Origin of the sequence: Desulforegula conservatrix Mb1Pa, from assembly GCF_000426225.1 — a bacterium.
GTDB classification, from domain to species: Bacteria; Desulfobacterota; Desulfobacteria; order Desulfobacterales; family Desulforegulaceae; genus Desulforegula; species Desulforegula conservatrix.
The window spans coordinates 1-57,671 of record NZ_AUEY01000002.1 but is presented as its reverse complement, the minus strand read 5'-3'; the positions used below and the strand labels follow the sequence as shown (position 1 = coordinate 57,671).

Below are 57,671 nucleotides of genomic sequence, written 5' to 3'. Positions count from 1 at the left end.
GCCCGTGTTCGGCTTTGAGTCCGATTCCCATGGATACGGAGTTTTCAGAAACAGTTGTTATTCTTAAAGACATACTGTTGTCCTTTTTTCTCTATTCCCTGTTTTCAGGCTTTTCCCGGGCCTCGACATTTTCGAGCCATCCTTCAGAGGCATCAGGAAAAGAATCAAATCTTTTTATATATGGTTTTATGTCAATAAGCGGAGTTCCGTCCAGGACATCTATGCCTTCTATCTCAAGAAACCGTCCACTTCTGCCTGTCAGCCTGACTACGGTGATACCGATGGAATTAGGTCTGCATGGATGTCTTGTGGAAAAAAGTCCCCTTGGAGTGTCGTCGAGAAACGGTTTTCTGACAAGCTGGACATTTCCTGCCCTGTCAAAAACGTAAATCAGATAGATATGTGTGAAACCGTCTATGTCCTTGAGGCCTTCGGAAAATTCATCAAATATTTCAACATATCCAGGGGCGGCGTCGGTGAATGCTCCCTGAACAGGCGCGGATGACTTGTCTTTGAACCCGGTTCTTATTATTCCTATGGGTCTGATTTTGAATTTTTGATCGCTTTTCATAATAACCCGGAAATTTTTGCGGAGCATTTATCAAAAATGAGAGCCGTATGATGACCGCAAAACTTGCCATAATTCGGCATTATTAAACTCCGCCTGCGGAAAGGCTTAAGAATATTGGGGTTTTACGAAATAAACCCTTTCCGCAGACGGAAAATTTGTTCCGCACTGACACGGACAGATGACAATGGGAGAGGAGAACCTATTGCCCGGTCAGATGCGGAACCAATACGATATAGGAACAATTGTCGCTGCATGCTTCGAAGGCCGGTAATCTATGTTTTTCACCGCCTTCTTTTTAATTAACTTCTGCGACTATTGTCTTTTTATTTCATATCCTTTGCAGACCGGGCATTCACTAAGACCTTCGCTTTCTGATGATTCAGCCCGGTCTTTTCCGCAGAAACTGCATAGAAAGCCATTTTCCTGCATGTCTATTCTGTAATTGCCGCCTTCAATCCTGATGGCTTTTCCATTGATGATTGCATCAGCCACATTCTTTCTTGCCTGTTGGATTATCCTTCCAAACGTTGCCCTGGAGATACCCATTTTCTCGCCGGCGTCTTCCTGGGAAAGGTTCTCAAGATCTGCTAGTCTGATTGCTTCGCACTCATCAACCGTAAGTGTGACTTCCTCAAGTCTCATAAGGGGTATTCCCCGTGGCTTGAAATAAACTACGTCAGGATTGTGTCTTACTATTCTGTCTTTTTTCGGTCTTACCACAACCACTCCTTTATTATGAGCATATGTCCATAAAGTCAATATATCTCATCGTTTTTTTTGATTATATTCTCAAAAAAAGATACCGTTACCATTATCTTGCGGGTAACTAATTAAAATGCTATCAGATTTCATCGATATGCTTTTATGAAGCTTTCAGTTATCGAAAGAAAGTCTTTTTTTAGTTTTTTTTGGCTGTCAGATAATGATGGTCTCGCAAAAACTCTGAAAATGGTTTTAGCGTCATGCCGGACTTGATCCGGCTCCAGTATTCTCAGATACTTCTGGATTCAGGCCTGCGCCGGAATGAGATAAATCGGACTTTTTGCGAACTCATCAAATAATAAAAGCATAAACATAAAATTACTAAGTCACGCAGATTTGAAAATGGATGAAATATACAAAAAAATAAGGGATAGGGCCCGCCAGATTGCTTTAGAGCTTCCGAGCCCTGAATTTTACACTAAATGTGCGGAATCCGTAGAAATTTCAGACAATTTTTTTGAAACAGACCCTCTTATAAGGGAAATTTACCGCGATGTGGCCATAAGGATAGAAAATGATTTCGGACATGGCCTTGCCCATGCTGAGGCAGTGGCAAGAGATGCGGGCGCGCTTCTTGTGGAGGAAAGCAGGATACTTGGTGATTCGAATGAGATAACCATGCGCAGGCTTCTTGTTGTCCAGACAGCAAGTCTCCTTCATGATGTCCAGCGAAAGATGGCGGATCATGCCATAGAAGGGGCAATTACCGCCGGTGAAATCCTGCCGGCATTCCCGTTCGAGCTTGCTGAAATTGATGATATCTGTCAGGCAATTCGAAATCATGAGGCTTTCAGGGAGATTTCAGGCTTTTTTACGTCAGAGGGCCAGCTGGTTTCCGACTGCCTTTATGATGCTGATAAATTCAGATGGGGGCCTGACAATTTCAAATACACTGTATGGGACATGATTGCTTTTGCAAATATCCCTTTTCCAAGGTTCATGGTTGGTTATCAAGGCGGTATGAAGGCTCTCCAGAGGATAAAAACTTCCTTCAGAAGCACCACAGGCAAAAAATACGGCCCTCAGTTCATAGATATGGGCGTATTCATTGGTGAAAAACTGTATTCAATTATTCAGGAAGAATATTCAGGATATCTGGGGAACAAGGCCGTATGAGCCTGATATTGACGCCTTTTTCAAATCTTGATCCTGAAATTCCTGGAAAGGTCTATTTGTGCCAAGTCAGGCCTGGAGTATCCTGTGGAGCATGCTGCGGACTATATAATGTCCCGGATGCTTCGAGGTCCGCAATTTATGATATACTGCTTAAAAGAACAGAACTTTTCGCTTCTGTAAAACGGACGTATGAAGATGTTCTTGCTTTTGCGGATAAAATTGCAATGATTGAGAATCAGAGACGGCCGATGGAAGATTTCCATCATTGCCCATATATAGGCTTCATGGATTCAGATCCTTTATCCCCTGGCTGTCTTCTTCATCCCATGGCTTCGGGCAACAACGGTCTTGATCTGAGGGGAGTAAGCTATTACGGCGGAATGACCTGTAATATGTATTTTTGTCCCACCTGCCGGGATGTTCCTGAAAGATATAAGAAAATTTTGAGATATGCAGCTGAAGACTGGCATTCGTTCGGACTTGTGATAACCGAAAGCGACGTCATAAAATGCTTTTTCGAAAACGTTGAAACAGATCTTGGCAGACTTCTTGATCCAGATGAAATGAATTTCTCAGATGAATTTTTTGAAGCTGTCCGGGGTTTTATAAATCTTAAAACTGAGTGGCCTTTCAGAAAAAACGGGATTCTCGTCAATTATTTTTTCAATGACGGAATAGGGGCCGCTCCTGATATTGAAGATAAATATGGACTGGCAAACAGATGGAATCCGGTTTTAAAGGCATTCAGGTCTGAAATCTCGTGCATAAAAGACTTTGCTCGAGCTGTTGATCTTCTTGAAAAGACCGTGGTCAGTCTTGTCAACGCAATATGAAACAAAACCGGGCGGCATGTGTTAAGGCCCGGCTTTGTTTATTGTTTACGGATTGTCTTTGAAAAATCATAGGCCTGAATTTACAATCAGGGTGCCACGTTCTTTCTTTTTGCCGCAATGATCGGTGTATTGAAGACAAGGGCTGAAAGATCGTCTGACCTCTGGATATCAAGTTTTAAAGAGCTTTTATCTATCTCAAAGTATTTTGAAATCACCGCAATAATATCACTCTGGAGCTCCTGCAGCATTTCATCAGAAATTTCCAGCTTGTCATATACAAGGGCAAATTTCAGGCGTTTTTTTGCAACATCCTTGCTCGCGGGTTCCTTGCCAAAAAGTCTCTGGACTATTCCAAGCACATCAGCCTCCTTATCTGCCAAATCCGAGTTTCTTGCCAATTTTTCCCCAGAATTTTTTCTGATACTGCGGAATCTGGATCGGAAGATCGGGTTGACCGTTGAGGCGTTTGGCTATTCTGCGGAAAGCCGCGCCAGCTTTAGAAATTTTGTCATGGACAACGCTTGCGCCAGTGTTTGTTGCAATAACAACATTGTCGTCCATCTCCACTAATCCAAGAAGTTCAATGGAAAGAACATCAAGAACATCTTCATGGCTCAGCATGTCGCCGTTATCAACCATTCTTGGTACAATGCGGTTTATTATGAGCTTAGGAGTGATAGACCGCGCATAAAGAAGGCCGATTATTCTGTCAGCGTCCCTTACCGCCGAAACCTCGGGCGTACACACGACTATGGCTTCATCAGCTCCAGCCACTGAATTTTCAAATCCCTGTTCAATCCCTGCCGGGCAGTCCATGAGAACAAAGTCGAATTCGTGCTTGAGTCTTTTGGCAAGTCTTACCATTTCATCAGGAGTAAGAATGTTTTTGTTGTCGCTCTGGGATGCAGGTATAAGAAAAAGGTTATCAATTTTTCTGTCTTTTATGGCAGCCTGCTTGATTTTGCATTTGCCTTTTGCCGCGTCCACGACATTGAAGACAATTCGGTTTTCAAGGCCCATGATTACATCAAGATTTCTCAGGCCTATGTCCATGTCCACAACAGCGACCTTCTTGCCTTCAAGGGCAAGAGCTGCGCCGATGGCGGCGGTTGTGGTGCTTTTTCCTACCCCGCCTTTGCCTGATGTTATTACTATTACTTTTCCTTCCAAAGGGCACCTCGCATATCTGAAACATTATATAAAAGATTTTTTTCGTTATCTTACTTCCGGCCAAGGCATTTTTGCAAATGGATTGTTTCCAAGAAACGGCTCCACCACGATTCCGCCGGAATCAATATGGGCAAACTCCGCTGTTTTAAGAGCCTCTGCCTTGTGACCTGCCGCAACAAGACCTGCAATCTGAATCTGGGTTGGTCTGAAATCAAGGGCAAGAATGATTGCCGATTCATTGTCAGGCAGACCTGCCATTGCAGTCCCGCTCAGACTTCCCATGACAAGGATATCTCCTCCTGCGGATATTTCGGCTCCGGGATTGACATCACCTAAAACAACAAGGTGCTTTTTGGCGTTTACCCTTTGTCCGGCCCTTACTCTGCCGGCAATCATGAGAACTTCGCTCTTTCTGAATTCCCAGCCTCTTTCAGCATCCCTGAGTCTTATTTTTTCTTCGACACGGCTGCGGACAACCGGCGCAGGCTCTTGCTGCCGGGGCTGTTCTTGATCGGTTGAAGTTTGAAGCGGTTCCGCCATGCTTATGCTTGCAAGGGTAAATTTATCCTGAAGAAAAGTTGAAAGAGACCTGAATACTTCTTCATGTCCTTCTTCATTTCCGGTGTCTAAAATAACTTTGGCGTTGAAAGCAAGGTGCTGGAGCTTTTCAAATGATTTTTCAAGCTCATTCTTAAGCAGATCCAGGGATTTTTCAGCGTTTACTGTTACACGAAGACTGTCGCCAACTCCCTTTATTTTGACCAGGGAGAGCCCGTTGTTTTCAATCATAATAAGGTTGTTCTCTATAGATGATAAGATGAATATTGACTGCCAGATCCCGGAAAAGGCCTTGTTCCGTTAATGGATTATGCCATTGATCCGGTTTAATGACAGTGAAAAGGGGTACTATATCGAGTATAAAGTGTCAAGGCTCAAGCAGTAAAACCTGTGATAATAAACATTTACAAAAATCAGGCTTCAGGATCGTTTCCGCCCTTGCGCCTGATGATGAAAAGCAGACTGACAATTTTTTTCACAAAAAGGGCTTCCAGAAGTCCTAAAGCAGCAAGTCCCCAGCCGATTACTGCAAGAGTAGTGTTTTTCCCCATTCCGTATGTTCCGACGAGAAATCCTACAGCCGATGTCAAAAGAGCTCCGAACGCTATCATAAAGCCTATTACAAGTTTTTGTGTGGCTAATTTATCTTCGTCCATAATACCTCTTATGATATTTTACAAAGTCGTAAAAAGCACGATTCCCGTCATTCAGGCTAAGGCCGGAATCCAGATCTATCTGAAATACTGGATGCCGGATCAAGTCCGGCATGATACTGAAGTCCTCTTCCGACTTTTTGCGGGTCCATTATATTTAACCCCTGGTTGCGCCGCTAAATGTCGGCAAGGAAGATTTTATCCCCTTTTGCTTCATGGGCAAGCCTGATTTCCATGGAAAGAGCCTGGAATTCCTTGTATTTTTTTAATAGATCTTCATGGGTGATTGTCGGCAGTGTCAGTACCGTGTCATCATAAAAACTGCCTTTGTAATCCCTCTGGATATAATTGTTTTCTACGCATACATCATAAAGTTTTGTGCCTGCCAGGGGCTGAAATATTGAAACGCTAACAAAGTGAGGATTGATGAGCCTGTTGAGGTTCATTGCCTCATCAATAGTTTCCACCGTCTCGCCGGGAATTCCTACAATATTGAATGTCCAGACCTGTATTCCCGCGGCCTGGGCTTCCCTGCACGCCTTGATTATGCGTGAGTCATCAACCTTGCGGTTCATGACATTTTTTCTAAGATGTTCATTTCCTGATTCAACGCCAAGATAAATAAGGGACAGGCCTGCGTCAGCCATCATCTCGAATGTTTCCGCATCAGAGGCCTCGGCCCTGATGAAGCATCCGAACGGATATCTGAACTCAGCCTTATAAAGCTCACAGAAGCGTTTTATCCATGCTTTGTTATATCCGAAGCATTCATCGTAAAAATTGAGGGTATTGAATTCATATTTTTCACGCATCGCCCTTATTTCGGCTATCACGTTTTCAGGGCTTCTCTGTCTTACATACCTGCCCTTTCCTCTGTAAAGCGCCTTTATGGCGCTGTTTGAGCAGAATGTGCAGTTGTACGGACAACCGCGCGAGGACATTATGACGGGTTCTGTGTTGGATTTGTTGATGACGTCCTGGTAATCCATGATGCTGCGGTCTGTAAAAGGCAAGGAGTCTAAATCAGCTATAAGTTCTCTCACCGGATTTTTGAAAACCTGACCTTCGTCATTTTTTACCCATATATTTGGAATCGATGAAAGATCTCCGCCGTTTTTCATCCTGTCGAGGACATCCAGCAGGGGATATTCTCCCTCTCCAACGCAGACCATATTAACGCTTGGATCACTTATCGTATCTTCAGGATCAAAGGTCGGGTGTGCCCCTCCGCATAATATGGGAGCCTTGAATTTTGTTTTTATGACAGCCGCGAATTTCTGGACAAACTGCCACTGGGCCGTGACAACAGAAAAAGCTATCAGGTGAGGGTTGTAATTGCCTATATATGAAAGCAGAATATCATCATTTATATGATCGTCAATGTAGAGCATATCGGTTTTATAGCCGTTCTTTTTAAGGACTGCCGACAATATGCCTATCCCCTGGGGAAAATGCTTGAGGCTGTGGCTCTCGATGTTTACATAGACAAAAAGCACTCTCATTTTTTCAGCTTATCTCCTGTTACCCAAATAAAACAGAGCGGAGCCTTTCCATAAAGCCTTTCTTTTTAAAGGGCTTTTCAGGTTCCTGGCTATTTCTGTATTTAACTATCCTTGCTGGGTTTCCAATTACAATCGCATATGGTGGCACATTGCTGGTGACAACGGACCCGGCACCGACAATGGCCCCTTTTCCTATGGTTATGCCCTGTAGTACCACGGATCCCGCGCCTATCCAAGCATCATCTTCGATGATTATTTTTCCGTAGGTCAGCCCCTGTTTCTGAATAGGTTTGTCTGGATTGCCGAATTCATGTCCTGCGCTGAGAATATTGACGTTAGGGCCAATCAGAACGAAATTGCCTATTTGAAGCCCTCCCTCGCCGGAAAGATAGCCCCCCGCGTTTATGAGGACATTATTCCCGATTACCATATTGGCCTCTGGGTTTGCGTTCATGTCCCCAAGAACTATGCGGTTTCTTGGGTAGATAACGCAGTCACGCCCTATGAAAATTCCCCTTCCGTCTTTAAGATCGTGCTCGAGGCATATCTCAACAGCCGGATCAATGATCGTATTTTCACCAACTTCATTAATTCTGGTGTCAAACATGAAAAACTCCAAAAAGACAATTATTCAACAGACAAAGATGGCTTATCCAGAATATCCTTTATAAATTTGAAAAGCACCCTGAAGGCTTTTTTTCCTGTCTGCTTTTCCATTTCCTTTTTAGCGTTTCTTACAAGCTGGCGGAACTGCGGAACATCCATATCCGGAAAGGTTTCTATTATCTCTGTTTCAAGTGCGTCATCGCCGGCGCAGAGTCTGTCTCTCCAGCTTTCAGCCCTTTTGAATATTTTTGCGGACTGGTATGATCCGGCCTCGACATCTGCTATGGCAGCTTTTATGGGCTCAGGATCGGCGTTCCTCATAAGTGCGCCTATATACTGAATCTGTCTGCGCTTCGCTTCCTTTGCCGTCATTTTTTTCAGTTCCACCACAGCTTCTTTCAGCTCCGGCAGAATATCCAGTTTCATTACCCTGTCCAGAGGAAGTTCCAACAGCTTTTCTCCAAGTTCCTGAAGCGCCAGCATCTCTCTCTTTACCTGGGATTTGCTTTTACGATCCCCGTATTCATTCTCTTCAAATTCGTAGTCTGTCATTAATCTGCCTTACTGCTGTTTTGAACCCTTAAGTCCGAGGGATTCGTATATTTTCAAAGTCTGAAGCGATTTATTCAGGGTATAAAAATGTATGCCCTTCACCTTGTTATCGATGAGATCTCTGACCTGTTCGGTCGCCCAGTGTATGCCGAATTTTTCCACATATTCATCAGATTCGGCCCTCTGCACACCCCTTATGAGCGATGCAGGAAATTTTGCTCCTGCCGCAAGTTCAGCCATTCTGTCCATCCCGGATTTTGTGACAATGGGCATGATTCCGGCCACGATGGGAATATTTATGCCGGCAATATCGCAGCGCTCGCAGAAATCATAGAAATCCCTGTTGTCAAAAAAAAGCTGGGTTACAATATAATCAGCACCTTCATCGACCTTTGCCTTGAGATAATCTATCTCCTTGAGTCTGTTCGGAGTTTCAGGATGGCCTTCAGGAAATCCCGCAACTCCGACTCCCATGTGGGGAAAATGTTTTTTTATGAACGCAACAAGCTCTGACGCATGCCTGAATCCATCAGGATGTTGCTCCCATTTTTGGGTTCCTTCAGGAGCGTCCCCCCTTAAAGCCAGAATATTTGATATGCCAGCCTCGTCGTATTTTTTCAGGATATCCATTATCTCATCCTTTGACGAGCCAACGCAGGTCAAGTGGGAGACAACGGTTATTCCCGTGTCTTTTTCAATTTTTGTTACGAGATCGTGGGTTCTGTCCCTTGTGCTGCCTCCGGCTCCGTATGTAACGCTTACATAGGCTGGCTTGAGCGGTTCAAGATCTGATATTGTTTCAAAGAGTGATCCCCAGCCCTTGTCTGTCTTGGGAGGAAAGAACTCAAAACTGAAGGATAAACTATTGGCATTCAATATGTCTTTAACGAGCATTGTGGCCTCATGAATTATTCCATTATTTTTTTCAAGGGCATATATCACAAAAACCAGATATATTCAAATAATATTACTTTTATATATTTTTAATTAAATCAAATATTTGTTTTTTAGTTCATAACTATATATCAAGAAAAATTGATTTTATAATTGTTTGCCTTCAAATTTTGTACATCGAATTATGGAAGTTTGTCATGACATATTTGTGTTATTGTGCTTAAAAACTCTCAGAAAAGGCAAATTATGACATTTCAAGATTCATATTATAAGGATTTAATACGCTGATATGGCAACTGAAAAAGACATAGTTCTCATATATTTCGAAGATCAGCCAATGGCTTTTGCCAGGATTGAAGACATTACGGCTGACGTGAAGCCTGGGTGGTACGTGGTAAAGCTTCTTTTTCTTCAGATACCTGTGGACGTTGTGCATTGGATACTGAGGGATTCATATATTGACGGTGCCGAATTCACTATGAACGGCAAGAAAATGAGGCTTGAAAAAGTAGTCTGCCCTGAAGAAGCCGATGTAGTTGAATTGGATGATGAAAAAAAGACTTCCACCAAAGCAGAAAAGAAAAATATAAAGCCCAAGGACGGAGATGGCGGTCAGGTAATTTCTCTTTCTGACAGGTTTAAAAAATAGCAGATTCATTAAAAGTCATGGCTTCAAAAACTGTTATTTCAGCATCGAGGCGAACCGATATTCCGGCATTTTACATGCCCTGGCTTATGAGGCGCCTTGAGCTTGGTTTTGTGGAAACGGAAAATCCTTTTAACGCAAGAAAAACAACCCTTGATCTGAGGCCTGAATCTGTCCACAGCATTGTTTTATGGTCAAAAAATTACAGCCCCTTTATAGATGGCTGCTATGCCGAAAAAATAACCGGAATGGGCTACAGATTATTTTTCCAGTTCACCTTAAATGCCAGGTCTATAATACTTGAACCTGGAGTTCCCTGTCTTCGAGCAAGGCTTGAGCAGGCCGGAAATCTTTCAAAAATCCACGGTCCAGAAGCAATTGAGTGGCGATTCGATCCAGTCTGCTTTTTCATGGAAAAGGGAAGGGGCCTTGTTTCAAATAATCTGGCTGGTTTTGAAGAAATTGCGTCTTCAATGTCAAGGATTGGAATTTCAAGATGTGTGACCAGTTTTCTGGACATATACAGAAAACTGAAGAAGCGTGAAGAAAATGCAGGTATAAGATTCATCGAGCCTGATTCGGAAACAAAACTCAGAACCATTGAATATATGCACGGCGTTTTAAAAAAGTTTGGAATGAAACTGAGACTCTGCTGCGAGTCCGGGCTTCTTGGTGATAGCCCTGAAATAAAAGAATTCATTACCCCGGGCGGGTGTATCGACTCAAGACTCCTCATGGATATTCATGGCGGAAGCATATCGACCAGACCGGATAAGGGGCAGAGAAAAACAAAAGGGTGTACGTGCACTGAATCCCGTGACATAGGCTCATACAGAACCCAGCCGTGCTTTCACAATTGCCTTTACTGCTATGCCGCCTGATTGTTCACCAGGCACTTCTGGATTCCGGCCTACGCAGGAATGACGGAAATTCGATTTTTTACGACCTTGTCTATATTTGAGAATTGAAGTTCTATTTTGAAACCTCGGATTTTTTCCCGTCAGCGACGAGTATTGGATAGTTCTCCTTCATGCAGTCCGGACATATGCTGTGACTTATGTCGGCCTGGGAATACTTGCGGATATAGACGTCAACCTGCTCCCAATAGCCGGAGTCGTCTCTTATTCTTTTGCAGAATGAACAGAGCGGCAATATTCCCCTAAGGGTTTTTATTTCATCGAGGGCTGTTGTAAGATCATGGATCAGTTTTTCTTTTTCAGCTTCAACCTGTATTCGTTTCTGAATTTCCTTTGTTAGCTTCCTGTTCCAGCGGTAGAAAACAATGAGAGGTAAGGATGCTGCAAAGCAAACCGCTAAAATCCATTTTATTATGTCTCTTGTGCCGATCCCGTATTCATAGCGTACAGCTATCCATTTCTGACGGATTTCATTGTGCTTGTCCTGGTCTATGGCAGCCAGACCTTTATTAAATATGCCGGCCAGCTCAGGCATATCCTTTCGTACAGCAATCGACAGGTCGTAGTTTCCATAAGATGTCGGAGCCGCAATTTTAAGATTTGTCAGCCCATTTTTTTCTATAAGATAAGTTGCCGCAGCCAGATTTTCTATCGAAGCATCGGCATCTCCAATCGAAACTGCTTTTAAGGCGTCCAGGGGGGAATCGACAAAATGCGGAGTGAAACTGATCTGGTCGCGCTGAAGCCAGTCAAATGTGGAGTTTTTGCGTACAATGGCGATGCTTTTTTTGTTCAGGCTCTGAAGGCCGCTTATAAAGGGAGCGTCTTTTCTGCTGATAATAACAAGGGGAAATGAAAGATGGGGCTTTAGAAAAACCAGATATTTTTCACGCTCAGGAGATTTTGCCGCACAGGTAAGAAGGTCTATTTCCTTGTTTTCAACCTTTTTCAGTATTTCAGGCCAAGGAAAATTTTTGACCACTTCGATTTCAAGGCCTGCCATCTTTGCAATGAGATAAATATAATCGGAAGCCATTCCTGAAAAGGCTCCGTCCTTATCAATATATTGAAAAGGAGGAAATGCCTGGGGGCCGCTGATGCGGATTGTCCGGTTCTTCTCTATCCATGCAAGCTCTTCATTGGAAAGATTTATAGAGGACGCATAAACATTGGCGCTGGTCATCCAGAAGCAAAAAATTATATTTATGATAACAAATGCTCGTACCATGGAGTAATCCTGTCATTGAAGATCTTTTCTTCTCCCGCAAGCCTTCGGAGAAGGGATTGTTTGACAAGGTCGCAAAAAGTCCGGCATGGCGCCAAAGCCATTTTTTGACTTTTTCCGACGTTGTCTTGTTTTATCCGCCAACAATTTCCATCAGTCTTTTTTTGATAATATCGTCGGCTTCTTTAACTATTCTTGAAACAAGCTCGGCAACGGTCGGGATGTCATGAATAAGGCCTGCAACCATTCCGGCAGCCCATACTCCGCCGTGTATATCTCCATCATGAAGAGCCGATTCACCCCGCTTTCCTGAAACAAGGGGCGCAATTTCCTCAATTCTAACATTACCCCGTTTTTCCATTGCAACAACTTCTTCGGCAACCTTATTTTTGAATATTCTGGCAGTATTATGGAGTGTTCTGAAAATCAGGGAAGTCTGGCGCTCGTCAGACTCAACCAAAGCCTTCTTGATATTTTCATGAACAGGAGCCTCGGCCGTGGCAAGAAATCTTGTTCCCATGTTTATTCCGTCTGCGCCGAGGGCAAGGGCCGCCACAAGGCCCCGTCCATCACCGAAGCCGCCGGATGCAATAATTGGAATTTTCAGCGCATCACGGGCTATTGGCAGAAGAATGAGCCCGGGGATATCATCTTCGCCAGGGTGACCGGCACATTCAAAGCCATCAACACTCACAGCATCGCAGCCCATTTTTTCGGCTTTAATGGCGTGTCTGACAGATGTGCATTTGTGGATGAGTACGATTCCGGCATCCTTGAACATGGGCAGAAATTCTTCGGGACTTCTTCCGGCAGTCTCCACTATTTTTACTTTTTTTTCAACTATGACCCTTGCATATTCCATATATGGAACAGGCTTCAAGGTCGGAAGGAGGGTCAGATTGACGGCAAAGGGCTTGTCCGTAAGAGATCTTGCCCTGTCAATTTCCTTTGCCAATGCTTCTGGGCTCGGCTGGGTAAGCGCAGTTACGATTCCGAGAGCCCCGGAGTTTGATACGGCAGCCGCAAGATCTGCTGTTCCGACCCACTGCATGCCGCCCTGAACTATTGGATGCTGAATGCCTAAAAGCTCCGTGATTCTTGTCTTCATATCATCTCCTTTAGGTGATCACCCTTGAATGAATTGCTGTTTAAAAGCCTCAAATTACGGATGAAAAACTGTTGATAGCTTATATTTTGAGAATTGATGCCCATCAATGCTGTTGAATCAAGAGTTATGATATAGGGTTAGAGCGCCCTTTGCTCGTAACCCTACATAAGGCTTATCTTAACCATCCAGCACGTCCCTTACCTTGTTTGCAAGGGCCTTTACTGAAAATGGCTTTTGTATGAAATTGACTCCGGAATTCAGCACTCCGTGGTGGGCTATGACATCCGCCGTGTACCCGGAAGCGAACAGGCATTTGAGGGATGGATTAATCGAAAGTATTTTTTTTGCAAGATCCCTCCCGTTCATTTCTGGCATTACCACATCGGTTATTAAAAGCTGAATCTTTTCTGAATAAGTCTCAGCCAGACTTATGGCCTCCTCGGGAGTGGATGCAGCCAGAACAGTATAGCCCTTCCTTTCGAGCATCGTAGTGGTCATATTCAGGAGAATGGGTTCATCTTCAACCAGCAGTATTACCTCATGTCCGTATATCGCAGGTTCTTCGATAATATCATGTGATACAAGGTCTTCTTTGTCCATATAGCGAGGCAGATATATCGTGAAGACTGTTCCATGATCCGGTTCACTATAGACATTGATGAAGCCTTTGTTCTGCTTGATTATGCCGTAGATCGTGGCAAGTCCGAGGCCTGTTCCTTTGCCTATTTCTTTTGTCGTGAAAAAAGGCTCGAAAATCTGGGACTGCGTTTCCTTGTCCATGCCGCACCCGTTGTCTCCAACAGTCAGCATTATATACTCGCCTTCAGTAAAGCCAGCGTGATCGGCGCAATATTCTGCATCAAATATTACGTTTTCTGTTTCTATGGTCATTTTTCCGACACCCGAGATGGCATCCCTGGCATTGACACACAGGTTGGCCAGGAGCTGATCTATTTGGGACGGATCCATATTGACCTTCCACAGGGTTTTTCCAGGCATCCATACGAGATCTATGTCCTCGCCGATGATTCGCCTCAGCATCTTGAGCATGCCTTCCACAGTATCATTCAGATCAAGCGGCTTGGGCGCAATGGGCTGCTGGCGCGCAAAGGCCAGCAACTGCCTGGTCAGATCGGCTGAACGATTGGCCGCGTTTCTTATTTCATCAAGATTGGCATAGAGAGGATGGGTCTCATTTATCTGATCTATGGTCATCTCCGCATAGCCTAGATAATTCCGAGCATATTATTGAAATCGTGGGCAACACCGCCGGCCAGACGACCCACGGATTCCATTTTCCGGGATTGCTGAACCTGTTCCTCTAATCTGGCTTTTTCATCCTCGTGCTGTTTTTGTTTGGTAATATCAGTAAGAGTGCCAACAATCCTGAGGGGAGAGCCATTTACGTCCCGTTCGACAATCCTGCCCTTAACCCCCATCCATTTTTCTTCTTCATCTTCATTTGACGCCAGTTTGTAAATAAATTCGATGGATGCGGACAAACCTTTTTTATGGGCCTCAATGATTCCAAGAACGCGTGGCAGATCATCCGGCAGAACAGTCGCTTTAAAAAACTCGAAATCCTGTGTCGCTTCGTCGGGCTGCCTGCCAACTATTTCAAAATAGCGAGGTGAGCGATATACTTTGCCGTTGCTCAGATTCCAGTCCCAGATAGCATCGTTGGTGGCGTCAAGGGCCAGCCTAAGTCGTTCTTCACTGTCTTTCAGTTGTTTTTCGGTGTGCTTGCGTTCGGTGATGTTTTCGGTCACGATTATGACTTCACCATATGAGGGAGAATAGATGATGAACGAGAACCACCTGTCAAGTTCTTTCAGGTAGTGCTCCCAGCGCGTCGGTTTGCCAGTCATGGCCACTTGCCCAAAGATCCTGATTGACTCAGGATTGTTCTCGCAATAACCAGGGATGACCTCGCTTATTCTGCGGCCCACAACAGATTCGGTAATGCCGGTCACGTTGGCAAAGGCCGGGTTTGTTGAAATGTATTCCAGATCAACCGGAATGTCTCCCTGAAAAATCATACGGGCATGGACGACGCTGTTCAGCATATTTTCAAACAGAGAACGATAGGTCGCTTCACTCTTTTGCAGAGCCTTTTCGGTTTGTTTGCGTTCACTTATGTCGCGGTGAACTCCGAGCAATCCCACAACCACGCCATTTTGATCCACAATGCGGGTTCCGCTGGATTCAGCCCAAAACAAGCTGCCATCCTTGCGTCTGTAGCGCACTTCGTAAATTCCGCTTTCACAGGCTGAACCTTTGTGGAAGCGACGACGCCCCTGGTCTGCATAATCAGCATAGATAAATTCGGTTGTTAGCCCAATCACTTCGTCCGCTGTGTAGCCGAACATGCGCATGAATGCTGGATTAACCCGGCAAATACGCCGCTCTGAATCTGTAAAAACAACTGAGTCAAAAATATTTTCAAATATGGCGTGAAGATCAGCATCTCTTTTGTCAAGTACGTGTTCGGCTATCTTGCGGCGCCGGATATTGATCAGCAGCATGACGATCAGCACTGACTGAACAGCGATAAAGACTATGGTGAATGCGACGATCCATCCGTATTGCTGCCATACTGAAAGAGGACGGTTCATGAAGACAGTGTTTGCAGGAAGTCTGCCGACATCTCCTTTCCACTGCTGAATTACCCCCCAGTCAAACATCGGTATGTTTTCATTCGTCTGAAGTGTTCCTGAAGACGCCAGGGGAACGCCGTTCAAAATATCAACGGCCAGACGTCCAGCTCTTGCGCCTGAAGCCTTTACCGGAATAACCGAGCCTCCTATGCCCCCATTCCTGAGGTTGTAATCGTAAAACCCGAACACAGGTGCGTTTGCCGCCCTGACTATCATGTTTTCAACCTCATAGGCCAGTGCCACGCGGCCTTGAGTATCTCTGTTGTACTGGGTGAAAATGATGATGCTGTGTGATGGCAGGTGGGCCACTTTATCCAGGATCTCGTCAAGGGGCATATCTGTGGTGTATTCGAATTCTATGTGCTTTCCGAATGCTTCGGCGATCCGGGATGCCTGTTCAATGACCTTTATATCTGCCGAGCTGCTGCCTGAAGCGAATAAAACTTTCCGGGTTTGCGGAAATAATTCCAATGCTCTTTCGAGCGTGCCTTTGATATCAAACTGATTTATTTCGCCGACAATTCTGCGCCCCATTTTTTCAGATTCAAGTAAAGGGCGATTCTGGAGAGTAATGACCGGCGCGTCCGGAGCTATGCCGTTACAGTCCTTAAGTAAAAATTCAAGAGCAGGCTGCTGAACTGTAATGATTAGGTCTATCTGCCTCTGCCCATATTTTTTGAGCAGCATTTCCGTCAGATCTTGGCGATAGTTTAATATATCCTTGTTGCGCTGAAGATCAAGATACTCGGCATGGACGTTTGAAACTGGAAAACCAGCCCTGGTAATGGCGTCAAAAAAGCCGTCGCTGAAAAGTTCAACTCCTCGCCCTCCGTAGCCGTAGGCGTATAGTATCAGAATATGCTTCTCATTGGCTGGCCGTGCCTGGGCAATGGATTCGTTCAGGCCGATTGTCAGCAATGACAGTATAATGAGGGCACACAGGCTGCGAAATGGTAACAGGATGTTGCCATCCGGTTTTAATATGAAAAAACTCATTGAGCACCTCTGCCAGAGCAATCAGGATTTCATATGTGCATATTCCGTGAATCAGTTTCCGTTCAGAGACCAATCATAGTCCAGATATTCTATCTTCAAGGAGTCTCCGGCTTTCTCCAATCCTGCTTTAAGTTCGCCTGATGCATGTTTTAGGATGAAGTCCCTTGGGTCATCCTTGAAATCTTCGGAAAACCATTTGAAAATACTGCTTATATATAGTGTGTTATCTTTTAGTCTGTTTTTTGCCGGATCATTGATAAATGCCTTTGCAGACTCATCAAGCTGTTTATCAAGGATTGCGCCATAATACGGCTCAGGTATAAGAGGAGGGCAGTCCTTTGAAGCACAATTTATCGCAAAATGAACTCTTGGGTCTTTGAATTCCGGTCTCAGGATTCCGTGTTCAATATCATCAAGGGTCATTATTTTGCCATTTAACCGGCAAATGCCTTTCTTCCAGGGACTCTGAAAAATTGATCCCATATCTTTTATGGATTTTACGCCCGGATAGCCAGTCAGAATAAGCTTTATTGTCCAGGCATTGTACGCGTTTATATAAAAGGCGAATTTTTCGTTTCTGTCCAGTTTATCAGGGTTTGTATTTTCAAGAGTCTTCAGATATTCGTCAAGCCTTGCCTCGTCATTTTTAAAGTTCTTGTAGCTAACTACCCCGTTTTTGACATGTTTTCCGAGAAGTTCTGCATATATTGAATGATCAACAGATGCTTTCTGATTTGAGGCAATGGCGTTAAGCGCAATAAAAAGAATTAAAAGGGTCAAGGCACCAATTATTTTTCTCATGATTTTCCTTTTGGCGGACTGGACAGAATAGAAAATTATTACACAGGGTAAGGAGTCTTTGAATGAATTGTCTCTTGTTATGTTTATAGAACAGCGGGTATTTCATGAACAGAAAAAAATCATCTTCGTGAATGAATTTTTGGCTACGGGAGCCATATCTGAAAAAGAGCTTGGTTTTCGATCATAATTATTTTATTGTATCAGCAATCAATTCAAAAAACTTTTCTTGCTGTTTCCGGCCTGTTTCCGGGCTTTCCACATAAAATCATAGATTCTGAAACAAGGCCGGTTTTATTCCCAAGCTATTCGGACAATTCCATTTAAATCTCGTAACAGGAGATTGTTATGAAGACCATTTTTTCAACCATGATCGTTTTTCTTTTCTTCTTTGACTCATCATTTGCCGAAACGAAACTTAAAATCGGCACCGATGAATGGCCGCCTTATGAATATGTTACGGGCTTGCCTGGAAATGAATGCATGAGCGGTTTTTCCACGGATGTTATTCTTTTGGTTCTTAAAAAAATGAATGTGATTCCAAATGGCCGAATAGAGCAGTTCCCGTGGGCGAGGGGAGAAAAGATGGTCATTGATGGCTCGCTTGACATGCTTTATACGGCCGCCACCAGCGAAAAAAGGGCAAAAATAGTGCATTACCCCTCGGAACCGATCGTTGAGTCGGCATGGTCCTTGTTTATCAGAAGCGAAGACTCCGGGAAACTCAAGTATGAAAGCCTTGGTGACCTTAAGGGCAAAAGAATAGGCGTGGTCAGGGCCTATGCCTATACCCCTGAATTCAGATCATTTATTGAGGCTGAACAGAATTATGAAGAAGTTGCCGGAGACGATCAGAATGTCAGGAAGTTGATGTACAGGAGAATCGATTATATAGTCATGGACTATGGTAATGGCTTGTATCTCATAGATAAAATGAATCTTACCGGCAAGATCGTACCTCTTAAAAAGCCCATAGCCAAGATATCCCTCTACCCTATATTCAGCAGGAACACCGTCGAGAAGGAGTTTGTGGACAGATTTTCAGATGAGCTAAAAGCCTTCAAGGCGACGCCTGAATATAAAAAAATCTATGACAGATATTTTTCAGTAAGCGGAGATATTCCCGGTCAATAAAACCAGCGTTTGGGGATAGTTATGAAAAGGTTATTCTTTCCTTTGATCATTTTTCTGCTTTTTCCAGATTGGGCAAATGCCGGAACCGAGATTACGGTTGGTACTGATGAATGGCCGCCCTATGAATATGTTGAAGGTGCTGCGGGAAATGATTTTGTGACCGGGTTTTCAACAGAAGTGATTCTTGCTGTCTTTAACAAGATGAATATCCAGGTAAAGGACAGGATCTCCGTGTTCCCTTGGGTCAGGGGAGAAATCATGCTCATGAATGGTGCGCTCGATATGTTGTATTCTGCCGGATCAAATCCTTACAGGTCGCAGCTTGTTCATTATCCCAAGGAATCTCTTATGGAGACATCATGGTCATTTTTTATTCGTAAGGAGGATGAGAGAAGGCTTAAGTACGAGTCCTTTGCTGACCTCAAGGGTAAAAAAATTGGGGTTGTAAGAGGTTATTTTTACTCTCCTGAATTTTTGGAATTTATCCGTACCGAGAAAACCATCGAGGATGTTGCTTACGATGATCAGAATCTTAAAAAGCTCGTCCACGGAAGGCTTGATTATATTGTGATGGATAAAATGAACGGGCTGTATTTGATAAAAAAACTGGGGCTATCCGACAGGGTTGTCGCCATTGAAAAGCCACTCAAGACAGTAAGTATTTATGCTATTTTCAGCAAAGAGACAGTGGAAAAAAGCTTTGTGGACAGCTTTTCGGCTGCACTTGGCGAGTTCAAGACAAGTTTTGAATATAATTTGATATATAAAAAATATTTTTCAGATCCAGGCAGTACAGAGAGTAATCATAGAGTCAAAGCCCCCTGATGTTTTTTTCATCAGGCAATCAATAAACCAACAAACGAGAGGTCGACCCATGAAACGTATTATTTCTTTTGTTATTCTGTCATTTTTCTTGTCTGTAACCGCAAACGCCGAAATTAAAGAACTGACCATAGCAACTGATGACTGGCCTCCTTATGAATTCAAGGTTGGCGACCCAGGAAATGAATACATAAGCGGCTTTTCAACAGAAGTGATCCAGGCTGTTCTTAAAAAAATGAACATAGGTATCAAGGGGAAGATATTGCAATATCCCTGGGCGCGTGCTGAAAAAATGGTCATAGATGGAGAGGCTGACATGATTTTTACCGCAGCCACAAGCGAAAAAAGGGCCCAGATCACCCATTATCCCACTGAATCCCTGATGGAGTCATCGTGGTCTTTTTTCATAAGAAAGGAAGACGAGGCCAAACTCAAATACGATACTTTCGATGATCTTAAAGGCAAAAAAATTGGCGTTGTAAGGGCATATTCCTATACTCCTGAGCTATGGGCATTCATGGAAAAGGAGAAAAATTTTGATGAAGTTGTCAATGATGAACTGAATGTAAAAAAGCTCCTGGCAAAGCGCATAGACTTCATTGCCATGGATTTTGGAAATGGCATGGCTCTTTTAAAAAAGATGGAACTTGCTGATAAGGTGATAGTTTTAAAAAATCCCATCAAGGTAGCTTCGCTTTATGCGATTTTCAGCCAAAAGACCATTGACAAGGATTTTGTGGATAAATTTTCTGCGGAATTAAAGTCACTGAAGGCCACTCCTGAGTACAAGGCTATTTATGACAAATATTTTGGAAAATAGCCCTCTGGCTTGTGCCAGTATTGTTGAAATAACGCAACCTTAGGTAGGATTAGGGGTGCATTATCTATAAATCCCGTAATCCGGCGTCAACCAAGGCTTTATGCTGGGTTACGTGCAAAGGATGCTCTAACCCGATCTACATAAAAAATCTGACTGTTCATCATTGGTTTGTCCCAGAGCTGCCGGATTCTCCTTAAACCGCTAAAAAAGTCAAAGAATCTTGGACGCGCCAGATATCACAAGAACACTGATTAATTTTGATAAAGCAGCAAAAAGTCCGATTCCCGTCATTCCGGCGCAGGCCGAAATCCAGAAGTATTTGATAATAGTGGATGCCGGATCAAGTCCGGCATGACGGTGAGGCCATCATTTTTTATAAATAAAGAAAAAGGAGATTTTCATGAAGTGGTTTCAGGATCTCAAGATAGGAAAAAAACTTGCTGGCGGCTTCATGCTGGTATCTTTGATTGCGATAATCATTGGAATTGTCGGATTTATCGGCTCTGTGAAACTGGAGGATCAGCTCGATGAGGTTGGAGTTGTCAGACTGCCAAGCATATTGGGGCTTGAGATAATAAACGAAGCCCAGACAGCTGTCAAATCAGCTGAGCGCACACTTCTTATTCCCGGAGCTGATAAGGACAGGGTCGAACTACAGTACAAAAACATAAAGGATGCTTTTGACAGGGCAGATAAGGGCTGGAAAATTTATGAGCCTTTGCCCCAGACAAAAGAGGAGGCAGAGCTCTGGAAACAGTTTGTTCCTGCCTGGAATGACTGGAAAAAGCATCTTGACGCATATGTAAATCTTAGCAGGGATTACAGGGAATCAAAGGATCAGGGCGCTTATGACAAAATGATTGCTCTTTGTTTTAAGGACATGACCGTCAGCTTCAGGATTGCCGAAGAACTTCTTGGAAAAATCATTGATATCAACATCAAGGTGGCAGAAGAAGCAAAGCAAAAAGCAGATACATCGGCAAAATCGGTCAAGTTCTGGATAATCATTTCCATTGCAATGGGCCTTTTGTTCGCAGTCCTTGCCGCCTTAATCATAACAAAGGGAATAACAAAACCAATAATGACATGCGTGGCTGCGGCTGAGAGTATCGCGGCTGGTAATACTGACGTTCAGCTTGATGTGACTTCAAAGGACGAAACCGGCTACCTTCAGGTATCAATGTCAAAAATGGTTGAAGCCATAGTGGCTCTTATTTCTGATGTATCTGTACTTTCCAGGGCGGCTGTTGATGGAAAGCTTGCCACAAGGGCCGATGCAACAAAGCATAAAGGCGATTTCAGAAAAATAATTGAAGGTGTTAATGGAACGCTTGATTCTGTAATAGGGCCTCTGAACGTATCTGCTGAATATGTAGACCGTATAAGCAAGGGAGATATCCCGCCAAGAATCACGGATTCGTATAGTGGAGATTTCAACGAGATCAAAAACAACCTCAATCAGTGCATTGATGCCATAAAGGCTTTGATTTCAGATACCAATGAACTTTCCAAGGCAGCAATCGAAGGAAAGCTTTCTAACCGTGCGGATGCTCACAGACATCAGGGTGATTTCAGAAAAATAGTTGAAGGCGTAAACAGCACCCTTGATGCAGTGATAGGGCCGCTCAATGTTGCTGCGGAATACGTCGATCGCATCAGCAAAGGTAATATTCCAGATAAAATAACTGACACTTATAATGGTGATTTTAATTCAATCAAAAACAATCTGAATGTTCTGGTGGATGCGAACAAGGAAATTACAGCGGTTGCAGAAGCCATAGCCGGCGGCAATCTTACTGTTGCGGTGAAGAAAAGATCGGAACAGGATAAGCTGATGCAGGCTCTTGAGACCATGCTCAGCAAATTGACCGAAGTTGTCAATGACGTGCAGCAGTCTGCCGGGGTGGTTGCCACAAGGGCAGATGAGCTAAGCTACAAGTCGGAGCAGATATCCCAGGGCTCGACCGAGCAGGCCGCATCGGCTGAAGAAGTATCTTCATCCATGGAAGAGATGAGTGCAAATATAATGCAGAATGCCGAAAATGCACAACAGACAGAAAGAATTGCCACAAAGGCCGCCGAGGATGCAATACAGGGAGGAACTGCTGTTACTGCCACAGTGGGTGCAATGAGGGAAATTGCTGGCAAGATATCCATAATAGAAGAAATAGCTCGTCAGACCAATATGCTTGCGCTTAATGCGGCGATAGAAGCTGCAAGGGCCGGAGAACACGGCAAGGGTTTTGCCGTTGTTGCTGCTGAGGTCAGAAGGCTTGCAGAAAGAAGCCAGACAGCGGCAGGAGAGATCAACAGGCTGTCAAGTTCCAGCGTCGAGGTTGCGGAAAAGGCCGGAGAATTGCTGGCGAGCATAGTTCCGGCGATTCAAAAGACGGCTGATCTTGTTCAGGAAATTACAGCCGCGAGCAATGAACAGAAAACAGGTACGGATCAGATATCAAAAGCCATTCAGCAGCTTGATCAGGTTATACAGCAGAATGCAGCAGGCGCAGAAGAAATGGCTGCAACCACGGCAGAACTTAAAGGTCAGTCAGCCCAACTTCAGGACGCCGTCGGTTTTTTTAGAACAGAAAATATAAGAAGCCACAGGATGCCGTCCCAGACACGATTTTCCGCGTCTGCCCCAAAACAGTTGAAAGCCCAGGCCCAAAAAATTCTTACCGAGCACAAACCAAAGCAGGGCGGCGCTTTTCTGGATCTGATTGAAAAAGGAAGAAAAGATAATCTGGATTCGGAGTTTGAAGAATATTAATTTTTTGATCTTGCGCCCCAGGTGCCAGTTAGTAAATGGGGGCAGGATAGCAAAGAAAAAAAGCACAGTTTAAAAATCAAAAAGGGTTACAGCAATTTGCTGTAACCCTATGATATCGTGTGGCGGGAACAACGAGACTCGAACTCGCGACCTCCGGCGTGACAGGCCGCAGATCGTCTTTTTATCTACTTTCATTGCTTTATTTTTGTTATTGATTTTATTGACTTTTCAACAACACACATCCTTCTGGTTTTTATTCTTTTTTATCTTTTTTTGCGTTTTAGGTTGGAAATAAGGTTGGAAAAATGTTATTTCCAACCTGTATTTTTGAGGTGAACTATTTCCAGCAACCTGAAAAGGATTCCCGATGTCTGAAAGAGAATCAAAGCCATCCAACGCCAGAAACAAGACAGACTATCCAGGTGTTTTTTATCGCTTCAGAGAAAGAACCGGACATAAGGGCAAAATCGAAAAGGTTTATTATGTTTTGTACAAGAAGAACGGAAAGCTTTTTGAAGAGCCAGTTGGTGGGCAGCATTCAGATGACATGACCGCAGCAAAGGCAAGCAGGATCAGGGCGGAACTTATCGAAGGCAAAAGACACAGCAAAAAGGAAGAACGAGAAGCCGAAAAGGCAAGGAAGGCGGCAGAAGAAAGCAAATGGACTATCCATAAGCTCTGGGAATCGTATATTCTGCATAAGGATGAAAACAAATCTTTAAGGACTGACAAAGGCAGGTATCAAAAATACCTTCCCAGCCTTGTTAAGCTTGAGCCGCATGAAATTACCGCAATCCATGTTGATAAAATAATGAAGGGGATGAAAGACAAATCTCCCCAGACAAAAAAGCATGTCCTCATTCTTCTCAAGCGCATTGTAAACTATGGAGTAAAAAGAAATCTTTGTGAAAGCCTGAAGTTCCACCTTGAAATGCCAAAAGTGAACAACATAAAAACAGAGGATCTGACCCCAGATGAATTGCAAAGGCTTCTTGATGTTCTTAACAGCCATCCAAACATCCAGGTTGCAAATATCATCAAAATGGCCCTCACCACTGGCATGAGAAAGGGAGAGATTCTGAATCTCAAATGGGAGGATGTCGACTTCATCAGGGGATTCATAACCATAAGAGATCCTAAAGGCGGCAAGGATGCAGTCATACCGCTGAATGAGGCAGCCCGTATGATTCTTGAAAACCATCCAAGAATGGCAAACTCCGCTTATATTTTTCCAGGCATTAACGGTCAAAAGCGGGTTGGAATAGAAACAACAGCCAGAAAAATCAAAAAGTTGGCTGAACTGCCAGAAGATTTCAGAATATGTCATGGTTTAAGGCATGTATTTGCATCAATGCTGGCTTCAAGCGGTGAGGTTGAGATGTACACTCTACAAAAACTTCTTACCCACAAAAACCCTATCATGACCCAGCGGTATGCTCATTTGAGGGATGAGACTCTTAAAAATGCTTCCGAGGTGGCTTCAAGGGTTCTTTCAAAGGCAACTTCAGATAAGAAACCAAAGATTGAAAAGCTGGACGATTACAGAAAGGCTTCAGGGGATAAATAAGAAAACCATATATGAATAACACTAATTTACGAACTTATTCATAACACACTGTTTTTTTAAGATTAATTCAATGACAGAACAGCATGATAAATTCTTGTTATACGAATTTATTACTGCTTCAGATCAAGCGACCGCATGATTTATTAGAGCCTTCTAATTTTTCATGCTGTCACTGGCTATGCCTCCCTTCCCTGTTTTCAAAATACATACATGCCGGAAAAAGACGTAATTGCAGGCTATTAAGTAGATACAACAATACTAAGCTTGCAATTATGTAAGATATGAGATCAATATATCAGCCTGATCAGAAGCATGTTCTCATGGCTGACATACTGGATCAGTTGCTTCATCGGCATTATAAAACACAGAAACAAATCTGTTTTCATATCATCAGGAAAAAAATGAACACCGAAGAATTAAAGAAACTCGAGGCGACGCTATGGCAATCGGCAGACACTCTGAGGGCAAACTCGGATCTCAAGTCGTCCGAATATTCAACTCCTGTGCTGGGGCTTATTTTTTTAAAGTTTGCAGACAATAAATACTGCCTTCATGAAGAAGAGATAAACGCTGAATTTGAGAAGCTCAAAGGCACGCGCCGGGAAAAGCCGGTTCATGAGATTGCCATTGAAAAATGCGGTTTTTATCTGCCTCCTGAAGCCCGCTATGAATATCTCCTTAACCTGCCTGAAAAGGAAGACATAGCCAAGGCGATCAAAAAAGCAATGCAGCTTGTCGAAGAATATAAGCCTGAACTCAGGGACACCCTGCCCCAGGATGAATATTTCCGTCTTGTGAGGAAGGATGAATACAGGATCATACCCAAGCAGCTTTTAAAGAATTTTGCCGACATTCCCAAAAACGCCTCAGGCGATATGTTCGGTCAGATTTATGAATATTTCCTCGGCAAGTTTGCAATGGCAGAAGGTCAGGGAGGCGGAGAGTTTTTTACTCCTCGTTCTGTTGTCCGCCTTATGGTCGAAATAATAGAGCCTCACAACGGAACAGTTTTTGACCCTGCCTGCGGTTCTGGTGGAATGTTTGTCCAGTCCGGCCAGTTCATGGAAGCCCGTAAGACTCCGGGTGAAGATTCAAGCCTGTTTGTATATGGAGTTGAAAAGACTCTTGAAACGGTAAAACTCGCCAAGATGAATATTGCGGTTAATGGCCTTAGAGGCGATATCCGCCAGGCAAACAGCTATTATGAAGATGTTCATGGCAGCTTCGGCAGTTTTGACTATGTTCTGGCAAATCCTCCTTTCAATGTCGATGATGTCAATCTTGAAAAGGTGGAGGCGGACAGGCGTTTCAATACTTATGGGGTTCCCCGTAATAAAGGCGACGCGAAAAAGGCAAAGAAGAGCAAGGAAGACGGAAGTAATAAAGGCGTTGCTACTGTCCCCAACGCCAATTACCTCTGGATCAATCTTTTCGCCACATCCCTGAAAGAAAATGGTCGAGCAGCCCTTGTAATGGCTAATTCCGCTTCTGACGCACGACACAGCGAAGCTGACATCCGCAAAAACCTGATAGAAAACAACCTGATATATGGAATGCTGACCCTGCCTTCCAATATGTTTTATACTGTAACGCTTCCGGCCACTCTCTGGTTTTTTGACAAGGCCAAAAAGGACGATAAAATTCTTTTCATAGACGCGCGTAATATCTTTACCCAGATAGACAGGGCGCACAGGGAGTTTTCGGAAGAGCAGGTTCAGGACATTGCCGTTATCAGCCGCCTGCATCGTGGAAACAGACAGGCGTTCACAGATCTTGTTCATGGCTGCTTTGGAAAAGGCTTTGAAAGGCTGAAGGAAAATATGCCTGAGCTTGCCGCTGTTTCTGAAAAGCTTATAGAGCTTATCAAAGAGTTCGAGGAAAAGGATATTCCTGATTTTAAACCCGTGCTTGGTAAGGCGGATATTCTGCTTAAAGCTTATTCGGTTTACTCTGAAGCCACAGATACAAAAAAGGTGGATGAAGCCAACACAAGCCAGCGGGAACTTGCCCTGACCATCTCGCCCTTTTTTGTTTCCCTGCATGAACTTCTTAAAGATGTGGACAGAAAAGTCCGTCACATAGAAAAGGAACAGGGCAAGACCAAAGACCTTAAAAGCCTGAAATCCGATCTTGAGGAACTGCACAGGGAAGTGAAGGCGTCCGAATATTTCTTTTCCCATATATTCTGGCTTCAGGAGCGTTTCCCAGATGCAAGATACGAGGATGTAACTGGCCTGTGCAAGCTCGCGAGCCTTGATGAGGTCAGGGAGCAGGAATATTCGCTTAATCCCGGTCGTTATGTTGGCGTAGTAATAGAGGAGGACGGCAAGACAGAGGAAGAGTTTATTGAAGAAATCCTTGCCATGAATGAAGAGCTTGAAAAGCTGAATGCCGAAGCCCGTGAACTGGAAGCTGTGATTAGTCACAATATCAGGCAGATTGCGGGGGAAGAATGAATTTTGATTTACTAACAATTGAAGATTTAGGCATTCTTGAGCGTGGACGTTCTCGGCATAGGCCCAGAGACGATAAATCTTTGTATGGTGGTATTTATCCTTTTATTCAAACTGGGGATGTCAAACATGCCCCTTTTTATATTTCTTCATACTCGCAGACTTACAATGAAAAAGGTCTTGCTCAAAGTAAATTATGGGGAAAAGGAACTCTCTGTATCACAATTGCTGCAAATATTGCTGATACGGCTTTTTTAGGATTTAATGCTTGTTTTCCTGATAGTATTCTCGGTTTTACTCCATATAAGACTAAATCAGATGCAAAATTTATTAAATACTGTTTTGATGTCTACAAAACAACACTGGAAGCTATTTCAAAAGGAACGACACAAGACAATCTGAGTCTGGAAAAAATAAAAAAAGTTAGATTTAAAATCCCAGCCCTCCATATCCAACGTAAAATTGCCGCCGTCCTTTCAGCCTACGACGACCTGATTGAAAACAACAACCGCCGGATTGCCATTCTGGAAAAAATGGCAGAAGAGCTTTATCGTGAATGGTTTGTCCGCCTCCGTTTTCCCGGACATGAAAAAGTAAAGATTGTCAAGGGTGTGCCGGAAGGCTGGGAGGTAAAAAAATTAAAAGATATCTTAGAACTTGCTTATGGCAAGGCATTAAAAGATGAACATCGGATGGTTGGTAATGCTCCTGTCTACGGTTCAAGCGGTATTGTTGGATATCATAATAAAGCTTTGGTAAAAGGCCCTGGAATTGTGGTGGGGAGAAAAGGCAATGTGGGGAGTGTTATTTGGGTAAATTTAGATTTTTATCCTATTGATACAACATATTATGTAAAATCAGAATATCCTTTAGAATATCTTTATTACCTTATTCAGAGTATGAATTTTATAAATAATGACGCCGCCGTTCCAGGATTAAACAGGGAACAAGCATATGCGAATAAATTTTATTTCCCTGATTCATCATTGATAGATAATTTTGTTAGATCTATAAAGCCACTCTTTCGACAAAAAGACATTTTTAAACAAAAGAATGAATCATTGTCCATCACCCGCGACCGCCTCCTCGCCCGTTTGATGTCCGGCAAGATAGATCTGGAAAAGCTGGACATACACTTTCCACAATCAATGCTTGAAGAAACGGCTGGCGAGCCTGGCGAAACGCCTGATACCATACCGTCCCAAAACAAAAACGCTGACACAAGGAGATAAAGAAAATGTCCGGGCTTTTTTCATCCTCTGAATACAGCACATGGTTTAAAGAGCTTAAAGACAATATCTCCCAGGCCAGACACAGGGCGGCCCTTGCCCTCAACTCCGGGCTTGTTGAAATGTACTGGCTTCTTGGTTCAAGAATTATCCAGAAAGAGCGGGAATCATCATGGGGGTCTGCTTTTGTGGAAAGACTGTCCCGCGATCTTTCTTTCGAGTTCCCGGACATGAAGGGCTTTTCCCGCAGAAACCTGTATGCCATCAGGCAATGGTATCTGTTTTATTCCCCGCTTTCTCCAAATGTGCCACAGGCCGTGGCACAAATCCCCTGGGGACATAACCGTCTGATTATAAGCAAGATCAAGGATTATGAAGAGGCTCTCTGGTACGCAAGGTCTGTTGTTGAACACGGCTGGAGCAGAGATGTTCTTGAGCTTAAAATTGATAAAAACGAATATCAAAGGATTGGAAAATCCCTCACCAATTTTACGTCCACACTCCCTGCCTCACATTCAGAGCTTGCACAGGAAACATTGAAAGACCCATATAATTTCGATTTTCTTGGCCTTGAGGATGAAGCCCAGGAAAGGGCCATAGAGAATGCTCTTACAGCAAGAATAACAGATTTTCTTCTGGAGCTTGGCAAGGGCTTTGCCTTTGTCGGACGGCAGGTAAAGCTCGCAGTCAGCGATAACGAGTATTTTCTGGACATGCTGTTCTATCATCTTGATCTGCGGTGTTTTGTGGTCATCGAATTAAAGGCCGGAAAGTTCAAGCCTGAATATGCTGGCAAACTGAATTTTTACCTTTCAGCCGTCGATTCCCAGATGAAGCGCCCAGGAGATAATCCGTCAATCGGCATCCTTCTTTGCAGAAAAAAAGACAGCATTGAAGTCGAATATGCTCTTCGTGACATAAACAAGCCCATAGGCGTTAGTGATTACATACTTACCCAGGCTGTCCCGGCAGATATGGCTCCCAGATTGCCAACGGTTGAAGAACTGGAAGATGAACTTGTAAGGAGAATATCCAGAGACATTCAGGAGGAAGATAAGGATGCCTAACTTTATCTCTGAAGACCAGATCGAAAAAGCCGCTGTTTCGCTTTTGAAGGACTCTTTGGGCTACAGAACCATCAACTGCTACACGGCTGATGTTGAAAACCTTTCGGACAGATCAAACCGTGAAAAAAAGCAGGATGTGGTATTTAAGGATATCCTTAAAAAATACGCTGTAAAACTGAATCCGGCAATTCCTGAACCTGTAATTGATCAGGCCATTGAAAACCTCACAGCCCGGCGTTTCTCCATGTCTCCTATTTTTGCAAACAAGGAGGTTTACGGTCTTGTAAGAAATGGCATTCCTGTTCAGTTTGAAAACAGCAAGGGAAGAACCGAATATGCCCGTGTAAGAGTCATTGATTTTACCGATCCCCAGAAAAACGATTTTCTTGCTGTCACCCAGTTATGGATTAAGGGCGAGAGATACCCTCGAAGGCCGGATATTCTCATATACATCAATGGTCTGCCTCTTGTGTTCATCGAGCTTAAAAACTCCAACGTAAAGGTTCAGAACGCCTTTGATGACAACCTCACAAATTACAAACATGATATTCCGCTTCTTTTCAACTACAACGCCTTTTGCGTGCTTTCAAACGCCATAGAAACAAGGGTTGGAAGCTTTACAGCCGGATACGAGCATTTTTTCAGCTGGTTAAGGGCAGATGATGAAACCGAAAAGGTAAACAGAAAAGCCATAGAAAAAGAAGGAACAAGCCTTGAGCGAGTGCTTAACGGTATTTTTCCAAAAGAGCGCCTTCTTGATTATATTGAAAATTTCATCCTTTTTTATAAAGACAGCACCAAGATAGTTGCCCAGAATCATCAATATATAGGCGTGAACAAGGCCATTGAGTCTTTCAACCTTAGGGAAGAGAAAAAAGGGAAGCTCGGCGTTTTCTGGCATACACAGGGGTCAGGAAAAAGCTTTTCCATGATCTTTCTGGCGAGAAAGATATTCCACAGATTTACAGGTAACTATACCTTTGTGATCATCACTGACCGGGACGATCTGGACGGTCAGATTTACAGAAACTTTCTTGATACATCCACTGTCTCCAAAAGCGAGGCTGCACGCCCTAAGAATTCATCTGAAATGCGGGATTTTCTCGGACGGAATATGCGTCTTGTATTTACGCTTATCCAGAAGTTCCGCTTTGACAAGGGCAAAGAATATCCGGTTTTATCAGAACGAAACGACATCATTGTAATTGTGGATGAGGCACACAGAACCCAGTACGCCTCCCTTGCCGAAAACATGAGAAAGGGCCTGCCCAATGCCCAGTATTTCGCTTTCACAGGTACGCCAATACTTGGCAGGAGCAGCCAGTCATATAAGGGTAAAACCTTTGACTGGTTCGGCGGTTATGTCAGCCAGTATAATTTTGCCCAGTCCATTGATGACGGGGCGACTGTCCCGCTTTTCTATCAGAAACGCGTTCCTGAGGTTCTTATTCAGAATGAAAACCTGAGTGAAGAGTTCTATCAGATACTTGAAGATGAAAATCTTGATTTAGAAGACAAGGAAAAGCTTGAAAAGGAGTTCTCAACCGAGCTTGAGGTAATCAAAAGGGATGACCGCCTTGAAACCATAGCAAAGGATATTGTCGCCCATTTTTCGGGTCGTGGCTATCTGGGCAAGGGGATGGTCATATCAGTAGACAAATTTACATCCGTCAAGATGTACGACAAGGTTAAGGCCCAATGGAAGGAAGAAATAAAGAAGCTGGTTGGTCAGGTCAGCAGGGCTTCTGGGGAATTGCTAAAACAAAGATTGCAGAAAAAGCTTGATTATATGCGCTCAGTTGAAATGGCGGTTGTAATCAGCGAAGATGCAGGTGAAGAGGAACGGTTTACGCGCCAGGGCCTTGATATCAAGCCTCACAGGGAAAAGATCAACGAAATAGACGCCAACGGCCATGACATAGAATACCGCTTTAAAGACCCTTCAGACAAACTTCAACTTGTATTTGTGTGCGCCATGTGGCTAACAGGCTTTGACGCTCCGACGGTTTCGACGCTGTATCTTGACAAGCCAATGAAAGATCATACGCTCATGCAGACCATAGCCCGCGCCAACCGTGTCACATCATACACGATAAACGGCATTCAGAAAAACTGCGGTGAGGTTGTGGACTACTACAATGTGTTCAGGAACATGAAAAAGGCTCTGTCTGATTATGCTCTTGGAGATGACAGGGAAAAAGAAACTCCTGTACAGGACAAATCAAGCCTGTTTGCCCTTCTTGATGATTCAATAACGCAGGGAACGGATTTCTGCGCTTCTCTTGATATGGATCTTAATCAGGCTATTGAATCAGGTACAACCTTTAAAAAGCTTCATCTCTTCAAGTCTTTCGCCAACAAGCTTTTGGAAAAGGATAATTACTGGAAAGAGTTCAAGGTGTACGAAAACACAATCTCTTCCCTTTATGAAGCCTGTAAGCCTGAGATACTCGAAGGACGCTTCAGGCCAACGGTTGCTGTTTTTCAGTACCTCCGGGGTGTTGTAGAGGGAATCATTGGCAGTACAGACATTGACGAGGTTAAACAAAAAATAGGCGAACTCCTTGATCAGAGCATTATAACGGCAAATGATGCCCTTTTTGCCTCAGAGCCAAAGCCTGAGTTTCAGATTATTAAGAAGGGAAGAGTTCTTGATCTGAGTAAAATTGATTTTGACAAGCTGAAAGAAGAATTCAAGGAGAAGGAGTTCAAAAATATCGAGATTGCAAGTCTCCGTGATTTCATCGAAAAAAAGCTTGTAGAAATGATGAAAGACAACATCACCCGCGTCAATTTTGCTGAAAAATTGCAGGAGATCATCAACAAATATAATTCAGGCGGCACAACAACTGAAGACTATTTTGCAGAGCTTGTTAAATATACGGAAGACATGAAAGCCGAAGATGAACGTCATATAAGGGAAGGCCTGACCGTTGACGAGCTTGAAATATTCGATATTCTGACAAAAGATAAAATGACCAAGGCTGAAGAGATAATCGTCAAGAATGCGGCAAAGCATATTCTGAAAAGACTGATTGAGGAGCAGCCGAAAGTATTGGTTCAAGACTGGTTCAGGGACTCCCAGAGTCAGGTTAAGGTAAAACATGCCATTGAAGAGGTTCTTGATCAGGATTTACCTGAATCTTACGACAAGGAAATATTTAAGGAAAAAAGCCAGAAGCTTTATGATCTTGTCTATGAGTATTCTTCAAGAGGCTTTAAATGGGCGGCATGATACAGCCTAAATGCAGATCTAATATCCATTCATAACTAAAACAGATGATCTATGTCCGAGCTTTTCTGGTATCCGGGTGCTTTCAAACTATTTTTTTTCCGCGATGTTAGATTGGTGCTTGGCTTGAAAACATGAAAAGAAACAAAGCACCGGGCGCGATGAGATTATCTAATTCAAGATATTTGCCTCATATCTTCTGGGTTATATCCGCTTTTTAATAAAGCATAACTCAAATGTGAGCATAAAAACTGTTACAAGTCAAAAAAGTCAAAAATAATAGATAGAAAGCACTCATAAGCTTGACGAAATCATAAAAATAAACTTATATATTAAATGTATTTTGTGCTTTGAAAATTAGGATACAACTACATGATGTAAATAGCAGACACAAGGCAAAAGGAAATATAATTTGCCGCGATAACTATCAATAACTCTCAAACAGACAGGTTTTAATGATCACTAAAAGGTTGTATCTGGACAGTCCACCTGAAGGACAGGTCAAAAACTATTCTAATTCTTACATAAGCCTCAAATCTGCCCAAGCACACCACTTGAAAGCCCCAGAGCTTTTACAGATAATATCATTTTTATATTTAGAGACAAACTCATCACGCATAACATTTTCAAAGTCAGAATTCCTTCGGCTTCAGAATAATAGTTTTGCATCAAATGCTTATTATTATTTTTAATTAATGATTTAAAATCAATTATTTACTTTATTATTTTTACACTTGATTCTTCCATAAAGAATGTTATTTTGCAAAACAGATAAAAGAGAAAAATGATTAATAGCAGCCCATAACATCAATTAAAAAATATGAAAGGAGGAAGATGAATTAAACATAGAATAGAAACATGATGAACAGAACGAGCATCAGCTATTCTAAACAGGATAGCTTAAAAACACATTTAAAATGAGGAGAGAATTTGAATAATTTTTCTAATGATTTTAGCAACAGATCAACGAACCAGGCAGTTTTTATTAACGAGAAAGAAGCTGCACAGCGTTATAGCATAAGCATAGCAAAACTCCAGCAAGACAGATTCCACAGAAAAGGCTTTCCTTACGCAAAACACGGCAACAGGGTCTTATACAACGTAACAGTCTGCGATGAATATCTAATGGAAAAGATGATTTATGTTGAAGGGAACAATTCTTAAGAAAATGCCCTGATGTCTGGTCACATCAGGGCGTAGCGTAGAAGAATTAAACCTTAGACAATTGTAATTCAACCTAACAGGGGAACATGGGGCCTCTGAATGATCCCTTATTCCCTTAAGGAGTATATGACATATTTTAACAAAAAAAACAACGGAGTTGAAAATACCTCCTCGAAAGCTCTATTTAATGCCTCCTCTTCGCACGAAAAAATTCTTGATGCAATATACTCCAGAATCGGAAGCGCACCTGAATCAATATCATTTGATAGACTTCAAAGATTCAAAACCAGTGAAGATGTTAATGGTGAAAAATCTGGCTGGTATCTGGCTTTTTCCAATGACGAAATTCTTGCAGTGGTTCTTTTCGGCGACTGGAGAAAGTCGCCATTCAATAAATGGCACAGCAAGCAGAAAGACTGGGGACGCATTGACTCTGATGAAAGGGAACGAATCAATAAATATATAGAATCCTGCAAAGAAAAGTATGAGGCTGAACTGAAGGTTCAAAAAGACCGCGCAGCTGAAAAAGCCAGAAAAATATTTGATTCGGCGCAGCCCGTTTATGACTATGATGATTCTTATCTGGCTGAAAAAAACGTGCCTTCATTCGGATTAAGAAGAGCCAGCAATAAAACGCTCATAGTCCCTATCACTAATATCAGCGGTGAAATTCGCTCTCTCCTCTTTATTAAAAAAATCGATTCAATTGATTCATTGAATAAAGCTCGCTTCATCAAAAAATTTCTCTTTCAGGGAGAAAAGGGCGGTTGCTTCTTCAGACTGCCAGGAGATGAAAACGGGCCTGCTTGCATTGGTGAAGGTTACGCAACCTGCGCCAGTATATTTATGGCAACAGGGTATGAGGTTTTTTGCGCTTTGGACTGCCATAACTTGAAGGCTGTTGCCATGCTTGTCAGCAAAATTACCAAAAGGAAAATTATAATTTGTGCTGATAATGACATAGCAAGACAGGAGGGAAATATCGGAGTCCAGAAAGCAATGGAAGCCGCCAGGGATTCAAGATCATTAGTGGCAGTGCCAAAACTCGATGACAATCATTCCAATTCCATAGATTTTAATGACCTGTATCAATTAAGAGGGCCTGAAGAAGTTAAGAAGCAGATCAATTCCGCAAAAACCCCTGACAGCATTAGTATTGATACTCTTAATGATGGCGCTGAAGAAGAAATACATTTTCTGCCTTCACAGCTTCCTGAAATGGGTGCAGATGCGTTTTATGGTATTGCAGGTGATGCGGTGAGGCTTGCGTGCAGATCAAGTGAAGCTGACCCTGCGGCAGTGCTTTCAACCTTCCTTGTAAGATTTGGGGTGGAAGCTGGACGTCATACATATTATGCGGTTGGAGACTCTGAACACTATACCAATGAATATGTCGCAATAATCGGAACATCTTCTAAAGCAAGAAAAGGAACAAGTGCAAAACCCATAGACAAATTTTTTGATTTTGAAGGAGCTGCACAAACTTCGCCCGGCCCATTAAGTTCAGGTGAGGGCATCGTTCAAGCGGTCAGAGATGAAGTCAAGGAATGGAATTCGGACAAAGATACCTATAAAACAGTTGATCCAGGAGTTTCAGACAAAAGACTTTACGTGAATGACTCAGAACTTGGGGCGGCTCTTAAATCCATGAAGCGAGAAGGGAATACACTTTCTGCCAATCTTAGGTATTTATTTGATTCAGGGAGTTCTGATCCTCTTACAAAAACAACTAAAATCCGCACAACCAATGCCCATGTTGGGATTGTAGCCCATTGCACTGAGATAGAGATGAAAGCCCATCTTCCGAATCTTGAAGCTCACACAGGCTTTGCAAATCGTTTTCTGTGGATATCTGCAAGCCGAAAAAAGATCATACCGTTTCCAGAGCCAATGCCAGAGCATGAGGTTATGGGAATACAATGCAAAATAAATGAAGCTATCAAATATTCAAAAAAAGTTGGCAGGCTGAATTTTGATGATGAAGCCAGGATGATGTGGGCTAAAATATACCCTGAAATTTCGGCTGAAATACCCGGATCAATAGGGTCAATTCTTGGAAGGGCAGAAGCACATATGATCAGACTTTCTCTAATATATGCGATTCTTGATTCGTCTGAAAGCATAAAAAAAGTTCATCTACAAGCTGCTCAGTCATTCTGGAGGTATAGCGAGGCGTCTGCTCGGCATATTTTTAAGGAAACCCAACTCAGCGGTCTTGCTGCAAAAATTTATAAAATAATTGAGAAAGGACAGGTAACATCAACCGAATTGATAAAGAATCTTGGAAATAATTATTCTAAGAGCAAGCTTGAAGAGGCCCTTAAAGAGCTTGAACACATAATCGTTTCAGAGAAAATCAAAGGTAAAAGCAAAAAACCAACAACTATATTTCGGATTAAAGCTCTTTCTGATGCAAAACCTTATGAGTTTATAAATTCGTATGGGTCAGGCAATAAAGCCAGTATACCTCAAGGTCAAAATATTGTTTTAAAATCAGATGATTATATCGAAAAACAATTAAATTCGTTAAATTCGTTCGAGTTTAGTTTATCAGACGCACCTGAACGAATTCCTGCATAACAATTAAATATGGTGACAACGTCGGGCTATTTATACGCCCGACATAATCATCATGGTTGACCAAAGTTGACTGAATTTTTTCTATCATTCAAACAAGGAGCTAAAGTGGATACCGTAATCTTTAAATCTGAAGACTCTAAAAAAGAAAAATATAAAAATGAGCTTATGGAGTTCTGGAGTATTTTGCCTCCTGGCGAATTATCAAGGCAGGAAATAGCAAGGCAGGCCCTCGGAATTTCAAAGCAAGCTATGTACAAGCATTTTACACCTGAAGAACTCGATGAAATTGAAAAGCAGTGTCTTGAAATCAGAAGACAAAGATACAGCCTCAAGCTAATGAAAGTTGATGATACGGTATTTAGAAGAGCAATAGCTGGAAACATTCCGGCAGCAAAGCTTTGCTATCAGAGATTCGAAGGCTGGAACCCTAATCAAAAGATTGAAAAACCCAGAGAGGAAGAAGTAACAACTTTCAGCGTCAGGTTCACTGATGAATATTAATTGTCCTGGAGGTTGGAAATAAGGTTGGAAATGAAAAAAAGACCAAATAAAAAAGGGTCAGGTTTTTCAACCTAACCCCTTGATTTTATTGTGGCGGGAACAACGAGACTCGAACTCGCGACCTCCGGCGTGACAGGCCGGCGTTCTAACCAACTGAACTATGTCCCCGTGGTGTTTTAGGTGGTGGGCGAAACAGGGATCGAACCTGTGACCTACGGCTTGTAAGGCCGTTGCTCTCCCAGCTGAGCTATTCGCCCGCCAAAAACAAGGCATATCTATCAATGGGCGCTTCATATGTCAAGATAAAAAATAGCCTATGTTAAATTTATATTTTTTTCTTCGTATATGGAGCTGCTTATGCGAACAGATTTTGTGAGCAGAGAAGCAGCAAGAACTTCATCCATGTGATCCACAAGCTTTATTTCAAGCTGTTTGGCAACTGCCGGAGGTAGTTCGGCAAGGTCTCGTTCATTCTCCTTTGGAACCAGTATTTTTTTAATTCCGCCTCTGTGGGCAGCCAGAATCTTGTCCCTCAATCCTCCAATGGGAAGGACCCGGCCCCTGAGAGTAATCTCTCCGGTCATTGCCACAGTTCTGTCCACAGGGCATCTTGTGAGAACGGACACTATTGACGTGCACATTGCAATCCCCGCTGATGGCCCATCTTTGGGAATTGCTCCTTCAGGAATATGTATGTGAAGATCAAGGGATTTATAAAAATCAGGATCTATATTAAGGGCCTCGCACCTTGACCGGACATAGCTCACAGCAGCCCTTGCAGATTCTTTCATCACGTCGCCAAGTTTTCCGGTTACGATGAGTTCTCCCTTGCCGGGAATGGCAACGGCCTCGACGCACAGAAGCTCTCCTCCTGTCTGGGTCCATGCCATTCCTGTAACTATCCCGATTTGATCCGTACTTTCAGCATAGCCGATCCTGAATTTCTGCTGGCCCAGATATTTTGTGATCAGACTCGATTTTATTTCGAATTTCTTTTTATTGTCTCTGTCTTTTGCCTGCTCCCTGGCTATTTTTCTGCATATGGAAGCAATCTCTCGCTCCATATTCCTGACTCCGGCTTCGCGCGTAAACTCTCTTATTATTTTGTATACCGCAGGTGCCGTAAACTGGACATAATCCTTGTCAAGGCCATTGGCTTCTATCTGCTTCGGAATAAGATGTCGAACGGCTATTTCATATTTTTCGTGCTCCGTATATCCGGCAATCCTTATGATTTCCATCCTGTCCTGGAGAGGAAGAGGGATGTCAGGGAGCGTATTTGCCGTTGTTATGAACATGATATCAGAAAGATCATAATCAACGTCCAGGTAATGGTCGTTGAATGCGCTGTTCTGTTCCGGATCAAGAACCTCTAGAAGGGCCGAAGACGGATCTCCCCGGAAATCCATGGTCATCTTGTCAACCTCGTCAAGACAGACCACAGGGTTGTTTACCCCGACTTTTTTAAGGGATTGTATGATTTTGCCTGGAAGAGCTCCCACATAGGTTCTTCTGTGCCCCCTGATTTCGGCCTCATCCTTAACTCCGCCGAGCGATATTCTAATGTATTTGCGCCCCGTTGCCCTTGCCACAGATTTTGCGAGCGATGTTTTTCCTACGCCAGGAGGCCCGACAAAACATAGAATGGGGCCTCTTATTTTTTCGACAAGCGCCTGTACCGCGAGATACTCAACAATCCTTTCCTTGGGTTTTTGCAGGCCATAATGATCTTCGTTCAAAATAGCCTCGGCCGCATCCAGGTCATGGGTGATTTTTGATTTGTCGTACCAGGGCAGTGAAAGAAGCCAGTCTATATAATTTCTGGAAATGGCGGCTTCGGCAGACATGGGCGACATCTGCCTGAGCTTGTCGAATTCATGTTTTGCCTTTGTTGCGCCCTCCTTGGACATCTTTTTTTTCTTTATGCGCTTTTCAAGTTCGCCGAGCTCGTCCCTGTCGGTTTCCTCTTCCCCCATCTCGCGCTTTATGGCCCGCATCTGCTCGTTAAGATAGTATTTTTTCTGAACGTTTTCCATCTGGGTCTTGACACGACCCTTGATTTTCTGATCGACCCTGAATATCTCAATTTCTGTGTTTATCAGTTCAAGGACATGATTGAGACGAGCCTCAACCTCCATTTCTTCAAGAATACGCTGTTTTTCGGGATTTCTGAATGGAAGCTGGGCGGCCACCACATCCACAAGTCTGCCCGGATCTTCAATGGAACCTATGGCAAGGGTTGCTTCCTTGGGTATTTTCTTATTGATTTCAGCATATTCCCTGAAGCTTTCCAGTATAGCCCTGGAAAGAGCTTCTCCGTCTGCCGGGGCAACCATTTTTTCTGTCATCACTTCCACTGATGTCTCGAAAAAATCTTCATGCTTTGTAAATTCTGTAATCCTGGCCCTGACATGCCCTTCAATAAGTGCTTTAACATTGCCATCAGGAAGTTTGAGTATCTGAAGAACCTTTCCTATGGTTCCTATTGCGTTAATGTCTTTTTCTTCAGGCTCTTCAACTGCAGGATTCAACTGGGAAACAAGAAAGATGTTTCTATCCCTGTTCATTGCCTCTGTCAGAGCGTTTATTGATTTTTTTCTTCCGGCAAAAAGAGGAGCCACCATATGCGGAAAAACAACCATATCACGTAGCGGCAGAGTCGGCAGGATCAGTCTTTCCGGGCTGTCTGGGTCGTTTTTGAATAATTTTGAAAGGTTTATCATCGTCCACCTTGTTTATTACGAAAGCAGCACAATCCAAGAAAGCGTCTTTTTCAAGACGCATTCATCTTTTGATACTGAAGTCTTGAATCGTTTTTATAAAAAAGGGCTATAAACCCTGGTTTTAGCATTCCAAATAAAATGCGGGTTTACCTTATTCAAGGCAAGCCCGCATCTTTTTAATCAAATTCTGTAGTCACAGTTCTCTCGGCAGCATATTTTATGCAAATATGCATGGATATACATGCAAAAAATACTTGTCAGGCATGCTTCTGACTTTGTTCATATATCAGAATAGGAGCTTCTTTTTTAAGAATCACTTCTTCCCCGATAATGCATTCTTTTACATCAGGCAGGGAAGGAATTTCATACATTATATCGAGCATCGATGATTCAATTATTGCCCTAAGCCCTCGAGCTCCTGATTTTCTTTGAACGGCTTCTTTGGCTATGGCTTTGAGAGCGCCGTCTGTAAATCTGAGCTTGACACCTTCTATCTCAAAAAGCTTCTGGAACTGCTTGATAAGAGCATTTTTAGGTTCTGTCAGAATCTTGATTAAAGACTCTTCGGTTAGCTCATCAAGCATTGTTACAACAGGCAGTCTGCCAAGAAATTCAGGTATCATTCCATATTTAACAAGGTCTTCTACCTTTATATCATTAAGAATATCAGTTCTCTTAGCAGGCTCTTGGGATGTGATCTTTGCCCCGAAGCCCATGGCTTTCTGGCCCATTCTTTTGGATACAATTTTTTCGAGGCCATTAAAAGTCCCACCAACTATGAAAAGAATGTTGGTGGTGTCAACTTTGACGAAATCCTGCTGGGGATGCTTACGCCCGCCTTTCGGAGGAACGCTTGCCATGGTACCTTCGATTATTTTCAGAAGTGCCTGCTGAACACCCTCGCCTGACACATCCCTTGTGATCGACGGATTGTCGCCCCTCATGGCAATCTTGTCTATTTCATCTATATAGACGATTCCGCGCTGGGCTTTTTCCACATCATAGTCAGCGTTCTGGAGAAGAGAAAGAATTATGTTCTCAACATCCTCACCAACGTATCCGGCCTCGGTCAGAGATGTGGCGTCCGCAATTGTGAAAGGAACCTCAAGGAATCTTGCAAGGGTCTGGGCAAGCAGCGTTTTACCACTTCCTGTCGGACCGATCAGAAGAATATTACTCTTCTGTATTTCCACTTCATTTGAAGACACGGATGACTCAAGGCGCTTGTAGTGATTACGGACTGCAACGGCAAGAGCCTTTTTGGCAAAATCCTGCTCAATCACGTACTCATCCAGCGCGGTCTTGATTTCCTTCGGCGTCATGACCCTTTTGGGGCTTTCATATGACTTGGAATCTTCTTCCTCTATTATCTCACTGCAGAGCTGGATACATTCATCACAAATATATACGGCAGGCCCTGCTATGAGCTTTTTTACTTCCTTCTGATTTTTTCCGCAAAAGGAACAGAAAAGCTTGTCATTCGTGTCGTCTTTTTTACTCATTTTACGCCTCCGTAGCTCCCACTATTTTGGCGAGATCGGCCCTGTTTGCAACAACATGGTCAATAATACCATAGTCCCTTGCCTCAGCGCCGCTCATGAAAAAATCGCGATCAGTATCTCTGCTGATCATGTCGAAATTCTTTCCTGTGTGCATTGAAAGGATTCCGTTGAGAACCTCTTTCATTCGAAGAATTTCTTTTGCCTGAATTTCTATGTCAGAAGCCTGCCCCTGGGCGCCTCCCAATGGCTGGTGAATCATAATTCTCGCGTGTGGCAGGGCATATCTTTTACCTGCTGCTCCGCACGCAAGAAGAACTGCGCCCATGCTTGCAGCCTGTCCAATGCACACGGTAACAACATCCGGTTTAATATATTGCATGGTGTCGTAGATTGCCATGCCTGACGTTACAACGCCGCCCGGAGAGTTTATGTAAAAATTTATTTCCTTGTCAGGATCTTCTGACTCAAGAAACAAAAGCTGGGCAACTATCAGGTTAGCGACATCATCATTTATCGGAGAACCAAGAAAAATGATTCTGTCTTTCAGGAGCCTTGAATAAATATCATAGGCTCTTTCACCTCTGCTGCTCTGTTCTACTACCATTGGAATTAGAGGCACGTTAACTCCTTATGAACCTTTTCTATCTGTCAGGCTCTCCGACACCGGTCAGAGAGCCTTGGTGTAAAAAAATTATGCTTCTGAAGGTTCTACTTCAATTATTTCACTTTTTTCAACAAGCAGACGCATTATTTTCTTTTCAAGAAGCGTGTGCTTGAAGAAACCTATTTTATCAGGATTGTTCTTGTAGAATTCCCTGATCATTTCAACCGGACGGTTGAACTCCTTTGACAGGCTTTCATATCCAGCTTCAAGCTCTTCATCGCTGAGGGTCATTTTTTCATTCTCAATGATGGAGCTGAGAGCAAGATGTCTGCGAACCTGCTTTTCTGCCGTATCCCTGAATTCTTCCCTGAGAGCTTCCTTGGTCTGGCCTATCTGCTCAAGGGTGATATTATTGGCAAGGCAGGCCCTTTCAGCTTCATCTATCATTGCGTCTAGTTCGAAGCTGATCATTGAATCAGGAACTTCAAAATCGGAGCGCTCAAGAAGATAAGCAAAAATCTGCTCGTTCATTTCCTGCTCAATACGTTTGTCATAACCTTGCTGAAGATTTGATCTTATTTCATTCTTGATATCTTCAAGGGTTTCAAAAGATCCGAAGTTCTTTGCAAAATCATCATTAAGCTCAGGCAGTTCTTCCTGCATAACGTCATTCACAGAAAGCCTGAATTCAATGTCATTGCCTGCAAACTGCTTGTTCACATATTCTGCAGGGTATGAAACAGTAAAAGTCTTTTCAGATCCTTTTTTAAGACCAATGAGTTCATCGTCAAACATTTTTGACATCATTGCAGAGCCGACTCTGTAAAGCTGGTTTTCAACCTTTGGAGTCTTTTCAAAAGAAACACCGTCCTTGAAGCCCTCATATGAAACAAGGGCATAACCGCCTTCAGCTATTTCCGTTCCTTCTGTTGCCGGCACTTTTTTCGAAAGGCCCTTTCTGAGCATTTCTATCTGAGCATCAACTTCGCCTTCTGAATAGGCATATTTGGTCTTGTTGATTTTGATCTGTGAAGTATCTATGGCGGCTATTTCAGGCCTGATTTCAACAGTTGCGTCAAACTTGAAATTGCCCTTGCCTTCGAACTCAACAGGGTGGACCATTGGCGGCCCCACTATTTTGAGCTGACCTTCTTTGACTGCCTGAAAAACATTGTCCTGGATCAGACGGCCGGATACTTCATTATTGATATCCTTGCTGAACATCTTCTCAAGAATATTTCTTGGAGCCTTGCCAGGACGGAAACCTTTGATTTTTGTTGTTTTCTTGAGGTTGTTATAAGCGGCATCGACTTCAGCCATTACCACGGCTTCCGGGATATCAATGTGTAAAACCTTTTTAACAGAACTTACATCTTCAACAGTAAACTGCATGACAATCCTTTCCTGAATGATAAAGCAGCCTGTTGGTTGCTGCCTTAAAGACTCAATTACCCTTATTCAAAATCTTTTATTATTAGCCCCAATAATCAGGTCTTCCACGCAAGGCGTTTATTTTTTCAGAATATTCCATCCTCTCGCGCAATGGACAAAAGTAATATCAATAACAGAGGGTGTCAAGCAAAATTCCGGTCGAAATATCTGTAAACGCTTGAAAATCATAGGACAATGTGAGGTTCTCAATGCAAAAAAAGAAAAGGTATGAAAAAAAATAGAAAAAAAATTAAAAAAAATGAATTGATCTCTTGCATTTAAAAAAAAGGCATGGTAGTACGCTGATCAAATGTCGGGGCGTAGCGCAGCCTGGTAGCGCGCTTGGTTTGGGACCAAGATGTCGCAGGTTCGAATCCTGCTGCCCCGACCACTTTAAAAAAACATGGCCATTCCGTTAATTCGGAATGGCTATTTTTTTATCCGGAGTTTATCTTTTAATAAAAAATATCGTAATATACTGAATATGCAGCATATAAAGTTAAGCCTCCTCGACAGTTCCAATCTTCATATCTACAATAATCTTATTCAATGCTATGAATGCGAGTTTTCCTCCATAACCAAAAAAAAGCCTGATCATGAAGGGGTGTTTGACGTTGACACCCATATCGGCGGAAATGTGCTGGGTTTCATCGGCTTTGTGGATAACACTCCGGCTTCCCTTGCTGCTATAAAAATGCACGCTTCTCATAAATACGAAATCTGTGAATTTTTTGTGGTTCCTTTTTTCAGAAGACACGGAATCGGTACTTTATTTGCTGAATTAATATTGAAAAAATTTCCTGGTTATTGGGAAATCAAGCAGATAGAGGGCGCTGATTATGCTGTTTCTTTCTGGAGAAGTGTTCTTTACGGCCTCACAGAAAATTGTTTCGAAGAAGATGTTTTTATGGATTCATACTGGGGACGTGTTACAAGGCAGAGATTCGAAATTCCTGAATAAAGCCTCTTTTTATTTGTCAGAATAGTCATGATAACAGACGCCTTCTCTGTAAACACTGCCAGGAGAGCTTTCACATACAATTTTTGTGATTGAACGAATTTCTTTCCCTTCCGGATATTTTATATTTCCGACCCTTGAAAGGGCCGACAGAATATAATGAAACGGGACTGCATAGCTTATGGTTGTGGGTATGAGGTATTCATCATTTTTTTTTGTGTAGCCCACATCATTTAATACAGAGAAAAGAATTCCCGCCAACTCCCCCGAATCTTCAAAAAAAACGGGAGAACCGCTTCCTCCTGAATTTGACATTATATTTACAGAAAAAGAGTACGGCTTTTCTGAAGGATATGGAAGAACCGCGCTTATAATTCCCTTCTGAAGAGTAGGTGTTACCTGGTGGAGTCCCCATGGGCCATCCAGGGCTCTTCGCCCGAGAGGGTAACCGGCTGTGCCGATATCGAGACCTTCGGTTATCCTTCTGGTCTCGGAAATTTTTATTGGAGTCAAATCATTTGCCAGAACCCTTACAAAAGAAAGATCTGGTGCTTTAGGGCCATAGGATCTGACGTGTGAACCAATATTTATTACACCAATAACCGGTATACGGATATCAATAATTCCTTTTTCAGCGGGATACAGGAGCATTGCGTCAATACCCCATTCGTCAGGGTCAAGGCCCGGTGGGCGCCAGGCATCTGCAAATGAATCCACCACATGATGATTTGTGGCTACAAGCCCGTCCTCGCGTATGGCAAATCCTGTGCCCAGAATTGGTGGGAAACGGTATCCGTTTTCTTTTTCCATGGAAGGGAGATATTTTGGAACAAAAGCCACGATGCTTTTTTTTATTGCCGGATATATTTCAGCTAATGTCATTTTTCATGGGCTCGCAAAAAGTCAGAAACGGTCTTGATCATGTATCTTCGTATTTTCAGATAGTTCTGGATTCCGGCCTGTGCAGGAATCGGACTTTTTTGCGACCTTGTCCGGGATCATTTTTTAGATAATCCATGTAAAGGACGCCGGGATCAATGGGCCTCATCTTCGTCACTGTATCTTTCCCTGATGGATTTTATAACATTATATTTTTCAAGAAAAATTTCAACCAGCTCCGGCTCGAACTGATTTCCTGACTCTTTTGTTATGACATCAAGAACCTGATTTTCTTCCCACGGCTCCTTGTAAACCCTTTTGGAGCTGAGGGCATCGTAAACATCAGCCAGGGCAACTATTCTTCCGAACAAAGGGATTTCTTCCCCTTTTTTTCCAATGGCTTTGCCGCCTGTATCTTTGAAACCATCCTTGGGCTCGCCGCTGTTGATGTCTATATGACCAGGATAACCTCTTCCGTCCCATCTTTCATGATGGTTCAGGGCAACCTGCATTGCCGCTTCCTCAAAATCAGACTGGTTTTCCGTGAAGAGTCTTGCTCCATAAAGGGTATGCATTTTCATTATTTCATATTCATCATCATTGAACTTGCCGGGCTTTTTCAGAATGATATCAGAAATTGCAACCTTGCCCACGTCATGAAGCATTGCCGCCATTCTTAGCATATCCCTGTTTTTGTTCATTTCCTTTTCGCCCATATCCCTTCTTTTTGCCCATGCCTCGAATATTTCCACCGCATATCCGCCGACTCTGTTAACATGGGCTCCTGTTTCCTTGGGGTCTCTCATTTCGGCCATCTGGATCATTCTGAGAAGAATGGATCTTGTGAGGCGGGCTCTGTCAAGGGCCAGGGTAGCTATACCTGCAAAATGCGCCATAAATTTTTCGTCTTCTTCAGAAAATGCCTGGGTTTCTCCATTCTTGCCTGTGGCGTTAATAATTTGAAGAATACCCATCACTTCACCTTTAAGGGTTTTGAGCGGGATTGTAAGAATTGATTTTGTTCTGTATTTTGAGGCTTCGTCAAAACCTCGGCTGAATTTGAAAGGGCTGCTTTCAAGTATTTCATAGGCATCCGGGATATTCAGTATTTCACCCGTAAGCGCCGCATAACCTGCTATGCTCCCGCAGTCAATCGGTATTGAAAAGATATTGTATATGAGCTTTTCACCCGGCGTGAGTCTGTTCTGCATGGTATCATTTTGGGTATACTTGAAATCCAGCCTGTTTCTGTTCTTTATGTATATGGAACCGGCATCGGCATTTGAAAAAAGCCGGGCTTCTCTGAGAATATGTTCCATGAGAATATCAAGGTCCTGAACCTGACTCAGTTCCTGGCCTATTGATGTGAGGGCATCCAGTTTTTCTTTTTCCGTAAGCATGGTAACCTCCCTCGGCATGAAAAGTGATTTATTTTTCTGTAATATCTGTAGAAAGCATTCTCATTATTCCATCAGATTACAGACAAAGAAGAGAAAGCTGACAAGACGAAATACATATAATTTAAATTACAGTGAATCTGACAATGCATTATCTATATCATTATATTTGAACTCAAACCCCAAATCAATCAGCTTTTGGGGTACGGCTCTCTGACTGGCTGTTATAGCTTTTCCGAAATCGCCAAGAAAAGCCACCAGCAATACTCTTGGTACAGGAAAAAACTCCGGCATTCCAACGGCTTTTGCAAGGCTTTTAGAAAATTGTCCCTGGGTTATCAGTCCTGGAGAACACGTATTAAAGATTCCTGAAAAATTATTTGATATTGCAAATGCAATGACATCAACCAGGTCATCTTTGTGAATCCATGGGAACCACTGTTTGCCAGAGCCCAACGCACCCCCAAGTCCGAATCTGTATGCCGGTAGCATGCTCTTTAAAGCGCCTTCTTTTCTTCCTATTATAATGCCAAATCTTAGAATTACTATCCTTGCATTTTTCCCTTCGGCTTTATTTGCTTCTTTTTCCCAGTCTCTGCAAACGCCAGCCAGAAAATCATCTCCGCACTCTTCATCCTCTGTAAGAATGGCGTCTGCTCTGTTTCCATAAAAACCCGAGGCCGAAGCGTTGATGAGCGTTGAGCCTGCTTTAACTGCATCAGCAACATTTTTTGTTGTCATCACCCTTGATTCATAAACTTCCTTCTTGTATCCGGGAGTCCATATTCCAAAGATGTTTTTTCCTGCAAGATTTACGGTTACATCTGCTTCGTTGATTGCTTCCTGCCAGGAGCCCGGCAATTTAGTATCCGCTTGTATATATCTATACACACTATTATTGACTGATGGCTGTCTGGTTGAGATATCAATACCTGTGACAATATGACCCTGTTCTATAAGGTGGGCTGAAAGATTCCTTCCGACGAATCCGGCAGCTCCTGTGACGGCTATTTTCATATCATATGCCTCTTAATAGGTTGTGCGGGGCTGTTTTAGATCATTTGGTCTTATGATTGTAGGATTCGCAAAAAGTCAAAAAAGGCGTCGGTATCATGCCTGGCTTGATCCGGCATCCTTGTATTTTCAGATGTTTTTGGATTCCGGCCTGCGCCGGAATGACTGAAATAAGACTTTTTGTGAGTCATCATGATTGTCTTACTGTTATATTCTGATCAACCACAAATCCCTTTAAAGGATCAAAATGCATGTCAAATTCTATCAGGCAAGGAAGAGAGCCTGAAACTCCCAGTCTGGTTTTAAGCGCGCCTTTTATAGGAACAGGTATTTCTTCATTCAGAGCAAAATTACCTTTTGCCACAAGCTCAAGCGGTACTTTTATGTTCTGCCTGATTTCGGATGGAATATTGCTGATGACTTTAAGATCGAATTGATCCTTTATTCTTACATTATGCTTAAGTGGCAAAGAAAAATCCAGAGGAATCATCCCCTTGATCGGGACTCTTGTAGGAATGCCCATTATTTCCGTATCGACTGTTGTTTCCAAAGGCATTTGCCCCTTTATCTGGACTGTCTCCTCAATGGGGAACTTGTTGTCGACGTCAAGCTTTATTGGCTTGTCAACTTTAACATTAAAAATATCCCTTATTGGTACATCCAGTTCAGCCTGGATCGGCAGAGAGAAATTTATTTCCTTTTGAAACGGTACTTTGAACTCTGTATCCAGCTGGGCTGTAACAGGCAGCTGATAGTCCATTGATATGTTGATTTCTTTTGCAATTTTAAGATGGCTTCCATCAATGGAAAACTCCCACGATTGCAGGGAGCAGAGAAGAACTCCCATGATAAGTACAAAAAAAACGAAGATGGTGGTCAAAGCTGATACAACCATACTAAGGACAGCAGATCGATTTGGCACAGGATAAAAGCCTCATGATAATAAATTTGTTTATTTATCAATAGCATAACTTGAGCTAATTTCAAACTTTTAGAGGCTTTTGCATGAAGATATTTTATTTTTGATTGACAGGAATCAGGCAAATGGGGGATTGAGAAATATTGTTATTTTGATTATTAGGGTATTTTATAGATTTCTCCATTAGCTGATCATTCACAGATAGATTTAAAGGAGGACTAAAATGAAAAAATGGATGTGCAGTGTTTGCGGTTATACATTAACAGCTGAAGAGCCACCTGAAATATGCCCTGTATGCGGAGCTGACAAGAAACTTTTTGAACTGGTCGAGGATTCCGCCGAGCAGTCAGAAGAACATTCTGAACCGGTTTCTTCGGACAAACAGAGTGAACCATCTGATTTTAAGCATAAGATTTTTGGCTTATCCAAAAAAATTATTCGGCAACATCATCTTCACCCAATATCCGTTCATATTCCAAACGGAGTAGTACCTGTTTCGTTTATTTTTGTATTTCTGTCCGTTATTTCCGGCGGAATTTCTGCACTGGAAAAGGCCGCGTTCCTGAATCTTGTTTTCGTTCTTTTTGCCATGCCAGTGGTTGCCTTTACAGGATTTGTTGACTGGAAAGAGAAATATTCAGGAACAATGACCAAGGTTTTTAAGATCAAAATGATTTGTGCTGCTGTGCTCACATCGTCTGTTTTCATTGCTGTGATCTGGAGGGCGGTTGACGAAACCGCTGGTTCATCCTGGCTCTATCTCGTCCTTAATGCCCTTATTCTCGGCTCAGCCGGTTTAGCGGGATTTATGGGCGGAAAACTGGTTTTCAAAGATTAGTAATCTGTTTTCAGGCCCTTAAGCAGGGCCTGAAATGTTATTTTTTCAGATAGAATTTGAAGCGGGCCTATGATTTTAGACGATCTGATTGAAGAAATATCTCCTGGCCTTTACCAAATAGGCGATTTTGCAACTCCTGTTTTTCTTGTTGATGCACCTTCACCTGTTCTTGTTGATGCAGGCTATTCATTCACATCTGAATTATATGCAGGGGCTGTCCATCGAATTCTCGGAAAAAGGAAGCTCTCCTGGTGTTTAATAACCCATACGCATTTTGATCATGTTGGAGCAGTCGGATATTTCAAGAATCTTTTTCCTGAAATGAAAATCGGAGCTTCCGGCCTCGCCTGTCAAATTATGTCTAAGCAAAAATCCCTGGATCACATTGCCGGTTTAAATCTCTTTGCAGAAAGTATATTTTTTTCAGAGACTCATCTCTCCTCCTCCCCTTTCCAGCCTTTTCAGATAGATACAATCCTTTCTGAGGGTGATGTATTAAACATTGGAAATTCACTGAATATTTCAGTTATTGAGACTCCGGGGCATACGAGGGACTCACTCTGTTTTTATCTTAATGAACAAAAAACAATTTTTACTGGGGATTGTGGCGGAATCGTTCATGACAGCGGCTATATATTTTATGATTTTCTTTCAGGTTGCGCAGCTTATATTCACTCATTGAACAAAATATGCAATTCTGGCGCAGAAATTTTATGTCCGGGTCATTACAACTCGTTTAAAGACGCTAAATGCGAACAGTATCTCGTTGATCTGGTTCCCGGGTGTATGAAATTCATTGATTTTGTTTCCGGAATTCTATCAGCACACAATAACGATATCAATATTTGCATGAATATTATCAAATCACTTGAATATGATGTGCTTCCTCAGCCAAAGCAGCCGGAGCCGGCGTACCTGCTGAATCTTGAGGCAAGGTTACGATCAGTCCTGTCTTTTGTTTCTACAGATTTAAGTCGTTTTTTAACGTAAATAAATATTAAAAACTGAGTCATTGTGATATTTATCTTGATTTAATGGTTTATTCCTGTTTTATTTGTTCTTGCGAGGCTTTTTGCTATTAAATCAACTTAAAGGAGGTTTTTATGTTCAAAAGACTTTTGCTTGTTCTCGCCATCGGTTTTTTCCTTTTTGCATCCCCTCTTTTTGCCATGAACAAAATCAATATTAACAAGGCTACTGTTCAGGAACTTGAGCAGCTTAAAGGGGTCGGTCCCAAAATTGCCCAGAAGATAATTGATTATAGAGACAAGAATGGGCCTTTCAAAAAACCCGAGGATATAACGCTTGTGCAGGGAGTCGGGCCAAAAATACTTGAGACAAATAAAGATACTATTGTTGTATCAGACGATGCCCAGGTCAAGCCTGCTGAAGGAACTGCGCCTCCGGCCGCTGTTCAGAAAAGTGTACCCGCTGCTCCTGAAAAGGCCCCGAAAAACTGATTGATTTTGCCTGCCCCTTTATATGGGGCAGGTATTGATTTGGTGTGAATTTCTTCGATTAATCCATTATTTATCGTTGTTATGAATAATCTTTTCATAAATAGAATCCGAGGAATACTGCTGATTTATTCACAAACGAGTTAATATCTGCTTTCCCATGCTTCCTGTTTCTAATTTCAGCTTGAATAACGGAAGTGAAACAATCATCTGTCTGCCAAACAAAAAATCCATAAGGTCTTTATCCATTTTACCTTTTTCAATTGCGGTATCCCTCACTGATCTGTCATAGGAGAGCATAGAGACAATTTCTCTTCCCATTTCCTGATTTTCTTCAGCAAGTATGATTTCCGCATAGTCTTTCATTTTTCTGTAATCGCATCTTTTCTGATGCTCCTGAATAAGATCCCACATCCCTGTTTCTCCTAGCAGATCTTTTCTTGTAAGAAAGGGAGATGTCTTCACCGGATCAATTTGCCTTTTGTCCCAGCATTTGAATGCTCGGCATACAGATGGCCTTGATTGATAAATGCCACATTCCTGTGTCTCTTCATCATGGAAGAGGCATGAAGGTATTTCTTCATCCCGGGGCTTTATTTTGATTATGTCTGATTTCAGGTGATCAAGCTTCCTCGTTTTAGGATTTTTATAAGGTTCACCTTCGCGCATCGTAAATAAATATTTAATAGGGATATTTCCCCTTTCAATTAAATGACTGTCAGAATGAAAAAGATCTGGTGAGCTCAGGCGGCAGCAGGCTCCGCACTTGATGCATGATGAAATTTCGCCTAACCCTGGAATCTGTATTGCTTTCATATAGAACCTCATAAATACGTATCATTAAAACGATCGAAATCAATATCACTCATAAAATGATAGGTCAAAACATAACCGATATCATGATCATTTTCAGTTCATATTTATAGAATTTCATGCCAGAGCTTTTATCTGTATTTTCTGGCATTGGCTGTTTTTTATTAAAGTCTGCTCCAATAATTCAAGGTTTGTTCTTACGCCTATAGATTTTATTTGACGTTGAACTTTTTATTAATTAAGGCTTGGCCCAAGATATTAACTGAAATATTCTTTTTAAGGTTACGCTTATAGCCACATTCACAGATCAAAATAGCGAATGTGAATTTTGACAAACTCATAAAAAGTCCGATTTCCGTCATTCCGGCGCAGTCCTGAATCCGGAAGTATTTGAAAATATAAAGATGCCGGATTAAGTCCGACATTCGCCGGAATGACAAACCCGTAATTTTGCGGCCATGTCAGGTTTATAAAATTATTTCATGCCATGATAAAGTCTCACCCCTCAAAAACCATTATTATCTTTGCTAAATACCCCGAGCCTGGCAAAGTAAAGACAAGATTGTCCAGTTCCTTGGGTCATGAACAATCCTGTCTGATTTATCAAGCCATGCTTTCGGATCTGATTGACAAATTTGCTTTTCAGAAATTATTTTCCTGTTGTTTTTATATTTATCCTCCGGAGGCAGCCACTTCTTTTTCTGCCGAATACTCCTTATCTGTTGATAATGTTTTACCCCAGAAGGGTTCAGATCTTGGGGGGCGAATGTTTAATTCATTTATGGAGCAAATCAGCCTTGGTTTTGATCAAATTGCCTGCTTTGGTTCGGATATTCCTGCAATATCCTTAGATCATATTGATTCTGCTTTCAGCGCTCTTTCCAGCCATGATGCCGTGCTTGGCCCTGCCGAGGATGGTGGGTATTATTTGATAGGATTGAATAAGGAATCATTATGTGAATCTTTTTTTACCGGGATAGCCTGGAGCTCTCCTTCTGTTTTTTCCGAGACTGTATCGAAAATTAAAAATAGAGGACTAACGCATGACACGATTATGCCCTTAAGAGACCTTGATGATTTGTCTGATCTCCAGTTTTATAAAAATTTCCTTAACGAAAACAGATCACTGAGTCCAAGACTCAATAGGATTTTAAGTGAGAAGGATTATTTCCCTGATGGTATGTAACAGAACGATTTCTTTTGAGATGAGGCTTGATAGCACAGAGGCTGTAACAGGTTATTTTACTTGTGTACCAGCAGACCGCATGACTTTGAACGACATGTTAGATTTACTTTCAGTAAGACCGATGGATACTTTTCTGCATGGGCATGCACTTAATTGTATATGCTCATTGCCACTTGCGGAATGGATCTCTTTATTAGAATCTCGTTCTGATTGGAGTTTTCCGGTCCAATCCGTTTTTCTGGAGTCGTGCTTATTAAATCCAGAATTAAAAGATCTTTCCCTGTTTTTTGATTTTGATGCGGCTGTCATTAATTCACCTCTCATCAATCTTCGATCCGCATACCTACAGGACAGAGAAATTGACTTGAAACTGATTCCCATACTTCGTGATAATATTGTTCATCACAATCCATTAAAGAAATTAGCAGACAATGATATTCTTATGCTGCGGAGCAGCATTAACCTTTCCTGCCATCAATGTTCATCAGGCTCTTTGCATATTGGGGCAATTCATTCTGATTCCTTTCATATAGAGCATGACTATCCAAAGAGAATTATCTCTGCTGTTGGAGCAGCCAAGCTTGCTTTTGACAAACTGGAAAATGCAGGGGTTTTCTTTGAATCTGAAATGCGTCATGTCTCTTCCCTAAGCCCAATTGCTCTGCTGCGCAAATGGAAACTTCACCGATCCATCGATTCCGGCAGAAATAATTTTTTGCTTTCAGGGATTCACACGGCTTATGGCAAAGGACTCTATCTCGATGATGCTAGGGCCTCATGCGTAATGGAGGTTCTTGAAAGATACTGTTCTTATGCTTCTGTTGAATCGTGTTTGATCACAGAATGCAAAAATGAACGTCCCCTTGTTTATTCTCGCTTTTCTGAAATATCAAACAACGCCCTCGATCCCTCTTGTATTAAGCTTGAAATTCCTTACAATGACGAGCCTCTCTGGTGGACATTGGGCGAACAGATAGGTGCGGACGGCTTGCATGAAATATTTGTCCCGGTTCAAATGGTTTATTTATTTTCCAATCTCGACGAGATAGATCTTTTTTCAGGTCTCGGTTCCACCGGCCTTGCTGCTCATACAGATATGGCCATGGCCAAGACAGCGGCTCTTATAGAATGCATAGAAAGGGACTGTGATGCCATTTCTGTTTTTGACAGATCTCATTGCTTTAAAATTTCAACTAATGATCAGGAGCTGTCTCAGTTATTTTCTGCGTATGCTAACCGCGGAATTCAAATACAGTTCCAGGATATTTCAAATGAAATTGGCATACCCTGCTACAGGTGCTTCGTTGTTGACAGTTCAGGAAGAATACTGAAAGGAACCGGCGCTGGTTTGAGCGCAAAAAAAGCGCTTCTTTCAGCGCTCATGGAGACCCCATATCCTTTTCCCTATGGCCCACCTTCAGGAAGTCATTTTGAAAATCTTCAAACCCTTCTTCTTGAAGATTTGCCGGATTATACGACAGAAAATCCTTATCAGGATCTTTACATACTTGAACAGACACTTGTTTCGAACGGCTACGCGCCGGTCTATGTGGATATTTCGAGAAAAGATACGGATTTCCCTGTTGTTAAGGCCATTATACCGGGACTTGAAATAATGAGTGATTTTGATGTTTACTCGAGGATCTCGCCAAGGATGGCGGCAAATTATTTAAGAACTGTCTCTGGATAGTTTGTATCTTTGCCTTTTTTCCATCCTCGCTTTTACAGACATGGCTGATAATTCTTATCAGTCATGACAATAATAACTCTGCCGGAAATTAAGTTTTTATTTCTTGTTTGTGGAAAAATTTTTTCAGATATTCAAGGGAGGGCCAGTAGTCTTTTTCTTCATGCGGTTCAAATGTAATTATTGGGAGGCAGTTCCTTTTTTCATCGAGATATTTGAGTAAATGGCTAAAATCAATTCTGCCCTGGCCAGGAGGCATATGGCCGTCCGAGTCTCCGCAATTATCATGCAGGTGTATATGGCCGATATATCCCCCCAGTTCTTTTATCCATGTTTCGAGGCTTGCCTTTCCAAATGCAAAATGATGCCCTGTATCAAGACAAAAGCCCACATTAAATTTTTCGAGCCTTTCAAAAAAAATCTTGATATCTTCTGGGCCATCTTCATATACATTTTCAAGCATGAGCCTGCATTCTGACTCTCCCAGTTTTTCAGCCAACCAGGTCCATATTTCCAGGCTCTTCTCAACCCAGGATTCCCGAAATTGGGAATAGCGCCTCGATTCATAGCCAGGATGGCATACTATATGAACCGGTTTTAGAATTTTTGCTGCTTCTATAAGCTGGGCAAATCTTATTTTTGTTATGTCCCTTATGGCTGGATCCTGGGATCCTGCTGAAAGATCCATGAATGGCCCATGAATTGTAATCCTGCTACCCAAATCAGAAAAAAAATGGGATGCAGCTTTATAGTCTTCCGCTGTATACTGATCTAATGCTACAGCATCAAGCCCTATCTCTGGATTGATACGGTATTTTTTTATGAATTCATCATATTTGCCTTCCATGAACATCCTGAACGGAAGGTTGACCTGGGTTTTTTCAATTGTCAGCTGCATCATTTAACCTGTCACATCGTGTTTGTTTTGAGTAGAAGTGCATTCCATCCTGATTCACTATATTCCTGCAATAACTCAAATTTTTTACAGTATTTTTTGCAAACAAATTCTTTTTCTTCCGGGCGCATGCCTGAAAGTATTGCATATCCTTCCTTGTTTACTGCCGATGCAATTAAATCCGACATTGATATCAACGTCGGATACCTAAGGTTTGCAGTTACAAGGTCAGGCTGGAGGGCGAGTAACCCTATTTCTGTATCTATTATGTCAATTTTTTGTTTTGAAATAGAGTTGGAAATAATATTTGCTCTTGCCTCTGACCTTGCACAGGCGTCTATATCTGTCCCGATGCATTTTTCTGCGCCTAAAAGTGATGCCGCAATTGCAAGGATTCCTGTACCTGTGCCAATATCAAGCATTGATTTTATCTTCGCGCCTGACATAAATATAAAATCCATAGCTTTCAGGCACATTTTGGTGGTCGGATGAATACCATTGCCAAATGCTATTCCCGGGCTAATTTTTATAAGCACGCTCCCGCTCGAGATATCGTGAAGGCTTGTGTTCGGAGGGGCAATCCATATTCTTTCTGATATTTTGACAGGGCGGTTGACATTTGTGCTTATCATTGTCTGTCCGAGTCTATTTACATACATGAGCGATCCGTCGTCAAGAAGAGTCCGGATCGCTTCTTTGATTGATTGTCTGTCAATACTTGGACATGCTTTTCTGATTTCTGAGATCAGTTTTGCAATTACAATACCCTCTGGTTTTTCTACCAGTGATTTTTCAATGGTCTGTTTTATCAAGGGGATAAACAAAATCACCCCTTATTTTTGTCTTTAAGACCTTCCCTGATGAGAAGATTGTTATACCAGACAGCAAATTCGTACATACCGAGGAATTTTTCATTTTTGTTTACAATGCCAATACAGAGATCCCATGCTCCACTGGCAAAAGAAGTGCTGTAGTCTTCATGGCTCAAACCCTGTAAAAATTCTCTTATGAGCTGCTGGCTTGTTCTTTCTGAAACATCTGTTCTTATATCGATTGGATCCTTTGGTTCTTCAAAGGGATCCCAAACATCATATCCTTTTTTTAATACTCTGTCCTGGGCTCTTTTACCCATACTTTCAAAAATGGCCTTCTTTTTGTCGGCGATTTCCTCTTTGGAAAACTCTATATGACTTCCGCCTTTTGCCATAGTCTACTTATCTCCAGTCTCGTCATCATTTATAATTCCAAGGTATTCATCATTGTACTCAGTGAGAATCGCCATGGATACTGGCACTAACATATCGCTCATTCTTGTGTATGTTGTTGGCAATTCCGAAATAAAATCTGCCGAGAATTCGTATAGCTTTTTGTAGACCATGTCCATGTTCAGCGCAGGATATTTTTTGCCCTGTTCGAATGATGTTTTACCACAGGTGTGGCTTACACCCATTGCGGATGTTGGAATGCCGTAGACTCTGCATGCGATTGGCCTGAACTCATACAGATCACATTTGTCTTCCATGCTTAGCAGCGGACACCGGACTCGCTCCATTGACATGTCTCCAATAATGGAGAGTTCATCTCTGCCCTCCACTGTTTCAGCATGAGCTTTTTTCTTCAGCTTATGGAGTTTTCTGTCTGCTCTGTTCGCCCTCTCAATCATGTCATGCCGGATTGTTCCACCAGTATATTTCTGATTAAAATGATAATTAACATACATTGCTTCTATGAGCGTCAGGTCAAAGATTGCAAAACAGCAGTCCGAACACCCGCTAGCGCATTTTACACAGTCGCCATATTCTGACTTCACTTTATCAAAGGCTTCATCAACCAGTTTCACAAGGCCTTCATATTTTTTGAAGTATTTATCAAGAGGCAGCTTCATTTTAAAACCTATAGTATTGCTTGGTTAAATCAAAATGTTTCACGTGAAACACTTCTTGGTTATCTGAGAAGAATCCGTTTGAAGTGTTTCTCTCTGGAGCCAAAGCCTTATTATTCCAGAACTTTCTTCTTAAAAAAAGACTGTTGCCAGGGTAATCGAAGGCTTAAAACACATACCATACTAAGGTACAAATCCAAAATAGAAATTAAGAATTGAGTTTTTAGGCTAATCAAAAAATGAGAAATCCGTAAAGATCTCTATTTTCCTCATTCCACTTCATCCACGAATCCAGAGCATCTAAAAAGAAATCTGATTACCACTCTGCTTCAGCCATAGAAAGCATGGTTGATGGCATGGGTGGAGTCCTAAGAGCAACATAAATCAGTCTGTGAATCATGGACGGCAGATCATATCGGCGATTGAATCTGTACTGAAATTCTGCCAGGTACCGCGGAACATGCTTGCGATTAATTGCATGATAAGTACCTTTGAGCGCATTTTTTAAGTTACCAAGTATTATATTGACCCATTTGAAGGATGGATGCTCTACAGCTGCTTTACCACCTCCAGTAACATGGGG

At 42.5% G+C, this 57,671-nt stretch carries 52 protein-coding genes and 3 tRNA genes (1 of these 55 running past the window's edge); 23 read left to right on the top strand and 32 right to left on the bottom strand.

Annotation, left to right across the window (positions count from 1 at the left end; all coding sequences use genetic code 11):
- The 3 genes from K245_RS0101300 to K245_RS0101290 form a co-directional block, all read right to left on the bottom strand.
- Positions 1-73, bottom strand: partial view of an MBL fold metallo-hydrolase gene (locus tag K245_RS0101300; protein WP_027357859.1) — the 5' portion only. Its footprint begins 761 nt before the window's first position; only the first 73 of its 834 coding nucleotides appear in the window; it begins with the start codon at positions 71-73; its stop codon lies beyond the left edge, outside the window.
- 18 nt (positions 74-91) lie between these two features.
- Complete coding sequence (gene tsaA / locus K245_RS0101295) at positions 92-571, bottom strand: tRNA (N6-threonylcarbamoyladenosine(37)-N6)-methyltransferase TrmO (protein ID WP_027357858.1); 480 nt, start codon at positions 569-571, stop codon at positions 92-94.
- 312 nt (positions 572-883) lie between these two features.
- Positions 884-1,291 (bottom strand): DUF134 domain-containing protein, encoded by a 408-nt coding sequence (locus K245_RS0101290; RefSeq protein ID WP_027357857.1) that lies wholly within the window; start codon positions 1,289-1,291, stop codon positions 884-886.
- A 384-nt stretch (positions 1,292-1,675) separates the two neighbouring features.
- On the opposite strand from K245_RS0101290, the gene K245_RS0101285 reads away from it, so the two are divergent.
- Together K245_RS0101285 and K245_RS26155 are read left to right on the top strand one after the other, a co-directional pair.
- Positions 1,676-2,449: an HD domain-containing protein gene (locus K245_RS0101285; protein WP_027357856.1), complete on the top strand. Its 774-nt coding sequence runs from the start codon at positions 1,676-1,678 to the stop codon at positions 2,447-2,449.
- Entirely contained in the window at positions 2,446-3,282 is an 837-nt protein-coding gene (locus K245_RS26155; RefSeq protein ID WP_051283745.1) for a hypothetical protein, read from the top strand. Before K245_RS0101285 ends, K245_RS26155 begins: the two co-directional genes overlap by 4 nt.
- A gap of 86 nt (positions 3,283-3,368) precedes the next feature.
- Here K245_RS26155 and minE read toward each other — a convergent pair whose 3' ends face one another.
- The 8 genes from minE to metF form a co-directional block, all read right to left on the bottom strand.
- Positions 3,369-3,662: a cell division topological specificity factor MinE gene (gene minE / locus K245_RS0101275; protein WP_232223780.1), complete on the bottom strand. Its 294-nt coding sequence runs from the start codon at positions 3,660-3,662 to the stop codon at positions 3,369-3,371.
- Positions 3,652-4,452, bottom strand: coding sequence for a septum site-determining protein MinD (gene minD / locus K245_RS0101270; protein ID WP_027357854.1), 801 nt, complete (start codon positions 4,450-4,452; stop codon positions 3,652-3,654). Before minD ends, minE begins: the two co-directional genes overlap by 11 nt.
- 45 nt (positions 4,453-4,497) lie before the next feature.
- A complete protein-coding gene (gene minC, locus K245_RS0101265) occupies positions 4,498-5,241 on the bottom strand; it encodes a septum site-determining protein MinC (RefSeq protein ID WP_035276300.1) in 744 nt (247 codons plus the stop codon).
- A 182-nt stretch (positions 5,242-5,423) separates the two neighbouring features.
- A complete protein-coding gene (locus K245_RS0101260; RefSeq protein WP_027357852.1) occupies positions 5,424-5,666 on the bottom strand; it encodes a hypothetical protein in 243 nt (80 codons plus the stop codon).
- Between the two features lie 173 nt (positions 5,667-5,839).
- Positions 5,840-7,165: a B12-binding domain-containing radical SAM protein gene (locus K245_RS0101250; RefSeq protein ID WP_027357851.1), complete on the bottom strand. Its 1,326-nt coding sequence runs from the start codon at positions 7,163-7,165 to the stop codon at positions 5,840-5,842.
- A gap of 19 nt (positions 7,166-7,184) precedes the next feature.
- A complete protein-coding gene (locus tag K245_RS22525) occupies positions 7,185-7,772 on the bottom strand; it encodes an acyltransferase (RefSeq protein ID WP_084156085.1) in 588 nt (195 codons plus the stop codon).
- Between the two features lie 20 nt (positions 7,773-7,792).
- Positions 7,793-8,323, bottom strand: coding sequence for a ribosome biogenesis factor YjgA (yjgA, locus tag K245_RS0101240; protein WP_027357850.1), 531 nt, complete (start codon positions 8,321-8,323; stop codon positions 7,793-7,795).
- Between the two features lie 9 nt (positions 8,324-8,332).
- Complete coding sequence (gene metF / locus K245_RS0101235; RefSeq protein WP_027357849.1) at positions 8,333-9,217, bottom strand: methylenetetrahydrofolate reductase [NAD(P)H]; 885 nt, start codon at positions 9,215-9,217, stop codon at positions 8,333-8,335.
- Positions 9,218-9,506: 289 nt separating this feature from the next.
- Here metF and K245_RS0101230 point away from each other — a divergent pair, with 289 nt between their 5' ends.
- Together K245_RS0101230 and K245_RS0101225 are read left to right on the top strand one after the other, a co-directional pair.
- Positions 9,507-9,866 (top strand): hypothetical protein, encoded by a 360-nt coding sequence (locus K245_RS0101230; protein ID WP_027357848.1) that lies wholly within the window; start codon positions 9,507-9,509, stop codon positions 9,864-9,866.
- A gap of 17 nt (positions 9,867-9,883) precedes the next feature.
- A complete protein-coding gene (locus K245_RS0101225) occupies positions 9,884-10,744 on the top strand; it encodes a DUF1848 domain-containing protein (protein ID WP_027357847.1) in 861 nt (286 codons plus the stop codon).
- A 91-nt stretch (positions 10,745-10,835) separates the two neighbouring features.
- Here K245_RS0101225 and K245_RS22520 read toward each other — a convergent pair whose 3' ends face one another.
- The 5 genes from K245_RS22520 to K245_RS0101205 form a co-directional block, all read right to left on the bottom strand.
- On the bottom strand, positions 10,836-12,008 hold the full coding sequence (locus tag K245_RS22520) for a transporter substrate-binding domain-containing protein (RefSeq protein WP_027357846.1): 1,173 nt from the start codon (positions 12,006-12,008) through the stop codon (positions 10,836-10,838).
- Between the two features lie 130 nt (positions 12,009-12,138).
- A complete protein-coding gene (locus K245_RS0101215; protein ID WP_027357845.1) occupies positions 12,139-13,113 on the bottom strand; it encodes an NAD(P)H-dependent flavin oxidoreductase in 975 nt (324 codons plus the stop codon).
- Between the two features lie 177 nt (positions 13,114-13,290).
- Positions 13,291-14,328, bottom strand: coding sequence for an ATP-binding protein (locus K245_RS26150; RefSeq protein ID WP_051283744.1), 1,038 nt, complete (start codon positions 14,326-14,328; stop codon positions 13,291-13,293).
- A gap of 11 nt (positions 14,329-14,339) precedes the next feature.
- Positions 14,340-16,766 carry a PAS domain S-box protein gene (locus K245_RS26145; protein WP_051283743.1) on the bottom strand — a complete coding sequence of 809 codons (2,427 nt, stop codon included), beginning with the start codon at positions 16,764-16,766 and terminating at the stop codon, positions 14,340-14,342.
- Between the two features lie 51 nt (positions 16,767-16,817).
- Positions 16,818-17,567, bottom strand: coding sequence for a DUF547 domain-containing protein (locus K245_RS0101205; RefSeq protein ID WP_027357844.1), 750 nt, complete (start codon positions 17,565-17,567; stop codon positions 16,818-16,820).
- Positions 17,568-17,912: 345 nt separating this feature from the next.
- Between K245_RS0101205 and K245_RS0101195 the strand changes: the two genes are divergently transcribed.
- The 12 genes from K245_RS0101195 (at position 17,913) to K245_RS0101135 (ending at position 36,903) form a co-directional block, all read left to right on the top strand.
- A complete protein-coding gene (locus K245_RS0101195) occupies positions 17,913-18,698 on the top strand; it encodes a substrate-binding periplasmic protein (RefSeq protein ID WP_027357843.1) in 786 nt (261 codons plus the stop codon).
- A gap of 21 nt (positions 18,699-18,719) precedes the next feature.
- Positions 18,720-19,523: a substrate-binding periplasmic protein gene (locus K245_RS0101190; protein ID WP_027357842.1), complete on the top strand. Its 804-nt coding sequence runs from the start codon at positions 18,720-18,722 to the stop codon at positions 19,521-19,523.
- 49 nt (positions 19,524-19,572) lie between these two features.
- The gene (locus tag K245_RS0101185; protein ID WP_027357841.1) at positions 19,573-20,340 is read left to right on the top strand and encodes a substrate-binding periplasmic protein; all 768 of its coding nucleotides are present in this window, start codon (positions 19,573-19,575) and stop codon (positions 20,338-20,340) included.
- 400 nt (positions 20,341-20,740) lie between these two features.
- Positions 20,741-23,110 carry a methyl-accepting chemotaxis protein gene (locus tag K245_RS0101175; RefSeq protein WP_027357840.1) on the top strand — a complete coding sequence of 790 codons (2,370 nt, stop codon included), beginning with the start codon at positions 20,741-20,743 and terminating at the stop codon, positions 23,108-23,110.
- Positions 23,111-23,477: 367 nt separating this feature from the next.
- Positions 23,478-24,677 (top strand): tyrosine-type recombinase/integrase, encoded by a 1,200-nt coding sequence (locus K245_RS0101170; protein WP_027357839.1) that lies wholly within the window; start codon positions 23,478-23,480, stop codon positions 24,675-24,677.
- Between the two features lie 401 nt (positions 24,678-25,078).
- Entirely contained in the window at positions 25,079-27,133 is a 2,055-nt protein-coding gene (locus K245_RS0101165; protein WP_027357838.1) for a type I restriction-modification system subunit M, read from the top strand.
- A complete protein-coding gene (locus K245_RS27120) occupies positions 27,130-28,362 on the top strand; it encodes a restriction endonuclease subunit S (protein WP_084156084.1) in 1,233 nt (410 codons plus the stop codon). Before K245_RS0101165 ends, K245_RS27120 begins: the two co-directional genes overlap by 4 nt.
- Positions 28,363-28,367: 5 nt before the next feature.
- Positions 28,368-29,426 (top strand): PDDEXK nuclease domain-containing protein, encoded by a 1,059-nt coding sequence (locus tag K245_RS0101155; RefSeq protein WP_027357837.1) that lies wholly within the window; start codon positions 28,368-28,370, stop codon positions 29,424-29,426.
- Positions 29,419-32,661, top strand: coding sequence for a type I restriction endonuclease subunit R (locus K245_RS0101150; protein ID WP_027357836.1), 3,243 nt, complete (start codon positions 29,419-29,421; stop codon positions 32,659-32,661). Before K245_RS0101155 ends, K245_RS0101150 begins: the two co-directional genes overlap by 8 nt.
- 927 nt (positions 32,662-33,588) lie before the next feature.
- Positions 33,589-33,822, top strand: coding sequence for a hypothetical protein (locus K245_RS0101145; protein WP_027357835.1), 234 nt, complete (start codon positions 33,589-33,591; stop codon positions 33,820-33,822).
- A 126-nt stretch (positions 33,823-33,948) separates the two neighbouring features.
- On the top strand, positions 33,949-36,402 hold the full coding sequence (locus tag K245_RS26135) for a toprim domain-containing protein (protein ID WP_198013794.1): 2,454 nt from the start codon (positions 33,949-33,951) through the stop codon (positions 36,400-36,402).
- 105 nt (positions 36,403-36,507) lie between these two features.
- Complete coding sequence (locus K245_RS0101135; protein ID WP_027357834.1) at positions 36,508-36,903, top strand: hypothetical protein; 396 nt, start codon at positions 36,508-36,510, stop codon at positions 36,901-36,903.
- A 91-nt stretch (positions 36,904-36,994) separates the two neighbouring features.
- On the opposite strand, the gene K245_RS0101130 is transcribed toward K245_RS0101135, so the two are convergent.
- The 6 genes from K245_RS0101130 to tig form a co-directional block, all read right to left on the bottom strand.
- Positions 36,995-37,071: transfer RNA gene (locus K245_RS0101130), tRNA-Asp, on the bottom strand.
- A gap of 13 nt (positions 37,072-37,084) precedes the next feature.
- A tRNA-Val gene (locus K245_RS0101125) sits at positions 37,085-37,160 on the bottom strand.
- 57 nt (positions 37,161-37,217) lie between these two features.
- Positions 37,218-39,626: an endopeptidase La gene (lon, locus tag K245_RS22500; protein ID WP_051283741.1), complete on the bottom strand. Its 2,409-nt coding sequence runs from the start codon at positions 39,624-39,626 to the stop codon at positions 37,218-37,220.
- A gap of 257 nt (positions 39,627-39,883) precedes the next feature.
- The gene (gene clpX / locus K245_RS0101115; protein WP_027357833.1) at positions 39,884-41,128 is read right to left on the bottom strand and encodes an ATP-dependent Clp protease ATP-binding subunit ClpX; all 1,245 of its coding nucleotides are present in this window, start codon (positions 41,126-41,128) and stop codon (positions 39,884-39,886) included.
- Between the two features lies 1 nt (position 41,129).
- Positions 41,130-41,747: an ATP-dependent Clp endopeptidase proteolytic subunit ClpP gene (gene clpP, locus K245_RS0101110; RefSeq protein ID WP_027357832.1), complete on the bottom strand. Its 618-nt coding sequence runs from the start codon at positions 41,745-41,747 to the stop codon at positions 41,130-41,132.
- Between the two features lie 72 nt (positions 41,748-41,819).
- On the bottom strand, positions 41,820-43,124 hold the full coding sequence (tig, locus tag K245_RS0101105; protein WP_027357831.1) for a trigger factor: 1,305 nt from the start codon (positions 43,122-43,124) through the stop codon (positions 41,820-41,822).
- A gap of 353 nt (positions 43,125-43,477) precedes the next feature.
- Between tig and K245_RS0101100 the strand changes: the two genes are divergently transcribed.
- Together K245_RS0101100 and K245_RS0101095 are read left to right on the top strand one after the other, a co-directional pair.
- Positions 43,478-43,554 (top strand) — tRNA-Pro (locus K245_RS0101100).
- 93 nt (positions 43,555-43,647) lie between these two features.
- Entirely contained in the window at positions 43,648-44,124 is a 477-nt protein-coding gene (locus tag K245_RS0101095; protein WP_198013793.1) for a GNAT family N-acetyltransferase, read from the top strand.
- A gap of 9 nt (positions 44,125-44,133) precedes the next feature.
- Here the strand turns inward: K245_RS0101095 and K245_RS0101090 are convergent, their stop codons facing one another.
- The 4 genes from K245_RS0101090 to K245_RS0101075 form a co-directional block, all read right to left on the bottom strand.
- On the bottom strand, positions 44,134-45,003 hold the full coding sequence (locus K245_RS0101090) for a S1 family peptidase (protein ID WP_027357829.1): 870 nt from the start codon (positions 45,001-45,003) through the stop codon (positions 44,134-44,136).
- 152 nt (positions 45,004-45,155) lie between these two features.
- Complete coding sequence (locus K245_RS0101085) at positions 45,156-46,400, bottom strand: HD domain-containing phosphohydrolase (RefSeq protein WP_027357828.1); 1,245 nt, start codon at positions 46,398-46,400, stop codon at positions 45,156-45,158.
- 126 nt (positions 46,401-46,526) lie between these two features.
- Positions 46,527-47,414, bottom strand: coding sequence for a TIGR01777 family oxidoreductase (locus tag K245_RS0101080; protein WP_027357827.1), 888 nt, complete (start codon positions 47,412-47,414; stop codon positions 46,527-46,529).
- A 187-nt stretch (positions 47,415-47,601) separates the two neighbouring features.
- A complete protein-coding gene (locus K245_RS0101075) occupies positions 47,602-48,333 on the bottom strand; it encodes a hypothetical protein (protein ID WP_156906667.1) in 732 nt (243 codons plus the stop codon).
- 220 nt (positions 48,334-48,553) lie between these two features.
- Between K245_RS0101075 and K245_RS0101070 the strand changes: the two genes are divergently transcribed.
- From K245_RS0101070 to K245_RS0101060, 3 genes are all read left to right on the top strand, one after another.
- The gene (locus K245_RS0101070; protein WP_027357825.1) at positions 48,554-49,168 is read left to right on the top strand and encodes a DUF2231 domain-containing protein; all 615 of its coding nucleotides are present in this window, start codon (positions 48,554-48,556) and stop codon (positions 49,166-49,168) included.
- Between the two features lie 69 nt (positions 49,169-49,237).
- On the top strand, positions 49,238-50,158 hold the full coding sequence (locus K245_RS0101065; protein WP_027357824.1) for an MBL fold metallo-hydrolase: 921 nt from the start codon (positions 49,238-49,240) through the stop codon (positions 50,156-50,158).
- A 113-nt stretch (positions 50,159-50,271) separates the two neighbouring features.
- Entirely contained in the window at positions 50,272-50,628 is a 357-nt protein-coding gene (locus K245_RS0101060; protein WP_027357823.1) for a ComEA family DNA-binding protein, read from the top strand.
- 129 nt (positions 50,629-50,757) lie between these two features.
- On the opposite strand, the gene K245_RS0101055 is transcribed toward K245_RS0101060, so the two are convergent.
- The gene (locus K245_RS0101055; protein WP_027357822.1) at positions 50,758-51,441 is read right to left on the bottom strand and encodes a YkgJ family cysteine cluster protein; all 684 of its coding nucleotides are present in this window, start codon (positions 51,439-51,441) and stop codon (positions 50,758-50,760) included.
- Positions 51,442-51,925: 484 nt separating this feature from the next.
- On the opposite strand from K245_RS0101055, the gene K245_RS0101040 reads away from it, so the two are divergent.
- Both K245_RS0101040 and K245_RS22495 read left to right on the top strand, forming a co-directional pair.
- Positions 51,926-52,624, top strand: a complete 699-nt coding sequence (locus K245_RS0101040) for a TIGR04282 family arsenosugar biosynthesis glycosyltransferase (protein WP_027357821.1) — start codon at positions 51,926-51,928, stop codon at positions 52,622-52,624.
- A 364-nt stretch (positions 52,625-52,988) separates the two neighbouring features.
- Positions 52,989-54,314: a YcaO-like family protein gene (locus tag K245_RS22495; RefSeq protein WP_198013792.1), complete on the top strand. Its 1,326-nt coding sequence runs from the start codon at positions 52,989-52,991 to the stop codon at positions 54,312-54,314.
- A gap of 88 nt (positions 54,315-54,402) precedes the next feature.
- Here K245_RS22495 and K245_RS0101030 read toward each other — a convergent pair whose 3' ends face one another.
- From K245_RS0101030 to K245_RS22490, 5 genes are all read right to left on the bottom strand, one after another.
- Positions 54,403-55,212: a sugar phosphate isomerase/epimerase family protein gene (locus K245_RS0101030; RefSeq protein ID WP_084156082.1), complete on the bottom strand. Its 810-nt coding sequence runs from the start codon at positions 55,210-55,212 to the stop codon at positions 54,403-54,405.
- Between the two features lie 8 nt (positions 55,213-55,220).
- Entirely contained in the window at positions 55,221-56,030 is an 810-nt protein-coding gene (locus K245_RS0101025; RefSeq protein WP_027357819.1) for a 50S ribosomal protein L11 methyltransferase, read from the bottom strand.
- 2 nt (positions 56,031-56,032) lie between these two features.
- On the bottom strand, positions 56,033-56,413 hold the full coding sequence (locus tag K245_RS0101020) for a hypothetical protein (protein ID WP_027357818.1): 381 nt from the start codon (positions 56,411-56,413) through the stop codon (positions 56,033-56,035).
- 3 nt (positions 56,414-56,416) lie between these two features.
- Positions 56,417-57,091: a YkgJ family cysteine cluster protein gene (locus K245_RS0101015; protein WP_027357817.1), complete on the bottom strand. Its 675-nt coding sequence runs from the start codon at positions 57,089-57,091 to the stop codon at positions 56,417-56,419.
- A gap of 313 nt (positions 57,092-57,404) precedes the next feature.
- A partial coding sequence (locus K245_RS22490) for a transposase (RefSeq protein WP_027359489.1) occupies positions 57,405-57,671 on the bottom strand: 267 nt, incomplete at its 5' end.

Excerpts from the sequence above, each read along its gene's own strand:
- tig (WP_027357831.1), bottom strand. The coding sequence starts at position 43,124 with ATGCAGTTTACTGTTGAAGATGTAAGTTCTGTTAAAAAGGTTTTACAC.
- tsaA (WP_027357858.1), bottom strand. The coding sequence starts at position 571 with ATGAAAAGCGATCAAAAATTCAAAATCAGACCCATAGGAATAATAAGA.
- K245_RS0101015 (WP_027357817.1), bottom strand. The coding sequence starts at position 57,091 with ATGAAGCTGCCTCTTGATAAATACTTCAAAAAATATGAAGGCCTTGTG.
- K245_RS0101170 (WP_027357839.1), top strand. The coding sequence starts at position 23,478 with ATGTCTGAAAGAGAATCAAAGCCATCCAACGCCAGAAACAAGACAGAC.
- K245_RS0101285 (WP_027357856.1), top strand. The coding sequence starts at position 1,676 with ATGGATGAAATATACAAAAAAATAAGGGATAGGGCCCGCCAGATTGCT.
- K245_RS0101260 (WP_027357852.1), bottom strand. The coding sequence starts at position 5,666 with ATGGACGAAGATAAATTAGCCACACAAAAACTTGTAATAGGCTTTATG.
- K245_RS0101150 (WP_027357836.1), top strand. The coding sequence starts at position 29,419 with ATGCCTAACTTTATCTCTGAAGACCAGATCGAAAAAGCCGCTGTTTCG.
- K245_RS0101215 (WP_027357845.1), bottom strand. The coding sequence starts at position 13,113 with ATGAAGACAAGAATCACGGAGCTTTTAGGCATTCAGCATCCAATAGTT.
- yjgA (WP_027357850.1), bottom strand. The coding sequence starts at position 8,323 with ATGACAGACTACGAATTTGAAGAGAATGAATACGGGGATCGTAAAAGC.
- K245_RS0101155 (WP_027357837.1), top strand. The coding sequence starts at position 28,368 with ATGTCCGGGCTTTTTTCATCCTCTGAATACAGCACATGGTTTAAAGAG.
- K245_RS0101175 (WP_027357840.1), top strand. The coding sequence starts at position 20,741 with ATGAAGTGGTTTCAGGATCTCAAGATAGGAAAAAAACTTGCTGGCGGC.
- K245_RS22520 (WP_027357846.1), bottom strand. The coding sequence starts at position 12,008 with ATGGTACGAGCATTTGTTATCATAAATATAATTTTTTGCTTCTGGATG.
- K245_RS26145 (WP_051283743.1), bottom strand. The coding sequence starts at position 16,766 with ATGAGTTTTTTCATATTAAAACCGGATGGCAACATCCTGTTACCATTT.
- K245_RS0101065 (WP_027357824.1), top strand. The coding sequence starts at position 49,238 with ATGATTTTAGACGATCTGATTGAAGAAATATCTCCTGGCCTTTACCAA.
- K245_RS0101225 (WP_027357847.1), top strand. The coding sequence starts at position 9,884 with ATGGCTTCAAAAACTGTTATTTCAGCATCGAGGCGAACCGATATTCCG.
- K245_RS0101020 (WP_027357818.1), bottom strand. The coding sequence starts at position 56,413 with ATGGCAAAAGGCGGAAGTCATATAGAGTTTTCCAAAGAGGAAATCGCC.
- K245_RS26155 (WP_051283745.1), top strand. The coding sequence starts at position 2,446 with ATGAGCCTGATATTGACGCCTTTTTCAAATCTTGATCCTGAAATTCCT.
- K245_RS0101055 (WP_027357822.1), bottom strand. The coding sequence starts at position 51,441 with ATGAAAGCAATACAGATTCCAGGGTTAGGCGAAATTTCATCATGCATC.
- K245_RS0101230 (WP_027357848.1), top strand. The coding sequence starts at position 9,507 with ATGGCAACTGAAAAAGACATAGTTCTCATATATTTCGAAGATCAGCCA.
- lon (WP_051283741.1), bottom strand. The coding sequence starts at position 39,626 with ATGATAAACCTTTCAAAATTATTCAAAAACGACCCAGACAGCCCGGAA.
- K245_RS0101085 (WP_027357828.1), bottom strand. The coding sequence starts at position 46,400 with ATGCTTACGGAAAAAGAAAAACTGGATGCCCTCACATCAATAGGCCAG.
- K245_RS26150 (WP_051283744.1), bottom strand. The coding sequence starts at position 14,328 with ATGACCATAGATCAGATAAATGAGACCCATCCTCTCTATGCCAATCTT.
- minC (WP_035276300.1), bottom strand. The coding sequence starts at position 5,241 with ATGATTGAAAACAACGGGCTCTCCCTGGTCAAAATAAAGGGAGTTGGC.
- K245_RS0101250 (WP_027357851.1), bottom strand. The coding sequence starts at position 7,165 with ATGAGAGTGCTTTTTGTCTATGTAAACATCGAGAGCCACAGCCTCAAG.
- K245_RS0101030 (WP_084156082.1), bottom strand. The coding sequence starts at position 55,212 with ATGATGCAGCTGACAATTGAAAAAACCCAGGTCAACCTTCCGTTCAGG.
- K245_RS27120 (WP_084156084.1), top strand. The coding sequence starts at position 27,130 with ATGAATTTTGATTTACTAACAATTGAAGATTTAGGCATTCTTGAGCGT.
- K245_RS0101080 (WP_027357827.1), bottom strand. The coding sequence starts at position 47,414 with ATGAAAATAGCCGTCACAGGAGCTGCCGGATTCGTCGGAAGGAATCTT.
- K245_RS0101060 (WP_027357823.1), top strand. The coding sequence starts at position 50,272 with ATGTTCAAAAGACTTTTGCTTGTTCTCGCCATCGGTTTTTTCCTTTTT.
- K245_RS0101040 (WP_027357821.1), top strand. The coding sequence starts at position 51,926 with ATGATAAAGTCTCACCCCTCAAAAACCATTATTATCTTTGCTAAATAC.
- K245_RS0101185 (WP_027357841.1), top strand. The coding sequence starts at position 19,573 with ATGAAACGTATTATTTCTTTTGTTATTCTGTCATTTTTCTTGTCTGTA.
- K245_RS0101090 (WP_027357829.1), bottom strand. The coding sequence starts at position 45,003 with ATGACATTAGCTGAAATATATCCGGCAATAAAAAAAAGCATCGTGGCT.
- K245_RS0101195 (WP_027357843.1), top strand. The coding sequence starts at position 17,913 with ATGAAGACCATTTTTTCAACCATGATCGTTTTTCTTTTCTTCTTTGAC.
- K245_RS0101095 (WP_198013793.1), top strand. The coding sequence starts at position 43,648 with ATGCAGCATATAAAGTTAAGCCTCCTCGACAGTTCCAATCTTCATATC.
- K245_RS0101205 (WP_027357844.1), bottom strand. The coding sequence starts at position 17,567 with ATGAGAAAAATAATTGGTGCCTTGACCCTTTTAATTCTTTTTATTGCG.
- K245_RS0101165 (WP_027357838.1), top strand. The coding sequence starts at position 25,079 with ATGAACACCGAAGAATTAAAGAAACTCGAGGCGACGCTATGGCAATCG.
- K245_RS0101070 (WP_027357825.1), top strand. The coding sequence starts at position 48,554 with ATGAAAAAATGGATGTGCAGTGTTTGCGGTTATACATTAACAGCTGAA.
- K245_RS26135 (WP_198013794.1), top strand. The coding sequence starts at position 33,949 with ATGACATATTTTAACAAAAAAAACAACGGAGTTGAAAATACCTCCTCG.
- K245_RS22525 (WP_084156085.1), bottom strand. The coding sequence starts at position 7,772 with ATGTTTGACACCAGAATTAATGAAGTTGGTGAAAATACGATCATTGAT.
- clpX (WP_027357833.1), bottom strand. The coding sequence starts at position 41,128 with ATGAGTAAAAAAGACGACACGAATGACAAGCTTTTCTGTTCCTTTTGC.
- K245_RS0101190 (WP_027357842.1), top strand. The coding sequence starts at position 18,720 with ATGAAAAGGTTATTCTTTCCTTTGATCATTTTTCTGCTTTTTCCAGAT.
- metF (WP_027357849.1), bottom strand. The coding sequence starts at position 9,217 with ATGCTCGTTAAAGACATATTGAATGCCAATAGTTTATCCTTCAGTTTT.